Below are 57671 nucleotides of genomic sequence, written 5' to 3' on the forward strand. Positions count from 1 at the left end.
TATTTGGTTAATATTAAAAGTCAGGTTAGTTGACACCTAAAAGCCCCGATGGATATCCGGAGCTTTTAATGCTAAATACCTTTCATTTCTTAGGATTAATAAGTAAGATAGCTTTCCTCAAAGCTTCCATCCGAATATAAATCAACAATACCATATCCGGGAGGTGTCTCTCGCCTCTGCCCTTTCCACCAGGCGCCAGAAACTGCGCCATTGCAGAGATAAGTAACTTTATTGTAAATCACCTTGTCTCTCATATGTAAATGACCGCTTAAACAGAGTTTTACATTAGGATATCTGTAAAAAAGATTTATAATTCTAGCCGTATCAGTATGCATATCACCGCCAAGCATTGTCCATTTGTTTACAATATTATCTTCAATCATTAATAAAGCGGTAAGAATCGGAATATGCGATAAAACTAATATAGGCATATCTTTAGGCGTAGCTTTTAGTTCCTGCTCCAACCACTCAAACTGTGCATCCCCGAGCTTTCCGATATACCAACTCTTATCGATATCCAGATGAACACTATCCAGAATTAAAAACTTCCATCCTTTTTGCACAAAGCTATAATATGGTTTGGCCAGGCCCAACTGATCCATTGAATACTTCTTTCCATAAAAAACGTCATTTTGACTATCCTCACCCCACCAAACATCGTGGTTTCCTAGGCAATAATGAATTGGAATATTGGACTCATTCTTCATGATATCCTTAACCAAACTCCATTGATCGTTGATGGTGTGGATATTTTCTTTATTCATATCAAATACCACGTCTCCCCCATTAAGAATGAGATCTACCTTTGGCAACTGCGCTTGGAGATGGTGCAGGCATTTAATAAATTTATCGGGTGCTCCAAAATCATTTTTAAGGTGTACATCTGTAATGTGTGCAATCCTGAGCACGGGCTTTTTTGGGGGTTCGGTAGCATCTATACCCAGTGATGGGAGGAGTAAAAGTCCGCCTAAATTTTTTAAAGCTAATCGTCTTTCCATGCTGTTTTATTATGTTGCAAAGCTAAGCCAAAAATATTTTCTTAATATTAAATCTTCCTTACAGAAAGCGCACAACATGTACCACATTGGTATAGAAAGTGCAATTGGGGAAGCCTCTACATTTGGTTCACTTTACCTGAAATATCCTAAAGAATTTCATTTGCGGCAGTGGATAAGATTAATAGTTTAGGAATCTATTCATTGGTGCGTTTAGACTAGTGTTGTGGAGTATCGTTACGACATGATTTATCATTCGCATGTGCTAATTATTCAATAGAAAAATCAATTTCAACAATTGCATTTTCGTTTTCTATTCTTTCCGCTCATATACTCCAGAAATCTCCATATATTTTCTAAGATTCATATTTTTTCCAATTCATATACTTACCCCTTCCAAAGTGACAAAGCCAACTCTTGTGTTCGGAGAAGATCTATGTTCACTTCCTTTTTAAGAAGACAGCTTTTGGTTACCTAAGAAAACACTGCTATTGTTGACAAAAGCAGTATATCTTTACAGATAAATAAATGTTCATAGTCATGAAATCAAATAGCATCGTATCTCATGATTTGATTTATCTTTGAAGCTTAGATATCCGTAAATGACAGCAGAAGAAGTGAATAAATTAGAAGATTAATTCAGCAATGCCCCGCGGACAAATGCCTGTATATTTAAACGCTGCTGTAATCGTTACCGATTATGACCTATTCCTGGAATCCCATTTTCTTCCTTTAAGCACCTATCCGGACACTAAAATCAATAAGCCAATCATTTACCGATTAGCGCAGATGATGCTCATCATTGATGAGCAACGTTTAGTGTTTCTAAATTTAACCCTTAAAAAATCCAACATTCCAATACCAGGATAGTCAAGCGAAAAATGCGCTTTATTCATGTATCCTTCGGATTTAACAAGTTTTATCTCCATCCACTAGTCCAGGTAAAGTAACATTTCTCGTCTTATTTGCAATAGTAAGCCTCAAAGTGCCCTTTAAAATCAATATTCTGTTCCGGCCATTTCACATTAACTTGGCCGCTCACCTTATCCCCTGTGATGGAACTGATGGTGATAATGGTTTGTTCTGAAGAGAATAATGAACCATCCTGACCGCTGGGGTCTCCTGGATCATTAACCAGGATATAGGTATCATTGCCCGAAAAAGTGCCTGTCTTTTTGGGCACCGTCAAGCGTATCGAAAAATCACTCAATGGCGAGCTACAGGTTTTAGATCCATCTCCTGCCAGGTATATATTGAACAGGTCTTCGGGGCGATAGTTGTTCATACCAAATTTTGTATAACGCTCCAGTGTCACTTTCGCCGTAAAAGGCGATCCGTATAGCTTTCCTGTAACTACCGTCGGCACATCTACCTCGGGTTGTGGTTGATCTTCCTTTTTCTTACAGCAGGTTAATATACTGATTAGTAAGATTAGACAAAAGAATCGTCTTAGGAGCTGATAAAAAGTCATTGTTATTAGTGTTAGGTAAAAAGTATAGGGAATTGATAGGATTGATTAATGCATCATTAAAAGACCAGAATGTGCTACGATTTCATCTTGACCGAGCCCAAGCAAACTTCACCTTCTTCGATTCCCGTAACCCATAAATTTAAAAATTTAATCCGGTCCCTGGTCAGCGTTTCCAGGTATATCGATTCGCACATGGGTGCCACCGAACCATAGGTTCCGCTGTTGGGGTATTTAGCGGCCAGTTCTGCATCACGAAGCTGGATCCAGAGCCGTTGTGCATTCCTGAATTTTTTAATGAAAGTAGTTTCCCTGAAATAGCTTTTCAGGATCTTTTGGTACACGCCATTTAGTTCAGCATCTGCCTTTTTATAGTCCGAATAGGCCTTCATATTCATGGCGGTTTGTGACTGTGCAAAAGTTGGAGCGATAAAGAGCATCGTCATGACGACAAAAGCCAACAGGAAAATCAGGGATTGGTACAGGTTTTTCATGGATTTAATTTTGGACATTCCCAATCTAAACCATAGAAAGATCCTTTTGTTTGAGCAATTTGTTTACCATGCTTAGCCATATCGATACATTTGACCCCTTCTCGCCAATTTACAAATACGCAGCCAATCAAAAACTTACAAAAAATCTATTGCTGGTGAGACGGGGTAAATTTATCCCGGTTTATCCAGCTACTTCATTGACTGATAGCAATTGAACAATTTCTTCGGCATCTGTTTTATGCATCACATTTGTTTTAAAAACATCAACTTCTTTAGTTTGAGGAATTTCGAATTTAGTAGTCATGATGATATGTGTTTAAGTTTAATGAGCTAAGCTGAGGGTTTAATCTCTTTTTTTCTGGTTTTCCTGCTGATCATATTCTCTATGATCAAGTACATTGCAGGAACAACAAACAGCGTCAGTACCATTGAACTGGTCAGTCGCGACAGACCCAACCTCGGCCTACGTCCACTAATAAAAAAAGGAGAGGAAGCTGTGTGTGCTCCTCCCCCTTTTTCTTCGATTGGACTTAATATTAATTGTACAATCTTTACACCATATGCCCAGCTCCTATATGACTGACTGGAGCTTATTTCTATCATACCATCATTTTTTAGCAAGCCCAGTTCCTTCAATCAATTCTCATACCTGCTTAAGTCTCTTGTGTTGTTGCCGCTACATTCCACTTTGTAAAACCACGGATATTAGTAACCAGAAATATGGCGTTGCCCACCACAAGTGCGATGCTTCCTATCATCATATAGCTTACAACTATCATGGTGATGTTGGCCAATATAAAAAAGACAAATCCCCATTTAACCTTGTTGCCCAAAAGCAACATTGCTCCAAAACTTAAGAGCATAGAAAGCCAATCAAGGCCATAGTATTTTAATAAAATTTCCATGTTAATAGATCAAAAAGTAAATAGGATAAGGATATTTGATGTTAGGGATTTGTTGCCCAAACATTGGCTTCAGGAATAAAAGCGATGTTATTTAAAGCTAACATAGCAACAATAACTTGCGCAATCTCCAGTCCTTTCAGCTTTTTCTCCGTATCCACAGATTGATGCCCAATTTTTTCTGCGAACGGCGTAATTACTTCGCTCGGATTAACCTGCATTACACGGATATTATGCTTTCTGAGTTCTGCCTGCCAACACAGGGTAAGGCCAGACATTGCGGCTTTACTAGACACATAAGCCGAGCCGTTGGCAAATCCTCTTACTGCACCCATAGATGAAATGTTAACGATATTACCAGACTGCTGTTCGATAAAATGCTTTGCAGCCAGTTTTCCGCAGAGAAAGGCACTTTTGGTATTCGTTTCCCAAATTTTTATAAAATCTTCGCTACTAGTTTCGAGCAATGACCCCATAAAACCCAGTCCTGCATTATTGATCAGCACATCAAGACCACCCAAATTTTCAAGGGCATACGCAAACATGCGCTCTACATCTGCTTCCTGACTTACATCGGCTTTAATCCCAAATATCCCAAGCTCCTTCGCTACCGAATTTACGCTTTCCTCACTACGTCCGCAAATAACTACTTTTGCTCCCTGAGTGCTAAGTAGCTTCGCGGTTTCATAACCTATACCGGTTGTTCCCCCAGTTAATAATATTCGTGCATTTTTAATTTCCATATCAATTCGGATTAAAGGAGTTTCTATAATTTGTAGGCGAAACCGATGTTTTCTTTTTAAATAGCTTATTGAGCGATTGCGGATATTCGAACCCTAACTGGTATGCGATTTCGCTGATGCTCGAGCTAGTGCTTGTTAATAAAATTTTTATCCGTTCTATCAATGCGCCATGGATGTGTTGCTGCGCACTTTGCCCGGTCAGTTCGCGAAGCATATCGCTTAAATAATGGGGCGATACGTGCAGTTCATCAGCAAGGTGTTTAACCGTGGGTTGCCCCAGTAACTGAAGTTTGTCGCTTTCCCAATATCCAGCCAAAACCGTATCCATCTTGCTCAGCAAATCGCTGTTCAGGTTTTTACGGGTAATGAACTGTCTGTTATAAAACCTGTTGCAATATTGTAGAAGTAGGTCAATCTGCGAAACCATTACATCTTGGCTAAATCGGTCTATTCTTGTGCTATACTCCTTTTTAAGGCTGTCCATCAAACTATTTACCATTGTCTCTTCTTCGTCAGATAGGTGCAATGCCTCACTTGCAGCATAGGAGAAAAAACCATATTTTCCTATCGTTTGCGATAATGTATATCCTTTTAAAAAATCAGGATGAACCACCAGCCACCAGCCAGACAATTTAAGGTCGGCAATAATCTCGGTGGAAATTACTTGATTTGGTGAGAAAAATGTCATTACCCCTTCATCAAAATCGTATGCATTCTGACCGTATTTCATTTTGCCCACAAAACCTTTTTTTAGGGCGATACAATAAAAATTGTAGGCCACGCTTTCCAGGGTGTCATCATCATAACACTTGATCTTGCTAAAATCGATAACGCTGATTAGTGGATGTAAGGGCTTGGGAAGCTCCAAAATACGGTGCAGTTCGGAAATGGTTTCCATCCGGTAAGGCGTTTTTCTTTCTTGCTTCATGATGTTAAATTAAGCAATTCTTTTAATTTTTTATGGTTGCCATGTCAATTACAAAACGGTAACGCACATCTCCTTTTTCCATACGCTCAAATGCATGGTGAATGTCTTTGATGTCGATCACCTCCACATCCGATACGATATTATGCTCGGCACAATAGTCTAGCATTTCCTGGGTTTGTGCCAGTCCGCCTGCACCAGATCCGGCCAATGCCTTATTACCTGCAACAAGAGAAAAAGGCGAAACTTCGAAAGATTCCAGCGGAATACCCACGCAGATATGTACGCCGTTGGTGTTGAGCAAAGATAAATATTGATTGATATCATGCTTAGCAGACACCGTATCGAGTATAAAATCAAAAGAAGATTTCACTTTTTCAATTTGTTCTTCATCTTTTGTAACTACAAAATGGTGTGCGCCCAATAACTTTGCGTCTTCCCGTTTGGATTCTGATGTGCTCAATACCGTTACTTCAGCACCAAAAGCGATACCAAATTTAACGGCCATGTGTCCAAGTCCGCCGAGGCCCACAACGGCAAGCTTGTGCCCTTTTCCAACTTTCCAGTTTTTTAGTGGCGAGTAAGTGGTAATACCTGCACAGAGCAATGGAGCAACTGCTTCTGGGGCTAATTTTTCAGATACAGACAATACAAATTCTTCCCTCACCACAATATTATCTGCATATCCACCATAAACCGGCTGTCCGTCATGCCCTTTGGCATTATAGGTTTGTACGCCGGTGGCACAGAACTGTTCTTGATAATTTTTGCAATTTTCACACTCCAGGCAGGAATCTACCATCACACCTACACCCACCAAATCTCCAATAGCAAATTTAGCGACACTGTTCCCGATTTTAGCTACCCTTCCTACAATTTCATGACCGGGTACCATAGGAAACATTCCAGGAAACCAATCATCTCTGATGGAGTGGAGGTCTGAATGGCAAACGCCACAGTAAAGGATATCGATTAAAATATCATTATCGGCAAGGTCCCTTCTTTTAAAAGCCCATGGGGCCAAATTGCTCGTAGGGCTTTGAGCTGCATATCCATATGATTGAATCATTTTTTTTTAATTTTTATTTTAAACAAAGATCTATAATAACCCAATTTTTGACTTATCCAAATTGGGTTATTATTTATCCATATTGAAGGTTAGTTTGGTTATAATTTAAAATCTGACTACAACTGATTTTATCTGCGTATAAGCGTCGATTGATTCTGCGCCCAATTCTCGGCCAAGTCCAGATTGTTTATAGCCTCCAAATGGGGTGATAGGATCAAGTTCGAAGAGTGTATTGATCCAGACTGTACCTGCTTTCATCGCTTTTGCTACCTGATGGGCACGATTGATGTCCTTAGTCCACACCATTGCAGCCAGGCCGAACTCGGTATCATTGGCTTGGAATACCACATCATTTTCATCCTTAAAAGGGATCAAGGCTACTACCGGGCCAAAAATTTCTTCCTGTGCCAGTCTCATTCCATTTTTTACATTGGTAAAAACGGTAGGCCTTAGGAAGTAGCCTTTAGTTGAGGATCTTTCTCCGCCGGCGGCAAGCGTGGCGCCATCTTTAATACCAATTTCAAAGTAGGTCTGAATTTTTTCAAACTGGCCCTTGGTAGTAATTGGTCCCATTCCATTTGCGGGGTCGGTACCAGGGCCAACAACCACCTTGTTTGCCAGTTCGATAATCTTAGCCGATACTTCTTCGTAGATTTTTTCGTGGATAAAAACCCTCGATCCTGCCACGCATCCCTGTCCGGCTCCAGCAGTAAAACCTGTTAGTGCACCAGCAATTGCTTTGTCCATATCGGCATCGGGGAAAATAATATTTGCACTTTTACCACCCAGTTCTAGGGTTACTTTTTTCATGGTATCGGCGGTCGATTTAAGTATGCCTTTGCCCACAGGGGTAGACCCTGTGAAGGCAATCTTTGCCACATTGGAATGTTCTACCAAGGCCGAGCCAACTACTGAGCCCTGCCCGGTAACGATGTTGACCACGCCTGCTGGCAAACCAGACTCTACGATAAGCTCACCCAGCCTGATACAGGTTAATGAGGTGAACGAAGAAGGCTTAACTACAATGGTGTTTCCAAAGGCAATTGCAGGAGCGATTTTCCAAGCTACAGATTGAATTGGTCCATTCCAGGGTACAATGGCACCGCATACACCCAAAGGCTCCCTCAGTGTATAATTAAAAGAACCGCCATCAGTTGGATTGGTTTTTCCATATATCTTGGTTGGCCATCCGGCGTAATATCTAAAGGTATCTATTGCGCCTTGAACGAGCCATGCACTGGTAGAAAGGGACATTCCGTTATCCAACGTTTCGAGTAGGGCAAGCTCCTGCGCATTTTGTGCGATAAGATCGGCAATTTTGTGCAGGTATACCTCTCGCTGGTGCGCCGTAATATTTGCCCAATCTGCTCTTTCAAAAGCACGTTGGGCAGCTTCTACTGCAAGGTCGATATCTGCTTTTCCGCCTTCAAAGATAGTGGCAATAACTTCCTCGGTAGCCGGATTAATGCTTTCGAAGGTATTGCCAGAAATTGATGGAACCCATTTGCCATTTATTAATAATTTTTTAGTGTCCCTGTTTAGATAATCAAGTACGAGTTGATCTACATTTTTTGTTTGCTGAAGATTTTCCATGATTTGTTGTAATTACTTTAGATCACAAAAATCCACTTTCAAATACCGTAAAACTTATCCAAACTACCGAAATGCCAATCCAGAACGTGGCTACCAATCCTTAAGACCTGGCAGCCACGTGCAGAAATTCAGTCCTTTACTAATTTAGCAAAGCTGTTCACCGCTCGTATATCATCAACTCGGATCAATTAGACGAAGTGGAGGGGACACACTATACCTGAAAGGTTATCAGGTGATTATGTCCCCCACCTATAATGCTACTTTCATGGACTGGTGTAAACATATTAATCTGAAAACCCGCCGAAAATAGCTTTCACTTTTTTGCCTAAATCACCGTCGTGCGTGGTGGTGATGATGGTCAATGTTGTGGTGGTGGGATCAGTTGTTTGACGATCCCTTTTTGCTGCTGAGCGGAAAACAAACACGGTTTTCTTGCTCAATTTTAGAGTATTGATTGCTTTCATTCCGGAAAACTAGCCGTACTGATCGCCTTAAAAGATTGCCCGTGGTCAAGTCTGCAGTTCCCATGGTGAAAGACCTAAAACGAAGGAAAATATGAAAACGTTATTTAGAAAATACCGCTGGCATCCCCTGCTATGGGCACTGTTTGCTGCCTACGAAATTATTTCCATCTATACGGTATATGATAAACTGGCTAATTTCGAAAATTATTAAGTACACTATGCCATCAACATTGCACTGGCCTACACCCTTTCCGGCTGGATTCTTCCGTTTACTTTGGGAGGAGACAAACGAAGATTACTGACATTGACCATATCCATACCCTTCGCACTGATGCTATATCTAATGGCAAGTAACTTTGCCGACAGGCTCCTGGGCTACATCAGCGAGGCTGAATTTTTTGCAAGCGCAGGTCTTGATGAAATTTTCATTGCGGCAACAATATGGCGAGGGATCTATTTCATGGGAATAGGCAGTACTATTTTTCTTTTTCAAAACCGGGTCACTATACTCCAGCAAGCAGCGGAAATGCAGCAAGCGGCGTCAAATGCAGAAGTGCAAAAGTCAAAGTTAGCGCTGGAACTGGCCAATGCCAGAAATGCCTACCTGCAGGCGCAGATCAACCCACACTTTATGTTAAGCAGCCTGAGCTATATTTATGACCACACCAGAAAGTCAGCACCGACAGTTGCGCAGACTGTGCATTATCTTTCCAAACTTTTGAGATATGCCCTATCGAGTGAACGTGGGCCTGAAAAAATAAATATCAGTGAGGAAATCGAACAGGTGGAAAACCTGCTTAAGATTACCCGGATCAAAAAGCATAACTCCTATGTGCAGTTTAACTGCGAACCAGGTTGCAATAAGGTACAGATCATACCTTTTGTTTTATTATCTCTGGTTGAAAATATGCTCAAGCACGGTGATCTGAGTAATCCCGCGATCCCTGGAAGTATTTCAGTTTTCAGACAGGAAGAAAACCTCATCATTGAAACCAAAAACCTGAAAAGTGATGGCATTAATGATACCGGACTTCATACCGGATTATTAAATATTCAGCAGCGTTTAGCACATGTCTATGGGAATCTTGCCTCTATCAGTTACTTTTCGGAGGGTCAATTTTTCCGAACAACAGTGCGCATTCCCTTTGAAAGTTATTTACCACTTCAAATACCATCTTCCATCTAAGAGATAGGCAATTGAATTTGATCTGTTTAGTCCAGGTCGCTACAAAATGCATAATCAAGGCTGTTTGAACGGAACTTTGATTTACCGGAAGGGGGAACATGCACTTGATACAATATCTCAAACTGCAGAAAAACCATCGTATTTTATTTGTCTTATATCCATCGATACCAAAGAAAGTTTAATCGGCCGCGGTGAATCAGTTGCTGAAGCTGTTAATGCCTGGGATGTTCATTTGAAGGGGCATTTAAGAAACGCAGCTAATGATGATCGTGTTGTAGTTCATGCACGGGCATTAATAAACAGAACAACCCAGTCAAATGAAGTACCATCAATTGTAAAGGGAAAAGTTAAAGAAGATATTTGTGAGTGAGGTGCTGGGCTTTAATTTTTTTAGTCATTACGAAAAGGGCAAACTGTTCTCCAAGCTGAACAAAAAGGAAACACAGGCATCAGCAGAAGAAATTAAAAGACTAAAAAGCCCGCTAAGTGAAAAAAACAAAACGATCGAACTGAAAGATAAAATGATCCAAAATCTCTCACATACCGTTTCTTTGCTCGAAAAAGTTCAATACCGTTAATTTGGACGGTGGAGCGAGTGATCGTTTTGGAAAGTCATTCAAATGAATGATGAAAATACCAATCATTCATTTTCACTAAAATCGAAGTTTACATTTTACAAGATAAAACCTTCCACCAATTTAAGCTTTTACTCATTCCCAAATCTACCTAACATAAAATTCCATAAATTTGATGAGTCTGAAAACGGACTTTGACAATGAAGATTTATTTCAACAGAAAGCACTTATTTAAAGAAATTAATTATCCGGATCGTTACCTCAATAAAAATCTTCTTAAAACAGTTTTAATCATTTTTGGCGCCATTCTCGGATTTTTAATCCTCTTGAAGCCTTTTGAAGTTAATACATCGCAGCAGAAAGTTTATTATATTATCATATGTTGCCTCCATGCCTTATTACCGGCAGTAATCCTATATTTTTACTTTACTGCACTTAATTATTTACGGGCGAAGCATTCTGAAAACAAAAGCTGGTCTTTGACATCGGAATACGCACATATCAGCATTTCACTTCTTTTCACAGGGATAGTTAGCTTCCTGATCCGCGATCTGATTTACTTCAATCCAAATAACTGGTCATGGCACTATTTATGGGAAGAGGTGAGAAACTGTTTTGTAGCTGGTATACTTTTGTATTTTTTCATGAGGATGGCGATATTCTATTTGGAATCCAAAAAAGATACTTCCTTAATTTTCCAGTTTACTCCGCTTGATCTAAAATCAGAAAACAATTCGGGAAACACCTTGATTTATATTAAAACCCAAGTCAAGCAAGATAATTTCACTTTAGATCCAAACGATTTACTTTTTGCCAAAGCAGACGGGAATTACATCCAGATAGCAACCTGCAATAATAATCAGCTAAATACAGAGTTAAAAAGAATTTCCCTAACACAATTTGAATCACAGCTGCTTTCCAATCGTAATTTCTTCCGTTGTCACAGGGCCTTCCTTGTCAACATGCGATATATAACAAACGTAACTGGAAACTCGCAGGGATATACGCTTTCCTTTGATCATACGGTTGATAAGGTACCCGTTTCACGGGCACAGCTTGTTGCATTTAATGCGCTTTATCAAGAACTACGTCTTACCCAAAATTCATAGCCTAGTTGTTGATCACAAAGATTTGTTGCCGGCAACATTAGCAATAAATAACATGATATCCATTGTATGTTTGCGTTAGTAGCGGCTTAACCGAGCCTGATAATTAAAGCAACGCATTCCCTTATGGCATCCAAAATATTACTTCAGCAAACTGTTCCAAACAAAGTCAACAAAGTGTTTTATATCAATAATCTTAAAATACTTTTAACAACATTGGTTGTATTACACCATACTATTATTGTGTATTGTGCTCCAGGTGGATGGTATTATACCGAAAAAACAACCCAAATGGCCGCTATTGTACCCTCAACAATTTTTGTAAGCTTAAACCAATCATTTTTTATGGGCTTTTTTTTCCTCCTTGCCGGATACTTTACGGCACCATCCTACGATAGAAAAGGCAGTTGGCAGTTTTTAGGAGATCGCTTTATCAGGCTCGGGATACCCTTGTTATTTTATTCATTTGTGCTTTCACCATTACTAAGTTACCTCGTTTATTATTTTGCTGAAGGCAATCACATTGGCTATCTCCAATATCTTTCAGATTACCATTTGTGGATAGATTTTGGCGTACTGTGGTTTGTCGCAGCCTTATTGCTATTTACACTGATCTATGTTGGCGCGAAGCACTTCATGACCATTAAATTTAAAAATCCTATCCCAACGCCTGGTACGGGCATCATTTTGCTTTTTGCTGTTTTACTGGGGGTGCTCACCTTTTTCGTTAGGATTGTATTTCCTGTTGGTTGGGTTCTTAAACCGTTTGGATTTCAGCTAGGTCACTTTCCACAATATATCGTTATGTTTATTATAGGTTTATTGGCCTATAAGAATCAATGGTTTGATAACTTGTCTTTAAAAGTTGGTAAAAGCCTCAGGCGAGTTGCCTGGTTAAGTCTAATATTCTTTCCTTTGTTCTTTTTGATCAAGGCTAAGCTTAATATGCCCATTGCCTGGTATTCGGGTGGCTTTCACTGGCAATCTCTACTTTATGCCGTTTGGGAACAGTGTATAGGACTTTCGATTCTTACTGCCTTGTTGAGCCTGGGCAAAAATTCCTTGAACAAATCATCGCCCTTGCTGAATAAACTTTCCAGATGTGCTTTTGCCACTTACATTTTTCATCCATTGGTCATTACAGGCATTTCGCTTATTTTTAAATACTGGCTGGCAGATCCGGCAATCAAATTTTTAGTACTGGCTCCATTTGTGGTAATGGGAAGCTTTTTATTAGGCTCAATTATGCTGATGATTCCTGGTGTAAAAAGAATTATCTGATAATAGATTGAAAATGGAGGGCTGAGATTACCTAAAAACACTGATCTTTATTCTGCCTGCAATTCCTGGAGGCAATAAAAATTTGTTGTTAATGACCGAACTTTGGATACGGTAAAAAGGAGTTTTCGCATTCCGGATCCCTGTTGATCTAAAAATCCAACTCGTTTTGTATTTGCGCAAGCTGAGTTAATTTGCTTTTAAATTCCTGCCATATTTCTTTCAGGATAGTGCTCGCGGGTTTGATTTCTTTCAGCATGGCCGATACCTGACCGATTTCGAGTTCACCATTTTCTATATCGCCTTCAAACATTCCCAGTTGCGCCTTGGCATGGCCCAAAAGTTCTGCCAGCTGCATCCGGCTTGCGCCCTCAGCCTCAGCACTGGCAACAGCTTCGGCAAATTCATTCTTCAATAGCCTAACCGGAATCAGTTTTTTCATCGCCAGTTTAGTGTCTCCTTCAGTAGCAGCAATAATTTTATGTTTAGATGCTTGGTGAGCAGATGATTCCTCGGCTAACGCAAAAGCCGAACCGATTTGTACCGCATCTGCACCTTTATCTCTCCTTAAGTATAACTTTAGCGTGGTATCATCAGGACATTAAAAAACCACCTGTCATGGTTGTCTAAAAAGAATAAGAAACTTATCTTAATCCTCGACGTATCGGGATAGTTCGCAAAACTCATTTAGTAAGTCTAATTGTAGTCGGCCATATTGTGTAGATGAATAATAGCCCTGTCTTTCAAATCCTTTTTTCCAGCTTTCAAAATATTCATCAGCTTCTTGACGTGTTCCGAAGTCCTCCATTGCAATTGCAAATCCATCTGGGGAAACGTAGTTGTAAAGGACATTTGCGGTTTTGATCACTTCATTAGCTTGAGCGTTCCTGTTGATTTCGCTCTTTATAACATTAATGTTGTAAAGAAAAATATCATTCTCAAAAACCTTGCAAATAAGCTGATCTGCTTCCGGCAAGTTGGTTTCTACTATCCACGACAGCACTGTCTTTTTTTCTTCGGTCTGGGCGGTTATTAGGTTATCTGTCTGCATATTTTTTGTTTTTGATTAGAACATTTGCAGTAACATTCCCATGCTGTCAAGGGCGGTCCTTCACCGTTTATATACCCTTGATGGCATAAAAGGGAATTGTTACTATGTTCGTTTTTGTCAAAAGAAAAATGCAGATTGATCCGATCATTACACGCAGTAACTAGGACATAGGTAAGTTAAAAGTTACCTTATAGGTGTACTATAAAACGGCGGTATTGTGACATTTTTAAATCAATCTCGGACTGAATCATATTTTACAGCCTTACTTTTCTGAAAATTTGTGTTACAAAACAAATATTATTAAATTTACAGATAAACATTTTAATTATACAATAATGAAGATCGGATACGCTAGGGTTTTTACCAAAGAACGAAATTTGAATTGCAGATTGAAGCGCTCGAAAAGGCGGATTGTGAAATCATTTTTAGAGAAACAATTTCCGGAGCAACGAAGGTTCGTCCGGAACTCGATAAGATGATTGCTCAACTTGTAAAGGTGATGAATTAGTTGCCTGGCAATTAAACGTATTTATGGAAATGTTTGTAAATTAATCGATTCAGCAGTTACAGGAGCGAGATCTTGCATTTCACCTATGCGGCAAAGTGTAAGAAAAGCAATGGTCTTAATTTGGCAAATAATCTCCGCGCATAAGGGATGTGCCCATTGTTTGAAACACTGTTTCATTCTCATTGATTATTTTCTGGATACCTTTCGCACCCTATTAAAAGGAATTAATAATTATTACCATATGAAAACGACAAGACGCGTCCTTAACACCTTTATTTTATTAGTTTCCACGTTTGTTTCCTTACATGCGCAAAAACTGGAAATTCACCAACTCAATGTAGATCAGGCAGATGCGGCTGTTGTTCTTACACGAAAAAACGATACTATCAGCAAGATCATGATTATCGACTTCGGCGAAGATCATACTAGTGAGCTTGTTGGCTCGTATATCCAACATGTACTCAAATATACCGGAGATATAGACTATGCAATAGTGTCACACTATGACAGCGATCACTACGGCGGCTTTAATAGCTTTACAAAGAAATATTTGTTGGCTTTAGGGAAAAAAGTAAAGTGTTTAATTGTTCCTGGTGGTTTTGGTCCAAGTATACAGTATCCGGATGCAGGGCTAACAGCCGGGGCATCTGACTGGAATCCAAACTTAAAACCCGAACATACCGCCACCGCAACGCTTAAGGATTTCGTCACTTTGATTAGTAATCCGACATACGTACAAACGGTTTTTCAGATAAGCGAAATAAAAAGTATAAGCAAGTCTATCGATTTCGATACGATCGATAATATACCCGTTACTCTTGATCTCGTTGCCGGATTGCAATATGTCAGGGGTAATACAAGGCGGATAATATCTCCCAAGCATAGTACAAATAACGATGATGGTCTGGCGTGGGTCTTGCACTTTGGCCAGTTCAGGTTTTATACAGGCGGTGATTTAGGCGGCGGCACAGGGAATTATACAGATCACGAGACACCGCTTGCAACTTATTTTAGCTCAAATCCTTCCTACAATGCCATAAGCCTTGCAACCAAAGATAGTTTGTATAAGGGCCATATATGCGTGGCTAAGCTCAATCATCACGGGAGTAAGGAAAGCTCAAATGATACCTTTCTTAGCGTAACAAACCCATCCCTATGGCTAATTTCATGCGGCCAGCAAAGAGGTTTCAATCACCCTAATGTTGAGACATTAGAACGAATGGCTAAGGCGCCAAAACCAATAAACGAGGCTAAGCTCAGAGGCATTTGCATTACAACGATCCCCTACAATGAGGATACCATTAAAGTGACGAAGCGATTTGCTGATACAAACCTCTACTGGCTGGCATTTAGTCAAGCGCAAATGCATAAGCAAAGTACACCTTTTCCTATCGGGACGTATGTCGTTACAGTTGACCTGAAAAATGAGATACAGCTCACAGATGTTGCCTTTAAGGAAACGCCGATAACCGAACAGAGTGTGTTTTCTGTTGAGTTTCACGACCCTAAAAAACCTGAGGAGAAAATTTACCAGGTATTCAATTGTCATCACATAAAATAGCCATTTGCGTCTATGTCACCACAACCTGAAACTATCACTTCGTTAGATAATACCACCTATAATTTTCAATCATGGAAGCAATTATTCGATTTGCTATCCTTGACGCACATACCGGTTCAAAACGCTGTCGTTGAAAGAGACGAAAGCAACATGATTATTTCTGTCCATGCTGATGGCACAGTGTATGACCAGGTGGCAACGGTCGATTTAACTCGTAAGGGTGCCGGAATTAAAAGCGATTTTAAACTTAGAGTAGAAATTCAACAATTGCCCTTACGAAGCTTGCTGATCCAACCCGGGCTCGCTTCGATATATGACCAATTGACATCGGCTGGTTTACTGCCCAGCATTGCATTTCAGCAGATAATTATTGAAGGCGATACAGCAAAGAATAATATTCGTTTTACATCCATTGCCGGGACGAGCGAATGGGCATTGCCTGGCTTTAATCAGTTAAAGCTAAAGCAGCTATCATTTATATACTATAGGACGTATTCCCGTATCACTAAAGGGGGATCCGCAATTGTCACATTTGGTGGCCGTCTCAATATTGGGCAAACTGGTTTGGAGGCGTCCGTACAGACCGGAACTGACAGGCCCGGCCAATTGATTATACGCACGAAACAGGAAGTACCTCTTCAAAAAAGCTTGGACGAAATAAGTGCTTTTCTCTTAGGTCAGTCAATCTCCGCCATTTTACCCGAATCCTTTAGCAACGTTCCTGGTGTCTATTTATGTGACTTATATACACTAGTAAACCTGCGAGAATTAACAATTATCTCTACAGGAATTACCCTTGAAGTCAGGGAGGCATGGACATTAATGGAAGGTATTTGCCGAACAGGCAAATCAAGCCTATCACTGCGATTGGATAAAACCGCTAGCGGTGTTAGCTCGGTTCTTACAGTAATTTCAGAAATTACGCTTGTCGAAAATCTTACCACAACGTTGCTGATTGAGGTAGATAACCTGACGGCTAATTGGCTTGTTAGCCTGAATGCAGCATTGAGACTTCCTCGATTGAAAGACATTGATGTGCTGTTAGGCCTTTCAACACTATCCAATTCAGGATTGCCAGCTTCCCTCCTTGAACAGCAGTTACAGATTGATATACGAGATTTAAAAATGCAGTTCAGCCCTGCTGAAAAAACATTCAATGAATTCTCCCTAACCATTGCTTCCGAACAGCTTTGGGAGGTTATGTCAGGAATAAAAATTGGCAACACGTTATTTGAATTGAGTTGGACAAAGCAAGAGGGCATTCTCACAGGTAGTGTTTCCGGAGAGTTGTTACTCGGCAATAATCTAAAAGTTGCCTTATCGGGGGAAAAGCTTCCCGGAGGTATTATGATGGCAGGCAACTTTACCGCAAATTCACCACTTAAGCTTACCGAAGTGTTGTCCTATCTCTTCCCTGGCTTTCAGATGCCTGATGATTTATTTGAAGTGAAAATTATCAGTGGTTCTGTCAAAATTGATACATCTAACGGCGCGTTTGATCTGGATATTGATAATGACAGTTATCTGAACCTGGCGCCTCTTGCTAGGCTGGAATCGAAAAAGCTGACCGTTAGCTATAAAAAAGGCGATAACAGATGTACAATTAGCACAAAAGGTGCTTTTCGACTGATTAATCTTTCTGAAGGCGTAGCTGAGGCCAGTTACTTACTAAACCTCGAAGGAACGCTTAAAGCCAATATCGAAAAGGATCAGAATAGTGTTGGGTTTGTCAGCGATGAAGGCAAATCATCAATAGAATTGCCTACGCTTATTCCAGGCATAGACGGGAAGAATGTTTTGCTGCGCTTTGGACTACAGCGCATCGAGTTAAAGCAGGAAGCAGACAAAGGCTGGAAATTTAGTGCGACAACTGAGACGCAGTTGAGGAACCTAAATAAGAATATTGCCTCCATATTTCCCGACAAGATGACCGCATCGCTTACAATTAGTAAGACAGAACAGGTGATTACCTTAGACCATATAGTTCGGCCGCTCACCTTCGTGTTGCCAGAAGTTGAGTTTCCAACTGGCAAGGTACAGCTTGGCACCCTGGCCATCGGCTTGAGTAATTTTACTTTTGCACTGCGCAAGGAGGCTGAGGCATCTGTTGATATAGCCCTTGGATTGCCATCGAACCTGAATAAAATGTTTGGTGCAATGCCGGACCCGGCGGACACAAGCAAAACCAAGCCAGCCTTTGAACTATTCCGCACCTATGTTGAAGGAGACGCCGACAGTTATTTTAAATTAACCTTTGCTGCTACCGCCTCCGGAGGGGTAAAGCTGAGGTTAGGCAATTCGCCATTTAAGGTCAAAGCTTTTGAAATTAAGGACGGCTACTGGTACTGTGATCTCGGTTACTACGGCAAGCTGAAAATTATGTTACCTGTTTTGACTTATAAAAACGGTGCATTCAGCGGTAGAATCAGTTTCGAGCGGGAAGGAGAATTACGCTTCCCAATGTACCTGTTCAAGCAGATCATCAAAGACCAATTTAAGCTTGCCAAGGCAGCTGAATTCATCCCGGATGCCATTCCTATTACTAATATTGCCATACTGAACGATAGCGGGCATCTGAACGTAGCTACTATCCTGCAAGCCTTAAATCTCACCGGGGACGACCCAACCAGTAAAATAGTTCGAAGTATTATATCAGCCGTCGATGGAGTATTGGACGAACTTCCCGAGCGACTGCGTGATGTGTATATGAAACACCTGACCATTCCTGAGAAATTCTATGCAGAAGTTGCAGTCGGAGCCGATGGTGGTATCAATATAGATATGGGCGTCGAAGGCAATAAACAGCAAGGGACGGATGTGCTCCGTCTGTTATTCCCTGCAGCTATTGGCCCATTACCGGTGCTCAATGGTATTGAGTTACGCGGGTTCTCAGTAGGCACGACAATGGGCGGCAGCTTACTAACCTGTTCGATGGATATGGTTGTGGACCAGTTTGATCTTTTGACTTTAGGGTCTGCATTGCTTCGAGCGACAACTCCCTGGAAGGAAAGCTTGCCCGATGCCCGACAGGTACAGCGCACCTATACGGTTTCCAAGCTGTCGATGATTATTATTTATCAAACTTATGTACCCATTCCTATTCCAGTCTTTTATGACGAGCTTGGTTATGACTATTGTGGTATAGAGGGGATTCGGATGGCCGGGCATATAAAGTTCCCGCAGCCGAGGTTAAACATTGTCGCGTTACTAAAGCGTATAGGTGAATTAGTACGGTTCTTTAAAGAACCAGGCTTTGCACTTCCGGAAACATTACCGGAGGCTGAAAAGGATCTGGATTTTCGTTTTACGGTCAGTAAGACCTTTTTACAGATGCCAGAATATTTAGGGGGCGCGGTTATCGGACGAAATCAAACAGACTTCTTTAGCATTAGCGGCTATGAGATCGTCACCCAAATCCTGAATGACATAAAATTCTTCAAGGTCAACAAACTGATCCAAAGTATGCCGATTGACTGGCGCATCAACAGCGCCAAAACACCGGCCAACAGCTTTGGTATTAATGCTACACTTGCCTATGCGATAACAACACCCGAGGAATTCCTGCTGAATAAAACGGCCATAGCGCGCCTCCTGAGTTCGCTGAATATGCCGGGGGCAGATGACAACATGGCGGCTGTCTTGCATAGCTTTGTACCGTCGACCGTCACAAAAGACACGCAAGGCATGATTGCGCTCATTAACGGTCAGCTCAACATTGCCTCTGTATTGCAATTTAAGTCTCGTTTTGGCTTAGCGATTATTCAAAACCAAGGTTTTGCTACTTATATTCACATGCAAACCGGTCTGCTCAACTTGCTCGAAACAAAATTAGAAGGCTTGGTATCCATTGACACTTATAACAAGGCAAACCCCGTGATGGTGAAAGGAACGGCACTGTTGCGTTTTCCGGCATTTAACCATACCATGCTGGAGGGGGAATTACAGTATCCTGCATCTGAGAAGCCACACACTTTTTATTTCTCAGGTAAGTTTAGCCTGCTCCCATCTGCGGCAGAAGTAGGGTTGAATTCGCCAGCTGGAATATCGAGCCATTCCAAGGTTTTTATATCTAAGGATGAATTTTTGCTCGACCAGGCCACTATGCGTTTAACGCTGCCGGGCTTAGGCGAACTTTATTCATCAACGACCATTAAGATTAGTGCAACAGAGCAATTATTCTATACACGGACTATCATCTGGGGAAAGAATATAGCACTATCTATCAGTAATACAGCGGCAAATGGCTTCACCATGAAGGGTGACATGGATAGGATAGAATGGCTTGGAGGATGGCTTGTGCTGGAGGCTGCCGAAGAAAGCGGCAGAGGCCCGGCAATGTTGGTTGCCGTCAATAACGACATGCAGCTCACCGATCTTTATGTGTCGGCTCGCATATCGCTTTTCAAACTTACAAGTAGTCAAGTCAAGCTTGAACTAAAAAGAGATACCTGGACGTTCGCCCTCAAATCGACGACAGCCATCTTTGGAATCAAATCCGAGTTCAATTTAGCCTGCCTATTAAAATCAGACTATAGCAGGCTCACTGCACAGAGTAGCTTTACCGTTGGTTTTAAACACATTTTCGGCCGTAAAAGCTTCTGGCTGTTTTCTATTTTCACCTGGCAGTGGTATGAAGTAGTGGTATTTGACGGCTTCACCATTTCTGGGGATTTTATAGTACGTATGGATATGGACATGTACAATCCGGCTGCGGCTACGGATACCATTCGGCAGGAACTGGAAGCGGTACGAATAGAAATGGCCGGAATGGAAGAAGCTATTGAACACAAAAAGGCCGAGCTCGCGCCAAAGGTCAACGGCTATAAGCGTATCACAGATGATGTAAAAAAATACCGCTGGTTGCTGGAATTGCAGCAAAGCATGACTGATGCTGAGAAGGTAAAAAGTTTATATGAGGCCAAGCACAGAAGCGGCGGTGATCCCGAGGCAAAGAAGCAGTTTTTGCAGATGAAAGAAGACATGCTGCGGGAGGTAAATAACTATCTTTTGGTATTGTCCACTTCATTACTTGAGAACGACGCTGAAAAGCGGTTGTTCCTATACCGGCTCAATTACATTGACACCATACTGTGGAATGCTTCAGACGAAATTGGCTCTTATCAGGTCAAAAATCTGATTGATGGTGGGGCGGCTCCTGATTACGATTTTGTGCAGCAATTCTTTACCGAACTGGTTCAGTTGAAGAACAAATACGCCGCGCGCTATATACCGGTTGTTACATATACCAATCAGGAAAAAGCGTTGCAGGATATTGCCGAACAGCTTACTGATATATACCGCACCAGGCAGTTATTTGAGGCCTACATTAACCGTTCGTCAGACCGCAACAAAGAGGAACAGTTCAACACTGCGAAGGCAGAGCTTTTAAGTCTGTTAAATCAGTATGTCGATCAACTCAATGCAATAGGATTCACTGATGAAGATGAAAAGCGCATCTATATCAGCCGCCTCTACGTGCTCGACCGTGTGGTTGCCAATTTCAATGCTTATGGATCGCACGCTGGAACCATGCAGGACATTGCGAGGGCAATGCGATATATTAAAGGTCGTGAGTCAGGTGAGATCAAGGAAAAGGACATGGACCTTGAAAATCAGTGGCTCTTACTGTTAGCGGCCAAGATTTATAAAAAAAAGGTTGACCTCATCAATGATCAAATTCGCAACCATTTTATGCTTGATGCGGATGAAAACCTTACGCAAATGATGACTTTGGAAAAGCAAATGGAATGGCTTAATCAACAGGTAATCCCTGATATGGTCGAAATGAAAGCATTAGAAGAAAAGCAACAGGCTTTACAACATAAGTTATCTGAGTTCGAAAGTAGCCAGCAGACAACGCGAATCAGTATCAAATTTAATTCTGCGCTGGAAGCGTCTATCAACGATACCCGGTTTAGGTTAGCATTGCCGGAAATTGCCCTTTATGTAACGCCGACCGGCAATAGTATTCCAGACCTGATCTCCAGCTTACAAACACATATGGTTAACAGCATCACAAGCAATCTTTGGGAAGTCGGTACGTCAATTATCTCCGGGAAACCGATGGGTCGAGCAGAATTGGTACCTACAGCAGCACCATTAACATACAGACGAAGAAGCACTGGCACATCACAAGCCCCGCCTGTACCAGAGGGTTATGACGCATCTTTGGATATCAGCGAGTTTATTAAAAGGAAATAAACAAACTTATGTACATTGGATTCAACGAATTGAGAAACTTAAAAGATACTACGTAAAATTCAACATCACTTACCTGTTTCTTTATCTGCTTTCCTCCTGTCAAATGTAGCAACTTACCTTTGGAAATGGACAGGAGGCATTGGCTTTATATGACAAGGCTGACCTTATTTTAATGGATATCCAAATGCCTGAAATGAATGGTTACGAAGCAAAAAGAATTATCCGGCAATTGGAGACTGACCGCCGTGTACCAATAATTGCATTAACTGCAGGCAATGTAAAGGGCGAAAAAGAAAAGTTCCTGGAAGCGGGAATGGACGGTTTCGTGGCAAAGCCGTTTGTAGAGGATATGATCATCAGGTTATTTAAGGACTGGCTGGATCCGGCTTTATAGAACAGGGATTCCATGGCACAAGAGAATGGACAACTTAAGCAGAATCACTTTGATCTGTCGGTACTCCAAAGCCACATAGGTACCGACTTATAATGAGCGGCGCATGACCATCCACCAAATCCAGCACATGCAAAATCACCGGAAGCTGGCTGCTGCTCAGTTCATGCCGTATCTGCACATTAAAGAGACTCCTTTGCCTCCCCGCCCCGATAGAAACCAATGCATCAACCATACGTTCTTCTATAAGCACTTCAGTTTTAAGCACCTCATAATCGAGCCCAGTCAATTCGCTTAGCCTTTTAAGTCCTGCATATAGTATTCATTGTTCACTCATATCAACATGTTCATGATTCATGAACAATCAACAATAATGAACAATTTCATCATTTCAAAGCGAAAAATGAACTTTTTCATAAAAGTAAAATATTCATTAAACCTGAACAAAATGGACGGCTGAATTTTCAAGGGACTGCGTGCATAGTGTTGGCAGGTCAATCGTTGATTTTCCCTTAGAGACGGTTTTGCAAAAAAATGCCTTCCAGAATATGATTTACAGCTAATAACCCCCTTTTTATATGGTTAAGCGATATTTTCCAGATACCGTAAAACCTCTTCTTTCTTCCTGCTTGAAACCAGGATGTTTTCCTTGTTTTCCATTTGCAAATAACCTTCCCGATAGTATTTCTTAACGTATTTAAAATTCACCAAATAGGATTGATGACACCTTAAGAAGCCAAAAGGCGTAAGTAAACTTTCGTATTCCTTCAGGCCTTTTGATACCACAATTTCACGGCCGTCATTCAAAAAGAAGCTGGTATAACCCTTATCGCTTTTGCAAAACATGATGTCCTCGATCGCTACCACTTCGATATATTCTACACTTTTTAAGGCAATGCGCTTGCTTGCCCCTACTCCTTGCGTCAAATAATGGTCTTTCGCAATGGCCAGTTGTTGTTGCCCGAAACTTTCATGCTCCCGGTGGTGGTAACATTTATTTAAAGTGGTGGTTAGTAATACTTCATCAATCGGTTTGAGCAGATAACCAAAAGCGCCCAAATTTAGGGCTTGAATAGCATATTGATCGTAAGCGGTGAGAAAAACTACCTGAAAATCGGTCATTCCAATAGTATGAAAAAGATTAAAACTGTCGCCATCTTTTAAGCGGATATCAGCCAAAATAATATCTGGCTTCAATGCAGGAATTTCCTTTTCGCCCACTGCTATTTCAGCAGCAAAGCCAACAACTTCCAAGTAATCTATTCTTTTAACAATTTGCAAAATATGTTGCAAAATGCGGATTTCATCTTCCAAAATATAAAGTTTCATATTAATTTTTCTTAATCTTTAATAACTGGTATGGTGATTTCCACGCTAACCCCTCTGCAGCCCAGTGCTTTTTTGTCTTTTACCTCAAATGCTGCATGTTGATTATTTGATTTAAACAGTAATTCAAACCGCTCTTTTATAATAATTTGGGCCAAAGATTGTTTTTTGGGCTTATCTGCCGGATTTTGTACCAGCCCACTACCGTTATCATCTACCTCAATCCACAACAAATCATCCTTTAATTTGAAAGAAATCAGGAGCAAACCTTTATAGGCAATATTTCGGAAACCATGCTCAATTGCATTCTCAACGAAGGGCTGGATCAGCATGGGCGGAATAAGTATTTCATTTACATCGAGTTGCTGATCTACATCAATTTGATAATCGAAAACCCCTGCATAGCGCATTTGCTGTAGTTGAATGTAATTATTCAACGAAGTTACCTCTTCGGCTATTTCAATAAAATCTTTCCTGTTTTGTTCTAAAATACCACGTAGCAAACCAGAGAACGATTTAAGATAGCGTGTAGATTCATTAATATGCCCTGAAGCTACAATACTTTGCAAATTAGCAATAGCATTAAAAATAAAGTGCGGGTTTAACTGGGCTTGAAGCATTTTTTGCTCCATGTTAAGGCGTTGATTTTCTGACTTCAATAAATTGTTTTTCGATTTCAATCGCTGCTGGCGGTACATGATGAAAAAGAAAGAAATTAAACCTAAAAAAATAAGTAAAAGTAAAAACATCGATGAACGTTGCTGCTTAATAATCGTTTCATTCAGTTTATTCCTACCTTTTAATTCCGCAATATTCCGATCTTTTTTTTCTGTTTCGTACTGCTCATGCATTTCTGCAACCTTAACCGATTCGATTGCTTCATTATTTTTAAGTTCAATTCTGTGCGAAGCCTCTGCAGCTTCCAACGCCTTGGCATATTCACCCTTTAGTTTATACGCATCAATTAGCCCGTTGTAATAAACGTTTTTTTGCTTTCCAGATAAATCATTTTTTTCGAATGCAATGCCTTCTTTGTAATATTTAATGGCAGAATCGGGTTGACTATTCCTGATAAAACTAGTGGCCAAATTGTTAAAAGCAATATCGTTGAGGTTATCAGTTCTCTTCAGATAGTTGAAATATCGTTTGCTGGAAACCACAGCTTTTGCAGACAGGCCTTGCTGACTATAAATCTGCGCCTGGTTATCGTAAGTGCGGGCCAATGCTAAGCTATCGCCAATTTGCTTCGCCAATATTCGAGCCTGGTTGTTGTAAAACTCCATTTTTTTGAGGTTTTTCAATCCAGAAGCCAACAGAAAAGAGATGTCAAAATAGCGCTGCTTCACTGCTGGATGAGATTTGAATGGATGGTGATTAAAGTAAATGGATGCATATTCCAATGATTTTTTCTCGTTCTGATTTTGGAAATAAGCTTGTGCCAGCAAATCGTAAAAACGATAAGTTAATCGGCTATTCGCACCCTCTGCCAATTTGATAGCAGTAAATATTTTGCCCGTTAATGCCGATTCAACCGTGGAGCCATTACCCATGTTTAGTGCCAGAATTCCATAGGTTTTCAAAAGCGCTATTTCATCATTTGGTTTGGTAGATTTTATTTTTTGATATTCACTTAATGCACTATCACGTTTTTTCTCAAAACCATATTTTCGAGCTTTAAAAAAATGGTAGTATGGATTACCGTCTTTATCTATGGCAACACTGAGCAGACTATCTTCCTTTAAAATCATTTTTTTGACCCTAAAAGCCGGAAGGGTGTCAAGAGCAATGATGAACGATAAATAATTTTTTTCACCAATAACAATTTGATTGGCCTTTTGCTGGCCGTTGCTTTTACCTTCCTTATTTCTGCAAGAGGAAATAGACAGGAAGCTCAAGATAGCGCAAAGGGCTAATGCAGTTCTTGCAGTGATATTCATTAATGCGGAGATTGACTTCTTAAAATCTGTAAATATGCTCTAAATATATCAATACAAATTTCCCTAAAAGAATCAGTTGAACATTCGCAGTTTTTCATTCCATATCCGTATTACTTCAATACTTATTTGATTTTTCGGAAACCTTATTCAAATCGATCAGCAAAAATACGGAGAAACCAAACGAATATCAGTTGGGCATCGGCAGATGTAGGTTAGCCTTTTTTTTGAAACTCATTTCTCTACATATTTAAATCGGAAATAAGAAACCATCCTCTGATTTCTAATCACTATTAACCATTTATTTAAACAAAAAAGATTATGAAAAAATTATTCTTTGCATTGATTTGCACCGCGATTTGCTTTAGCGCATCAGCTAACGATTTAACTCCAAAAAGGGAATCACCAACGGAGGCAAAAGTAGAAACATTGAAAAAATCGGGTGAGGTAAAAACGATTATTGTGGAACAGGCTGGTAAGGAGGTCTCAAATTTATTTCGTAGGCAAATGAATTTTACATTTACCGATGCCTGTGGAACACAAACTACAATATATGTTTCAGGTGCAAGTAGTGCATCTAATCATTCACTGTGGCAGTTCGCATGGGATCACTTTAAAGACAATCTTATAACTGGTTGTTTCTGGGTAGGATAATAATAGAAATATAAAGAAAAAGTTATGAGAAAAATATTTTTCGCAGTTATATGCGCACTAATAGGATTTAGTGCATCTGCTAACGATTTAAAATTGAAGGTTTCTCCAGTAGCCAAGTTATTTAAAAATGTTGCAATTGAAAAAAACGTCTATTTAGATGTGAGCAACAAACAAAGTAGCTTGTTACGCAGGGCAAAAACCTTTCAGTTTACCGATGCATGTGGCACGAAATGGAATATACATGTATCTGGCGCTAACCATGTTGATGATATGACGTTAATGCAATCTGCTGTAAATTATTTTGACAACGGTATTGCTGATGGTTGGTTTGGTGACGGTTGTTTTCACCCCTATTAATATAACATAATTAAACAAGAGGATGGTTTCTTTTAACTCCAATATGATGAACAGCTATTTAAAATTTATAATACCCACAATCTTTTTAGGCGCTTTATTTTCGTTCAAATACAAAGACACCAGGCAAAAAGATTTACCTACTGCAATTGCTTACTATCATTTTTACCACATTAAAGACAGTACCCAAACGGGTAGATTATATAGTGAAGATTTTATCCTTGCTTTTAATACCAAAAAAAGTGTTTACAGTAGTCAAACCCGGGTAAAGCAAGATTCTACCGTTCAGGCTATTTTAGCTGCAGCAGAAGCCAAAAATAGCGATGTAGTTGATATGGGAACCTATTTACCGGTTACCGAAGATGATATTTACATCGACAATGGCAAGATTTCAATTGTAAAAAATACCCCCCAACAACGTTATTTAATTACCGAAGTTTCTGGTAAAATCGATTGGAAGATTGATAAGGAAACCAAAGATCTGTTGGGTTATACTTGCCAAAAGGCCACTGGTATTTGCAAAGGCAGAAAATATACAGCCTGGTTTACAACAGATATCCCGGCAAGCTTTGGCCCATGGAAACTACAGGGTTTACCTGGTTTAATATTGGAAGCCTATGATGACCGTCATTTCATAAAATTTACCTGTACAAAGTTGGTCACTCAAGGCAATCTGCAAACTGTTAAGTCAATTAATATTCCATCCGATGCAATTTCAACAACCAACAAAGAGTATGAGCAAATGAAGAAAGCACAAGCTGATGGCTTCAACATGTTCGGCAACGATAGCGGAATTACCGTTGATAAGATCACCTCAAACGGCGGAAATACTAACGCTGGCCCAAAGAAAAAATTCACCATTAACTATCCCTTGGAATTAACCGATTAAGCGCAAAAATTTGTTAAAGAAAGGCTTCCTTTTATGTTTAACACTATTATTTTGTGCGACGTTTTTATCCGCACAAAATACCGTATCTATAAGTGGTTCGGTAAAAGATAGTATCGGCAATCCGGTTGCTTCGGCATCAATAGCTATCGTAAACCAAGCTGGGGCAGGCGTTACCTTTGGTACAACAAATGATAAGGGTTTGTTTAAATGTGATTTCCAAATCGGTTATGAAAGCTACTCTATAAAAGTAACTGCAATGGGTTTCCAGCAGTTTTACCAGGCCATTGAACAAAAAAACAACGAGCTGTTAAACGTAGTGCTTAAGCAAAAAAGTTATAAGCTTACGGAGGTTACCATCAAATCAAACACTAAAATCAGCTTATCAAGCGATACCTTGAAATACAGCGTTAAAGGTTTTCAGGAATCAAACGATCGGGTGATTGGTGATGTGATCAACCGCTTACCAGGCATTAAAATCGATGAAAATGGGGCTATAAGTTATAACGGTAAGCGCATTACCAATGTTTATATTGATGGTGATAATTTATTAGATGGCCGCTACAAGATGGCTACCAACAATGTTCCTGTGGGTGCTGTAGAGCAGGTGCAGGTGATAGAATGCGATCAACCCGTAAAAGCGCTGAATGGTTTTGTAAGCAGCAATAATGTTTCGCTCAACATCAAACTTACCGATAGTGCCAGAACGATGATGGTGAATTCGGCTTATCTGGGTGCAGGAAATAAGGCCCATGTGGCCGAGCTTAATAACCTAATCTTCAATAAAAAGATCAAAGCCATCAACACCTTTAAAACCAACAACATTGGCGAAAATCTCGAAGCCGAACAGGCGGTTTTAGGACAGTCTTTTAACAATGAAGTGGCATTAAAACTACCTAAAACCTTCCTATCAATGGAAAGTGAAACCTTGCCAAACATGAAAGAAAAGTATTATTTATTAAATAATGACTATGCTGGCAGCCTAAATGCTTTGATAAAAATGAAAGCCGATTGGGGCTTGCGCCTAAATTTATCTACCCTTCAGTTGAAACGAAAATTTCAATATAATAACACCATAAATTATTTTTTAGGCACTACCGATACCATCCGGTTTAATGCAGATCAAGACAACGTTTATAAATTAAATCAATGGCACGCCGAAGCGCAATTTGAAAAAAACAGCAAATCCATTTATTTAAAATCAATCACTAAATTGGAAATTCCAAAATGGAAAAGGAATGGCAGTACATTACAAAATGAACAAGGTTTCGGGCAGAGCCAACCTACAAAACAGTTATCCATTAGTAATGAAACCAATTTGGTAAAGGCTTTAGGCGTGAATAACATTTTGCAATACAATGGTTTGGTACAATATTATAGAGTAGATGAAAACCTGGAAATTGCGCCAGGCATTCAGCAAAATATTGTCAATGGTGGCGCCGGCTACTTAGCGTTAAACCAGCGAGCCAGTACTAAAAACATATTCATCAATCAATCTGCCACTTTTAAAACCAAGTTTAATTGCTTTGTTTTATCCGCAGCCGCCGGCGCTTCCTTCGAACACAATCAATTAAACAGCCATCTATATAAAACCGATAGCACTAATAATACCTCATCAGTTGGGAACCAATTTAAAAACGATATCGGGTTTAGTAATTTAGGCTTATACGGAAGAATTTCGGCACTTTATCTTTTGAAAAAGAGTTCGATTAATTTGGAGGCAAGTCCAACGCTCAATAACATCAGTTATTCCGATTCGGAGAGAAGCACTGCTAAAAAGAACACGTATTTTGTGTTCAATCCGATGATAGAATTTAGAAAAACCCTGGGAAAGTACAGTGAACTGAATACAAGATTTGCCCAACAAACGCAATTTGGACAAGTTAACGATATTTACGGTGGCACTATCTTAGTTAACTACCGGCAATTTAATTTTAACGACACACCTTTGCCGAAAACAGATCTGACTAACATTAATTTAAGGTATTCTTACCGAAAACCACTAAAAATGCTTTTTTACAACCTAATGCTTGGCTTCGACAGAACTAATCAAAACTTTATCAATTCTTATACTTTGGATAGCGGACTGACAAAATCAGTGGCTATCGATTTCAGGAACACTATAGATCAATATTCATTAAATGGCAACATATCTAAATACATTTTTTCACTCGAAATAAATATTGCTGCGCATGGAAGCTTAGGCATGCAAAAAGGAAACAATTTTTATAACGGTGAGATTACGCCCTTTAAAACCTACCAGCTGAACACTGGATTAAGCTTAAGAAAAAAGCTATTTGCGAAAGTTACACTATCGGTAGCCGGAGACTTAAGCAGATCATTAAATAAACAAGAAAGTTTAGGTGGACCGATTGAAAATGAATCGGCAAACGAAAGAATAAAGGGCGAATGGTTACACAACTTGAGTTCAGGGTTTTCTTATGTCCTAACCTATAATTTCGTTTCTTACCGTCAGTTTTCGCATGAACCTATCCGTAATCAGTTTTTAGATTTCAACTTAAAATATGCACCCACCAACTGGAAAAGCTTCTTCGAATTTCAATGCGTCAATTTGATTAATCAGCGAGCCTACCAGCAAATTAGTTCGTCTGCGAACCAATTATCAACTTACCAAATGCCATTGCGATCAAGAACCTTTCTAATCAAGTATTCATTTACTTTTTAAGCAAAAATTTTCAAATAATCGTACAGAACGTGTAAATAATAATGTAGGGCTATCAAATAGCTGCTAGATAACAACTATTCGTATTTTAGAGCGCAATTAAGAAGAACTCTTACTTCCATTCCTATACAATTAAAGTCTCCTCATTCAATCAAAGGATGCATCATACAAATTAGGGTTCAAATACCCTCAGTCTTTCAGTAGGCTTTTTAAAACCAAAACTAAAGTATCTCCTGCACATTTTAGAACAACATTCAATTGACTTTCGAAAACACTAGGTACCAGTATTGAGAAGCGGCAAATAACTTAGTAACTCCACATAAATCTATCCTAAAAACAATCCATTAATACTCTTCTTATTTTGATCAAAAAACGAAGGTATCCACCCCCTACTGTATATCTTTCTTTCAGCTGTAAGTTTATATGCACCAATTACGGCAAAGAGAAAAAATGTCCCACAAAGCGATTATTTGCTGGTTCAGACCTTAATAGTATTTTAAGGGGCCTTATCCAAAAGATTGGAAAAAGCTGGAACTGACATATTCAGAACAAGTGAAAACACAAAACCAGGAAAACCAACACCAATGCCAAACCAGAACAATATTTAAAGAACTTTAAATGTTGGAATAGAAGCAACAGAAAATGACAGAAAAACAAAAGAAACTTTATAAAGCAATTGACGAAATTCTTTGGAAAGACTGGGACCCAATTGGTGTAAATGACATTGAAGATATTAGAGACGAATATCAAGACTATACACGTCATATATTCAGACTAACAATTGACGGAGCGGACAAAGTCAAAATTGCTGAACATCTTTTTAAAATTGAAACTGTAAATATGGGAATGGATGGAAATAAAATTCATTGCGAAAAAATTGCTGAAAAAATATTAAGCCAAATCGATTAAAAAAAAGGAACGGCTATGAAGGGTTTCGTGATATTGGGACTAAACTACGAAATTCGATGGCAATTCTTCGATTGAGCTTTTATATAAAATAAAGATTTGTGCTTCGATTTTGCAAGCCGTTTCGGAGTCTGGATGTTATTTCTTTACCGGCTCTGACGAAACAACAAAGGCTGAGTTCAATGTAGCGTTTTCAACAATTTAATCGTATAAATAGCGGCCGGGAGGATGTTCTCAAGGATACTTTCTTCATGTGCGACAAATAAGTTTTAAAAAAATTAATTATTTCATAGTAGTGACAGACACCAAATGCCTGATTAGCGGAAGTTAACTTAAAATGTTAAATACTATTATCTAAGCTCAATATAATATGCAAGCAAAAACAATATTGACAGTTTTATTAATAAGTGTTGGAATAGCCGTCCAATCATGTAAACGAAATAACCCAGTTGTTCCAAAAAGCGAGCAAACCGTTCCGAAAATTGAAGATATTTTGAACGGAAATGATCAAAATCTGATCAGCCTACTAAATAAGGTACGGGGAAGCGTTGGAAGACGTGGCCCCGGATCAAAAACAATTTGGAGTAGAAAAAACGATTATGGTTTGGGACTTTATATAAGCGCCAACCATGTTTATAACATATCCGGATGGAATTCCCGAAACGCCCAATTCTTTGACTTATCGTCCGAAAACACGGGCATTTTTGAAACATCGCAAATTCCTCCGACTAATGGAGGTATCGATTTAGGAAATACATTGGTGGCAGATTTCCCTCTCATTCATTTTGATATTTCTTCCGGTGCCACTAATACGACCCTACTGCCGGGAGAAGATTTTTATCTAGGAATAATTGATAATCAACGAACTCCGCAAGGCCCTTTTCCCAAATACCCTGAACTTGTTAAAACGTCTGAACCATTGCAGCTATACGATCCCGAGCATAGGACAAAAGCAACACAAACATGGAATACCGCTGTAGCAGGCGAAAAAGTCATTGCGGTTGGTTATCCTCAGGATAATATCAACTACCCGAACGGAGCAGTAGCTTATGGAAAGGTATTATCCAATAAAGAAGCAGCGGAAGCAATCCAAAAATTGAAGATTGCAGGCGATGCCGAAGGAGATATCCCGTATAATGCGAGTGCCGAATTCTTTACAGAAGCGCAAGCGATCGCTGGAATGAGCGGCGGGGGCATATTTAATTCCTCGGGACAATTATTGGGAATTATGGTGAGAGCAAGCGATAAGGAAGGTGCTCCTAAAATCATAAGATCAGTAAAAATATCCTATATTAAACCTGTCTTAACAGAATTTTATAATGGTTTATCCGAAGTAGACAAGATCAAAGTAAGCCCATTTATAAGGGGCGAATTATGATAAATCGGCAGATTTAAGCAAGGTTGCTGCAACCTCCTAAATACAGGGTATTTCAGATGTCTGCCAAAATTGACATCTTTGAATACAAAGGAAAAACCTATACTAATGAGATTACCACTTTTTATCCTATTTCTTTTAGGCTATAGTTTAACAGCAACAGCCCAGCTTACAGTTAAGCTATATGAGGATAAATCGTATATCAACAAGTTAGAACAACAATATGCTAAATCCGGATATGATAGTATAAAAGCATCTAGCCTTTGTAGTATACAAAAGCACCTTTCTAATGTTGAAAGCCATAGGTAAATTCGATAGGTTTTGTAGTACCAAATGTATACTCTGTGAACAAGTTAACAACGGCAGTAAAAATGCGATACTGGCAAATATTTTAAACTTCATCCTATTTAGCAGGATAATTCCAAAATTATAATTTCTGTTGTTCTGAATCAATTAAGTTGCGTATCTTCTCGTCTTTGAAGTTCTTTAAAAATATCTTAATCAGTCTATTGGTCGGGCTCGATGGATATTTTGCCATAAATCTGTTGAACTCGTCTATATTTTCGGTGTTTATAAATGCTTTTTCAGAACCTTGAAATTCTATTGTTGACGTATTATCTAAGCCGAATAGATAGTCACTCTGATAAGATTGGTATTGGTCCCGTATTTTATTCCTGAGTTTAGATCTCGGATATTTTGATAATAATTTCTCCCAGACAATTATTCTTTCCCCAATCCTTTCAAAGGATATGAGTAAGGCCGCGTCGGCAACATAGGAAACTTTATTTTCCTCACTTCTGACTGCTATATATTCTTTATAATCATCAGAAACATAGTTTCTGAAAATGTTATTATAAAAATCATTTTTAGTCTTTATTTCAACTATGCCTTCGCCAATTTCGTCGTAGTCCAGATCATATTTTTTTAAAAGCGCTCCTAGTTTTTTCACCCTGAGTTGGATTTGGTCATCCTCCTCATAAAATTTGTCTAGTAATCGGATTTCAGAGACTATAATTTTTCCAACGAGGATCTTGTTTGCTTTTAGATAAGCATCATAAATTTCATCAGCTTCGGTTTTTGAGGCGGTTGAAAGCTTTTCCTCGACTTCCTTCTTCAGGCCACCGACCATAGACAGAAGCTGCTCAGTTGTCATTTTACGATTTAATGAAGTAATCGTTGTATCACCGACTGATTTGCTCGTGTCAGGATTTGCAAAGGCATTTTTTATACTGTCTGTTTTCAATTTGGTATTATTCGCTCTCCTTGTATTATCCCGGCAAGAGACGGTGATAAGGGCAACTAATAGACAACAATAAAATACAGGTTTCATTGGAAATATTTTAATATTTAGATCTTAGGATTTAGCTAAAATACAGAACTTAGTGGTAAACTATGCTATTAGAATTGAATTATAGCCTCACTATACAGCGAAGCCTGATGTTCACCGAAACTTGCATTTGTTAAAGTCTGGTGTAGAGCTGTTATTCAATATTTAGCTATTTTTTTTTGGAATGTTTTGCTATTTACATTTTTGTAAAAAGTTAGACTATGATTCTTATTGGAAAAATTTTAAGTTACTCTACCCAAACTTATCAAATTATAAGGAAAAAGTTCTTGAGTTTAATTTCTCTGTCTTTCTTTTCTTAAGGACAACTTACCATTTCAATAATAAAGTTCGGTTCCTCTTTTAAAATATCTTCGACATCCTGGCCTTAGATAATAAACAGTCAATGAGCGAATAGTCACTTAAAACATTATTCTTTGCTAGTAGATATCATATATTGACGAGAGTAATTGACTATGAATATTATAACATTACCTTTACAAAAAACTTAAGAAATACTTAAGAACGTGGTTTAACTAAAATATAAAATATTGATAACCAGTTATTTAAATTCATAAACAAGAAGACTCATAATCTTTTGGTCCCTGGTTCGAGCCCAAGTGGGCCAACAAACCCTTCAGTAATACTGAAGGGTTTGTTGGTGTGCGAAAAGTTTCTCTGTAAATAATTTTTAGGCTAATGCTAACCTACTGGTTGGTGTCTCACCAACCAACCTAAGTTTAGTCTCTTCAATCTGTTGATATCAATTGAAATTATTGGCATGAGTTTTTCAGTTGGTGAGACACCAACCGATAGATGGGTTTTTCACATGCGGCACGTGTGCGCTAGCGATGGGTAATGCCGATTTTGGTAGGCCTCAAATAAAGATTATCACTATGCTTTTTTTGGCGGAAACTCAATTCCTGCATCTTGAATTAGATCATAACCGTATTTCATAATTGTTTCAATGATAGGGATAGCCTTCATTCCTTTTTTTGTTAGGCTATATTCAACTTTCGGCGGTATTACCGGGAATATTTCCCTATTAATTAATCCTTTGCTTTCTAACTCCCTTAGTTGGCTTGTCAGCATTTTGTCGGTTATGTGAGGTATATCCTTTTTAAGTTCATTAAAGCGCTGCGCTTTTTCTTGTAAACGCCATAGAATGGGCATCTTCCAAGTTCCACCGAGATGACTAAGAGCAAATTCTATTGGTGTATAATATAGTCGTTTGTCGTGAAAAAATTCAGGCATCGTTAGGGTTTTTGATTTAGACTATCCAAAAGGTAAGTATAGAACATAATGGTAAGTATATGACTGGATAATAGTTCGTTTTGCAAATTTGCAAAAAAAACAACAAATGAATTCTAAAAAAAATCTTTATGTACTTGCTTTGGGTGTGTTCGGTATTACTACAACTGAATTTGGGGTTATCGGGGTATTGCCAGATCTAGCAAAAGCTTTTCATGTATCAATTGAAAAGGCAGGTTGGCTACTAAGTGCATTTGCACTTATAGTTGCAGTTTTTGGGCCGTTGATGGTATCCATTTCATCATCCATTAACAGGAAAAAGCTATTGTTATTTTCATTGTTACTTTTTTTTATATGCAATGTTCTTTCTGGTTTGGCCAACAATTTTTATCAATTATTGGTTGTAAGAATGCTTCCTGCATTTTTCCATCCTGTATACTGGTCTATTGCATTATCAATTGCGGAAAAGAATTCAGATTCGGAAGACAAATCAAAGGCTGTTGGTATAATATTCTCAGGACTTACTATAGCAACAGTTTTAGGCGTGCCTATAGCCACATTTATATCCGGCCTAATTAATTGGCAATGGTCGTTTTTTATTACTGGCTTCATTAATGTGATCGCTCTTATTGGTTTGCAAATATTTCTTCCCACTACAGACGATAAAATCCCATCAGTACGCTATTTAAAAAAGAAAGTCTTAAACAATAGACTTTTGTGGGTGAACATTCTTTTGGCTTTTTTTATCATAACGGCAATGTATTCAACCTATGGATATATGGCTGACTTTTTAAAATCAGTAGCCTTGATGGATAATGATAAAACAAGTTTAATGTTTTTTCTTTTTGGACTTGTTGGCGTTATTGGTAATAATTTAGCAAGTAACCTGATGGGCAAATATCCATACGGAACAACACTGTCGTTTATCATTCTGTTAGGAAGTATTCATGTATTACTAAATATTTTTGGCGGTGCGTTTATTCCAGTAATATTACTTATTTCCTTTTGGGGATTGGTTCACTCTGGAGGATTCCTGATCAGCAATATAAACATCACTTCTTCGACATCAGATTCTCCCGAATTTATAAATAGCATCTTCACTTCCTGTGGAAATTTTGCCGTTACAGCGGGAACTCTTCTAGGCGGACAAGTTATTGCATCCTACGGTATCCAAAATGTAGTGTGGGCAAGCGTGGGGTGCCTGATAATTTCTTTTGTCATTCTAATAATAAAAAAGATACTATTTAAGTAGCACACCAACCTTATCAAATCATACTGATAGTATTTTGAAACAACACAGCCAATCATTAAGCATAAATAGAGCAAGCAATAAGTGTTGAATGCTATGCTATATTTTTTGCCAAATCCTCAATTAAATGCAAATCAGATAGGAAATGGTTCGAGAAATACGCAGTTGGGTCCACAAACCCTTCAGTAATGCTAATCTGTTCATACCAATTGAATTATACCACACTACTGTTAATTTCAAGCTTATACCCTTTCCCCCGTATTACAACAATTTTGATATTTTGATCAACTTCCAGTTTTTTTCTAAGTTTTGATATGAACATATCCAAGCTACGGCCTACAATCACACCTTCATCTTCCCAGATCTCTTTTTGCAGTCGGCTTCTTTCTATGGTCTCATTTGGAGACAATGCGAAAATGAGCAGTACACGAGCTTCCGTTCCGGTCAAATCTATTATTTTTTCATTTATGATGAGCTTCCGATTCTTCGCATCAAATAACACTTGGCCTAAAGTGAACATATTAGAATATTGCACATCAGGTAAAACCCTTCGCGGCTTAACAGATCTCATAAAAATAAAACCAACAAGCGCCAGGAATGGCAGACTGCCGAGAAGATATTCATTCTTTGCCATATTGATTCCAGTCGGTTTGAATTTAATGTTAATCATGTAACAACCTCTGGGTTGCACTCTTCCTGCACAAGCTATAATATCATCTTTTTTATTTTTAGATATGGCGTATCCATAGGCTACACTTGAGTTGCCGCAGTTCAGCACGTTAACTACATAGTCGCTTGCGAGCGGGTCTCTGGCCAACAAACGCCTGGTAGTATTCACCAAAGAGTCCGATCGAAAAGTAAGTTCATGCTCAAAACTGATTTGGTATTCATTTTCTGCAAGCTTTTTTACCGGGAGCACTCTCGATATACTGTCTCCCGATTGAAGAAGTAATTCATGTCCGATTCTACGAATCAAAATTTCCCTTCTCTCAAAGTCGAAGTTATCGCTGCCAGTCATACTGAAAGCCGCACAGATTACAGAGATCAAAGAGATTAATACCAATCCGAACAAGTATTTGCGCTTCCTGGAGAGAGAGTTAAGGCTAAGATGCATATGGTCAAGTTTTTATTTACAAAGTTTACATTTTTATTTACAATCCTGATTCTTCTGACGGAAATATATCAAAGTAATTTCGGTGAATCAATTAAATAGATAAGAAACCATCAGGAGCATACAATAATAAATATTGCTCTCGATCGCTTCATCACCATTAAAAAAAATTATATACAGATGAAAAACAAAAGAAACATTTTTTACAGCCTGCTGATCATAATGGCAAGTTTAATTTATTATCCTGTAGAAGCTCAGCAAAAAGATGCTAGGCAAAATGTGGTTAAAACCAAGGACATAACCACTGCTCACGGACCTAACAGCATTGTTCGTACCATTAAGCAAGACAGGCATGGAAATATTTGGCTTGCTTCTGGTGAAGGTATTATTCGATACGATGGAAAGTCTTTCACCAATATTACCATTAAAGTGAATTCGGCCCGGTTTTTTTCCATTTTAGAAGATAGAAAAGGAAATTTTTGGTTTGCTTCTATTGGTTCAGGAGTTTACTACTACAATGGGAAATCGTTTCGGAATTTCACAACCAAAGATGGCCTTGCAAATGATCGGGTGACTAATATTTATGAAGATAAGTCTGGTCATATTTGGTTTGGCACTGAAGGTGGAGCAAGCCGTTATGATGGGAAATCCTTTCAAAATTTTAAAATGAACGAAGCCCGTCCCGTTACTGAGACTGATTCTGTCTATACAGGACCTGAACCTGTTCATACTGAAGCTGACTCTGTCCATATTTCATTTTATCAACATCCGCTTCCAAAAAATCATTGGATGCATAATGATGTTAATGCGATCATTGAAGACAAAACTGGAAAACTTTGGTTTGGAACAAGGGGTTATGCCACCGTTTATGATGGAAAAACATTTACCACAATCACCAATAATAACTGCAAACCTTTTACAAATGTTCGGTCGATTATTAAAGATAAAAAAGGCAATATCTGGCTTGGTGGCGCTGATGGACTTTGGCGCTATGACGGCAAAATATTTACCAATTTTACTCAAAAGTTTGTGGATTACATCTACGAAGACAAAAATGGCAATATCTGGACGAGTTCAGAAAGTGCTAAAGGTCAAAATTGGGTACTTTCACGTTATGATGAAAAGTCCTTATTAGATAATAAGCCCATTGTAACTGAAATAAAGGTAAATGATAATATGCTCTGTGGGATTTTAGAAGCTAACGACGGAAGTATTTGGTTTGGTGGTTTGAAAGGAGTATATCGTTATGATACCCACCTGCAGAATGGAGAGGAAAAAACCATCACAGATTTTAAAAAGTAATGAAGGGCAATCTTAAAGCGATTGCTACTCTACTCTTTTTTAGGAGAGATTCTAGCTGGGCGGGGAAACCCCTATCCGCCTATCGGCACCTTTCCACTGGAAGGGAAAGGGCAATGAAAAAATATTTTTCGAAGCGATCGCAATTCCCATCTTTCAGAGGGGGCGCCAGCTTTGCAGGATAGGTCACTTTTCTGACCAAAACGATTTATTGGGCATTAATTCAATAATCTTTACTTAATTACTATTTCACGTATCAAATTAATTGCTCTACCCCACTTTTTGTAAATTTCTATAGGTTTGGAGTATGCTGGAATATCATATTCCCAAGGAATTAACGTCTCAATATCATTCCTTTTCGAAAGCTCTGGAATCCATTTTCTGATAAAATCTTGCGCCTTATATTTATTAGATTGATGAACAGGGTTTGTATACCAAATCTCAAATGCCTGCATATGCCAGTTCATCCAATTTGAGCTGACATCGTAATCAATTAATTTAGCTTCAAAATAAGACGCACCCCATGTCCAATCTACTTTTAAATCATGTACCAGATAACTTGCACAGTTTACCCGGCCACGATTACTCATGTATCCTGTTTGGTTCAATTGCCGCATGTGCGCATCGATTAAAGGAATACCTGTAGTCCCCAGACACCATTTCTCAAACTTCACCGGATCATTGTCCCAATCTACTTTCTTATTTTTATAGCCATTTGTTTTAAAGATCGCATCTCCAAAACGCATACCCTTAAATGTAAAGTAATCCCTCCATACCAGTTCAAAAATCAACCACCATGTACTTTGATTTTTTTTAATTTTTGCTTCATAACTTTTTACTTTTTCATAGATCTCCCTTGCCGAAATACAGCCCAACGCCAGATATGGCGAGAATTTTGAACTATAGTCTAACCCGTCTGATTTATTTCTGCTCCATCTATAACCCGTTAAAAGCTCAGATTTGAAGGTATAATATTCCAATCTTTCCAAGGCCGCGGTTTCTCCCCCTTCAATAAATGGTTTCGCTTTCTCATATTCATTTTTCGCAAACCCATAAACACTGTAAGACGGAAATTTTTTAGTTTTAATGTTTTTAATGGCATTTAGTTTAGCTGGCCGGCTAAAAGTTTTTCGAGGCTCGGCATGAGTTGCAACAGGAATTCTATAGGCTTTGCTCGTTAGCGGGATCTTTGCAATCTTAAAAGGAATATCATCTTCATGATAAAGTGTTTTGCCCCAGAAAAAATGAAACTTCGTATCTGAAAGTGTATTAATAACCTGATCAACTAAATTAATTTCATAATTGGCATATTCTTTTTCCGCATAAATATCGGTTATACCATATTTCTCAACCAGTGCAGGCAAGGTTTCTAGTGCCGAAACTTCGCCGATAATTAAATGCCCACCAATCATTTCCAGGTTAGTTCTCAAATCAAGAACAGACTGCTGCATAAACCTGAATCTGATCACATCTGCTCTTCGAAATCCAAGCTCCAGTTTCTCAAAATCTTTCTTGTTAATACAATAGCAAAAAATTAGCTCACTACACTCTTCTTGCGCCCTGTATAATGCCTCATTATCATGCAGTCTCAAATCATTCTTAAACCAAACTAAACCACGTTTCGCCATTTATCAAAATTCTTAAAGCCATTTATAATGGTAAAATTGTCTCAGTATAAATAGTAACCATCGCAGCAAATAGTAATCTATTATGGTCTGTCGCAAGAATACCAAGTGTTTCAAAGTAACACCACTTATGCAAAAAGGTTCGCTGCAATTGAGTTGAATATATTTCAGATCATCAATTGATAACCCATGCTAGTGCACGCATGTAACGTGTGCAGTTTTATATCAATAAGTATGTTTTCTGCTATGGCTTGATATGAGAAATATGCGCACTAATAAAGGAATTTCTTTTTTGCTTCGTCACTTACAGGAGTAAAAAGTTAATCAAATTCCCGTCCGGATCACGAAATAATAATGAACGATTACCCCAAGGCATGGTTGTAGGCTTTTGAACAATTTCGCTTGTTAAATCTTTAATTCGCTCATAATCATCATCCACATTTTTAACAATAAACTCTATGATAATACTTTTGTTAGTTGCAGGTTCGGCAACCCCTACCCGCCTAGCGGCACCTTTCCTTTAGAAGATAAATGCCTTATTTGTTAATTTTCAGCTCTTAGCAGGATAGATCAGGATGGGTTAACAAAATAAAAGTCATAACCTCGTAATTACAATTAACCAGATATATTCAAAAAGCTTAAAAAACCAATTATGAGTGGTCAGTGGTATGATTTTGCATTGAAATTCAATTCAAAATAGCTTGCCAGATCTAAAAAAACAAAACAACCAAGCCAAAACTATTTTCTGCTTTAAAAATTAGCACCGGAAACCTTTTATCACAAGTAATTTACAAAGCCAATTGATCAGGGATAGCCATGATTTTTTATTGACTCATGCTTAAAATCCTTTTTTATTAAAGGGTAATACGGCACATTTAATTAACAAACTAACCAGGCTCAAAATCTTAACCTTGCCGAGCAAGAATACAATACCAACTAACTAAATATATCAAATCAATAATCAAAAACTATGTATTTCACTTTACATTCAAAGCCACATCACCGGCAAAATGCATCCGGAGGTAAAAAATTCCTGATTATGGGAATTTCTGCACTTTCATTGCTGATGGCAGGCACTTCGGCTCAGGCAGCCTTCACTTTTAAAAATGAACCGCTCATCATTAAAAAAGGAATCAGGAATTTTGATGAGACAGTAAAAGGAAAAATTACAGACGACAAAGGCGAAACACTCGTAGGTGTAATTGTTAAGGTTAAGAATACAACTTTAGTAACTACAACTGATGCAAACGGTGCATTCTCCATTACCATTCCTTCGGGCACCACCAACCCTGTTCTGGTGATTTCATATGTGGGGTATACCACTCAGGAAGTTCCTGTAAATGGCAGGGCAAATATTACGATCCAGATCAAAAGTGCCATTAACGACTTAGAAGAAATTGTGGTGGTAGGCTACAACACGGTGAAGAAAAGTGATTTAACAGGTGCAGTAGTAAGTGTTGGTGCAGAAGAAATTAGATCAAGACCAGTTACCAATGCTTTGCAAGCCATTCAAGGTAAAGCTGCCGGTGTGGATATCACTTCAAATGAGCGCCCGGGACAATTGGGAAGCATCCTGATTCGTGGGGTAAGATCGCTTACGGCCAGTAATTCACCATTATATGTGGTTGATGGAATTCCCTTGCAGGCAGGCGGTATCGAGGCGATTAACCCTAATGACATTGAATCCATTGATATTTTAAAGGATGCTTCAGCTACTGCAATTTATGGATCTCGTGGCGCCAATGGTGTGGTTTTAGTCACCACCAAAAAAGGTAAAGCCGGAAGGTTAACCTTGGATTATGTGGGTACTGCAACCATCGAAACCTTGAATGACCGAATGGATATGATGAATTCTGGCGAGTACATTGAATTTCGCCGTGATGCTTATCGCCGTACGGCATATTTAAACTCTGTAAACGGAACAAATACACAGCCTATTTATGATTATCCTGTTATCGCGACACAAGCTGCCGATAGAGAAATTTTTAAACAAGACCCTAATATGCTGACCAATCTGGATAAAGGATGGGTAAATGGCGTATTTGATGGCAGTTTAGTACCCACAACAGATTGGGGTGATCTGGTAACCAGAACGGGAGTTACACAAGATCATGTTTTAAGTGTAAGCGGTGGTACAGATAAAATTAAAGCTTATGGATCTTTTGGCTACTTAAATCAAACAGGCACACAACTCGGTCAGGATTTTGAAAGATACAGTGGCAAATTAAGTGTGGAGATAAATCCGGTAAAATGGTTTAAAATGGGTGCAAACCTTACGGCAACTTATGGTCTACAAAACTATGGTTTTCAGGCAGCCAGTGCATCCGGTGCAGGAAACATTTATGCAGCCGCACGAGGCATGCTTCCTTTAGCCATTCCATATGATGCAAATGGCAACAGAATTAATTTACCAGGTGGAGACATCAACATCCAGAATCCGGTTTTAGAAGCAGATTACAACATCAATCTTCGTAAAACTTTAAGAACCCTGGGTTCGGTTTTTGCTGAAGTAAACTTACTGAAAGGCTTAAAATACCGCATAAACTTTGGTCCGGATTTCTCGAATTTTTACAATGGCCGATATCAGGATGCTAAATCTGTTAATCGTGATGCTGGTGTACCGGGGTCAATTAACAACTATGCACAGTTGAATCAGAGCAACAGATTTGCTTACACTTTGGATCATTTATTATATTATGATAAAACCATTAACAAGCATAATTTTGGGGTAACCTTGTTGCAAAGTTCATCCTCCTTCCGTGAAGAATCTTCCTCATTAACCGGAAGCAAAATCTCCTTACCCAATTCACTTTGGTATGGTTTAAACACCGGAAATATTACTGGCTTAGATGCCTTTGATACCAACTTAAGGAAATCAACCTTGGTTTCTTACATGGCCAGGGCCAACTACAGTTTTAATAGTAAATACCTATTAACGGCATCAGCACGCTGGGATGGTGCGTCGCAGCTTGCAGCAGGAAACAAATGGGACTTCTTCCCTTCTGCAGCATTGGCCTGGAGACTAGAGCAGGAAGATTTCATGAAAAACATTAAATGGGTAGATCAGTTAAAATTGAGATTAGGCGTTGGTAGCACAGGTAACTCATCAGTAGATATTGGTAGCACACTTGGCCTTTTGCAACCCTTAACTTACACTTATGGCAGTTCCGCCCAAACCGGCTATGTTTCTTCAGATGCTTCATTAGCCAACCCCATTCCATTACCAAATAAATTATTAAGCTGGGAAAAAACCTTACAATATAATTTAGGTTTAGATTTCGATATTTTAAAAGGAAGAATAAGCGGATCACTGGATGTTTATAAATCAAAAACAACAGATTTAATTTTGCTTAAAAAAATCGCTTCAGTTAATGGTTATACTACTTCTTACGATAATATTGGCTCAACCAAAAACAAAGGTCTTGATTTGACCTTAAATACCGTCAATATTAAAACCAAAGATTTTACCTGGGAATCTACTTTGAATTTCTCAACCAGCAAAGATGAAATTGTTAAATTAGACAATGGCGACATGGTTATCGATCGTTTCTTCATTGGACAAAGGAATGGCGTGGCCTATGATTTTGTGAAAGAAGGCATCTGGCAAAATACGCCTGAAGATCTGGCTGAAATTGCAAAATATAAACTAAATGGCGTAACGTTTAGTCCAGGTAGCATTAAGGTTAAAGATTTAAATGGCGATTATAAAATAGATGCCAACAATGACCGCCAGATTTTGGGCCATTATAATCCAAGCTGGACAGGTGGTTTAACCAATACATTTGGCTATAAGCAATTTGATTTATCAATTTTTATTATTGCCCGTTACAATTTTCTTATTCAAACCGGAGCAGAGGCACTTCAGGGTCGTTTTGCCCAACGTGTGGTAGATTATTGGACGCCAACTAACCCAACGAATGATTATCCAGCACCAAATTATGCCAGTGCCAGCGGAGATCAATATGTGAGCGCTTTAAACTATCAGGATGCTTCCTTTATTAAAATCAGAAATATTTCTTTGGGCTATAATTTTACATCAGAGCTCGCTAAGAAATTAACCTTATCTCGATTAAGAATTTATGCACAGGCCATTAACCCGGGTTTAATTTATTCAAAAGTGAAGTGGATTGATCCTGATTTAGGTGGTTCTACTTTTAACAGAGGATTTGTTTTCGGCATTAACGCTAGCTTCTAACCAAAATAACATGAAAAAGATTATAAATATACTATCAGGGATGGTCCTGTTAAGTGGGTTGATGATTCTACCAACATCCTGCAAAAAAAGCTTTTTAGATGAAGAGGTCATTAACTCACACAATACCTCAGACTTTCAAACTTCATTGGGTCTTGATGGCTTAGTGATTGGAATGTACCAGAGTTTAAAGTTTCATTTCAACTATACCTGGGCTTATACCACGACCAATTATGGCGTAGATGAATTTACGGTTGGCGGAGACCGGACAGAGCAAATGTTTAACTCTTACGATGGAAACTTCAATTCACTTTCAGGTGATGTTGCTTCCGTTTGGGATAATATGTATGGCAGCATCAACTCTGCAAACATCGTCATTAAAAACGTGCCCGTTTACTATGAAGGTGCAAACAAAAATACCCGCTTGGGCGAAGGCTATTTCATGCGGGCTTTTGATTATTTTAAACTGGTTAAGCAATTTGGAGCAGTTCCTCTAAAATTAGAACCTTCTGAAACCATTCAGGAGGAATTTACCAGAAGTCCTGCGAAAGATATTTATGCACAAATTATTCAGGATTTTACACAAGCTTATGAATTATTGCCGACCACAGTTACAGAAACCGGTAGAATTTCTAAAGGTGCGGCTGCACACTTTTTAGCAAAAGCATACCTTTTCCGTGCGAGTGAAATTAACAATGACTGGAACAGTGATACCAAAACGGTTGACTTACAAAATGCCATCAAATATGCTGACCTGGTGATTAACAGTGGCAGTTATACACTTGCTACTAATTACAGTGATTTATGGAATTTTACCACGGTTGATGGTCCAAATGAAACCAATAAGGAAGTGATACTTGCAGCTCAATTTTCAAATAACATCACTACTCAAGGCCGTTATGGGAATCAAATTCACCTATATTATCCATCCGTTTATCAAACACTTCCGGGCATGGTACGCGATCTTGCAGGAGGTCGTGAGTTTCAGCGTTTAAGATCTACTGATTATGCAGTTGATGTTTTTGACCGGGTAAATGATTCCAGGTTCTGGAAAAGTTTTAAAACGAGATATGTTTCCAATAACCCGGCAAGTGCACCAAAATGGACTGCTGCAACAGCACCAACACCAGCTCAGGTGGGTCAGGCTAAATTTGTTGGTGGCGAGGAAGCTGTTTTATATATTGTGAATAATGCCGGCGATACCAGATATACCCCTTTGATTGCTAATGCCACTAATCCACTGGCTACTGATCTTGGCCGCCGTAAACCAACCATGTTTGTCAGGTATTTTGCAGGCCAGCCACAGAGCTATCTAAATGCACATGGTAACTACGGGGTTAGCCAGTTTGTGGCACTATCTAAATTTATGGATGGATCAAGAAATTTAGTAGCTTCTCAATTTGGACAGCGAGATGGCATTATGGCTCGTTTAGCCGAAACCTATCTTATAGCTGCTGAAGCCTATGGAAGATTAGGCCAATATGCACAAGCCATTCCATACTTAAATAAAGTAAGAGATCGGGCTGCTTATAAAGATGGTGAAAACAGGGAAAGTTATCTTGATGGAGGTATCTCATACAAAACAAATCCGGCAACCAATGCCACAGCGCTTTCATCCTATTCTGATAAAAATACCTATTTCGAATCCAATAATATTCCGGTTACTACAGCTAATACACTAACCGCTATGCACTTAAACAGTGATGGAGATATCTTTAATTCCAACAGAGAATTTTTTGATAAAATCGGGGCAACCGCTCAAAGCGATAAATTTATTGCCTTTGTATTGAATGAAAGATCGAGAGAATTAATGGGTGAGCTACAGCGATGGGAAGATCTTGCCCGCACCAAAACTTTGGTGGCGCGTACGGCAGCATTTAACAGTGAAGCTAAACCTATTGAAGGCAAGCATTATTTACGCCCAATTCCTCAGTCATTTTTAGATGTGATTAAAAACAACGGAAATGCTTTAAGCCCTGCTCAAAAACAGGCGATGCAAAATCCAGGTTGGTAATCCAATACATTTTATATTGACTTAAGCGCAATCGGCAATCTGCTGATTGCGCTTTTTATTTAAAAATTTATCCATTTGTAACAGATCAATGGCACGTCTTACAGGATGGAACAGGACAGTACAGCCATTAAAAAATGGTAAAATCGTATTCGTTTTTAACCAAATATTATTGATTACAATCAGATTTTGCATGTTAGTCAGCATAGATTGATTACTTATCTGACCATTACATTAACGCAAATCCTTTCACTTATCCCATGATGAAAAATCAGCTCGTATTCTTTCTTTTAATTTTAGGATTCTTTGAATCGGTAAATGTTAGCCAGGCCCAAACCCGTGCTGACATCAAAATTAACTTCGATAAAAATGTTGCAGAAATGAAACCTGTATGGGCTTGGTTTGGATACGATGAGCCTAACTTCACGTATATGAAGGATGGCCAGAAACTGCTGACGGATATTTCAAAGTTAAGTCCTGTTCCTGTTTACGTTCGTGCCCATAATTTATTAACTTCTGGTGATGGCACACCCGCTTTGAAATGGGGTTCTTCAAATGCATATACGGAAGATAAAAATGGGAATCCGGTTTACAACTGGACGATTACAGACCGCATTTTTGATACCTATGTTAAACGAGGCATGAAACCGCTGGCTCAAATTGGCTTTATGCCTGAAGCTTTATCTACAAAACCTATCCCCTACCAGCATCAATGGAAACCTGGAATGCGTTATGAGGAAATCATGACCGGATGGTCTTATCCACCTAAAGATTACCAGAAATGGGGCAACCTGGTGTATGAATGGGTGAAGCATTGTGTACAAAGATATGGACAAAAAGAAGTAGAAAGCTGGTATTGGGAAGTTTGGAATGAACCTGATGGTGTTTACTGGAAAAGTACCCAGGACGATTTTTTTAAATTATATGATTATGCTGCTGATGGTTTAAAAAGGGCATTACCAACCGCAAAAATTGGTGGCGCGAATGTTACGGGTGGCGGTAGTAAATATCTTGATGCTTTTATCAGCCATTGCCTAACCGGAACCAATTATGTAACAGGCAAAACAGGTTCACCACTAGATGCGGTTTTGTTCCATGCCAAAGGCTCACCTAAATTCGTGGATGGTACTGTGGTGATGAATATTCGTGCCGAACTTCAAAATGTAGCAGCCAACTATAAAGTAATTAGCAAATACCCACAGTTAAAAAATATTCCGGTCATTATTGGGGAATTTGATCCAGAAGGTTGTGCAGCCTGTGGCATGTCTACGAACCCGGAAAATGCATACCGAAATGGCACCATGTACTCCAGTTATACCGCAGCATCATTTGCCAGATTGTATGAATTAACTGATCAGTATAAGATTAACCTTTTGGGTGCCGTTAGCTGGTCTTTTGAGTTTGAGAACCAACCTTGGTTTGCCGGCTTTAGAGATCTCGCTACGAATGGCATCAACAAACCTGTTTTAAATGTATTCAAAATGTTCGGCATGATGAAAGGAAACCGTGTTGAGGTGCAAAGCAATCAGATGTATCCCCTTAAAACTGTACTGGATTCGAGTATTAGAAAATCTGCTCCTGATGTTGGTGTGCTAGCTTCAAGAGATCAGAAATCAGCTACTGTTTTAATCTGGAATTATCACGATGTGGATAAAAAGGGAGTCAAAGATACCGTATCCATCTCTTTAAACGGCCTTGGCAAAAAGACTGTAGAAATTACGCATTACCGCATTGATGATGAACATAGTAATGCGTATGAAACATGGAAAAATATGGGCTCACCGCAACAACCAACAGCAGCACAAATTGCTATGCTAGAAAAATCCAGCCAGTTAAAAACCATTGGAAAAGCTATAAAATATGATACCAGCGCTGGTCCGTTTGTTTTTGAATTACCCAGACAAGGTGTTTCCTTGTTGAGTGTAAGATAATTTGACTTACGAAGTTTCGGTGGGATTTGCGATGGGGAACTTCGTAAGTCTTATTATGTATCAATCACATTTAATCTAATGGTTGGTGTCTCACCAACCAGTTTAAGCTTTATCAGGTTAATGTGTTAATCCTATTGAATTTGTATGCATGATTTTTTCGGTCGGTGAGACACCAACCGATAGATGAGTCTTATATGTTTTATAAATTGCCTTTAAACTGGCGAAGTCTTGCTCCGCTCTGCCCTTTGAGACTTCGCAAGTTAACTATTCGACTTACGAAGTTTCGGTGGGATTTGCATTAGGAAACTTCGTAAGTCTTAAGTTGAATCTTAATCTAATGCTTGGTGTATCACCTCAGTTGTTAGGAAGATTATATAGTAGTTTAAATTATACAGCTATGAGGTAAACTCCACTCCTAATTTAGGAGGGGCAGGGGGTGGTTAACCATTCAATAGCAGTTTTCAATTGACAAATCATAATATTCCGAACACTTATGGTACCTCACCAACCTGTTTAAGTTTTAATTTTTTCGGTCGGTGAGACACCAACCGATAGATGAAAACCATTGGAAAAGCTGTAAAATATGATACCAGCGCTGGCCCATTCGTTTTTGAATTACCCAGACAAGGCGTTTCCTTGTTGAGTGTAAGATAATTCGACTTACGAAGTTTTGGTGGGATTTGCGATGGGGAACTTCGTAAGTCTTATTATGTATCAATCATTTAATCTAATGGTTGGTGTCTCACCAACCAGTTTAAGCTTTATCAGGTTAATGTGTTAATCCTATTGAATTTGTATGCATGATTTTTTCGGTCGGTGAGACACCAACCGATAGATGAGTCTTATCATGTGTTATAAATTGCATTTAAGCTGGCGAAGTCTTGCTGCGCTCCTGGCCTTTGAGACTTCGTAAGTTAATGAACTATCGGCTTTCCATTCACCACCACATTTTCAAATTTTACATCCTCATACTTATTCTTAAGCACCGGATTTGGAGTCGTGACTTCTACATTTTTGAAACTAAAATCAGCTACCTGATCCAGCGGATTTCCCTGCATTTCTCCAAATTTTGAACTTTTAACTTTGATATTGGAGAGCTTAATATTTTTAATGATGCCGAACGGTTTTGCCTCACTTCCACCTAAATCAAAAAACTGACTCCAGGGGTTTAAATCAATCACTGCCCCACAAGTTCCTGAGATGTTATCGATGGTGATATTTTCAAATAACTGGAAAGTATCTCCACGCATTTTAAATTTTAAAATCGGGCAATTATTTTCTACGACGCAATTTTTCATCGTAATATTTTTTGCATGTATACATTCGCTTCCAATGGTCAGCGTAGCATGTGATGGGCCAAAAGTACAGTTCTCAATCAAAACATCTTCGACAATTCCGTTTTCAGGTAATTGATGTGCGGTAGTTCCTTTTCCACCCTTAATTACAATGGCATCATCATTAACTGAAATGTAGCAATTTCTAATCCTGACATCCTTGCAAACATCAAGATCTATTCCATCAGAACTGGGTGCAGGAACAGGCTTAAAAGGCGATTGAATATTGGTGTCTTCCACCAACACATCATTACATTGATACAAGTGGGTTGTCCAGAAACCAGAATTACGCAGTTTTACCTGCTGGATTTTAACATGATCACTCTTCCAGATAAAAATTAAACGTGGGCGACTGACTTCAAGATTGGTTGACTTTTTACCCATTTTCTTCATTTCCTCTCGATGAGCCCAGAAAGTTTTCCAAAACCTCAAACCATTTCCATTGATGGTACCCGGTCCTTTAATGCTGAATCCATCTACACCATAAGCATTGATTAAAGCCGCAAAATAACGGAGACTTTGCCCTTCCATTCGGGAAGGAATAAATGGATAATCCTTAATCTCATCCGAACCTTTCAATACCGCCCCTTCTTGCAATACCAAGCTGGTTTTTTTCTTAAAAAACAATGCTCCTGTTAAATAAGTTCCTTTTGGAATGACAATTACACCACCGCCTTTAGCAAAAGCCTTATCAATCACTTTTTGAATTGCTTTCGTCTGAATGATCGTGCTATCTGTCCTCGCGCCATATCGAATAATATCATATTCCTGTGCCTTTACGGGATGTAAAAACGCTATAAGTAAGGTAAAAATGTACAATGATTTCATCATATTTTTAAAGGATAATCTGCTCAATTTTAATTATACGGCGTAATCAACACCGGACCGATCAAACCTGAAGGCATTACTGACCAGTTTGAAGCATCGAAAGGTTTATAATCAATGTTTACAAAATTAATTTCATGATAATTTCTCCATGGAATTTTCCTGATATCCATATCCCGGATGCGGTTGGCCATGAGGTTAACCACCTCTATTTTGATGGTATTATCGCCTGGTTTTAAATACTGACCAATACGGGCCTCAAACGGGATGCTCCATAAAATCCCAACCTCTTTTCCATTCACCCATACTTTAGCACTTTCATCTACCTGCCCAAGGCTCAGTACATATTCTTTTGCGGTTTTTGCCGACAACACAAAATGACTGTTGTACACCCCTGTTCCAGAGAATGCTGTTAGTTTTGGATCTTTTAAATCTGTCCAGGAAACTAATTTATTTAATTTCTGATCGGCTGGAAGCACTGGTCCACCCGCTGTAAAGTGAAGTGTCCATGGATGGGTTAGTGCAATAGGTTTTGCCGCTTGGTTAAGATACTTCCATGCTACATTTTGGGTTTTATTAGAAACATTCAGAAAAAGTGATTGCCCCGATTTAATCTGCACCCGAACCTGATTGCCTTTCATGGCCCCCGAACCAATTGATCCATTTTGCGGATCCATAATCACCACTTTTCCCTTGACATTGACGGTTAAATAAGTATCCACATCTTTCGCCGTATGGTTCACCAGATAATAATAAGTATCGCTGTTGTTTTTTCGCCTGATAAATTTCAGGCCTATATCTGTAAGTGTTTCTCGATTAATATGACGCAAACTAAGTGCCTCTTGCACATTATTAGCTAAAATAATTTCTCCATTTCCGGTTTTAAAACTCGAAATGCCATTTCCATCTGGTTGAAAGCCCAAACTCGCCAATGTCGATTTCAGCTTCGTTCTCCTGTTCTCTAAATCATTTAAACCAGGTACATCCTTTGGCAATTGCTGAAAAATAACCGTTGCGCCTTTATTTGCCAATTGTATAATATGATCCAACGTTTCCAGGTTCATCATTTTACTTTCCGGAATAATCAAGACTTTGTAAGGTGATGCATTTTCTGAAGTCTGTAGTAAGTGATCAACAGTTGTAGCTCGATTTAATACCCGGTCAGAAGCAAAATCGTATGCATAACCTACCTTTGATAAGTCTTTAGCCAGTTTATAAAACGCCGTTGGATGTAACCACTCATCTACATCATGTACTTTCAGCGGCATATCTAAACCTTTTGCTTTGTTCCATACATCATAAATTGGCCAATAAATCAGCAGTTCGTTATCGGGTTTTCCTGATTGTAAAATGGATTGACACCTGGCAATGTATTGATTAAGTCCATTGACATGTGGCCATAAGCTGTTATTGGGATTCATTTCTACGGAAGCATAAAATAACCATCCCGGCCAGGCTATATCTTTTGGAGAATTGGTGGTACCATGGTAGAAAACATGATTAATGCCTGATAGAAACAGCTGCTCGGCCTCTGGTTTGCACTGTGAATAAGACGTTTTAAAATGCTCAGTTAGCCAGGTAAACGTTTCCGAAGAAACCAGTGTTTTGCCATTGGTATGCGCTGCAGATGAAGCAAACTTACTCATAATCGGGTCTGGATCTACATTTCTGATATCTGCAGTGTCCCGGCGCAAACCGGGAATATCAAACGCACTAGAACCAAAGGTTTCTGTTTCCGGGATATCTACTGCACCGTAGAGATCGAGCAGATTACCCGGTGAGCCATGCGATTGATTTCTAGTGAGTGACTTTAAACCATGCGCCCAATTGGTCCAGTTTTTAGTAAAATTATTGAGCAACAGTTCATCCATCGTTTCCCGGTAGTCGGATTTTAAACGGGCAATATTTTCATCCGTACTGTCATTACTTGCAAGCTCTTTGAGGTGCTTTTCCAATTCATAGCCCCTGTTTTTTTTAAATTCACTGAAAAATGTTGGTGTCCAGGTTGCACCATAAACTTCATAGCTATCATTAAAAAACGATCTGATGCCTTGTGGTTTATGAGCAAAAGAATCTGTAAACCGTTTCAAATACACATCAACAGATTTTTGATCCAGGTGATCAAGTGTAAAACCCGCTCCACCCGGTGCAGCCCTTTTCACCATCTGCCTGGTTTTGCCCGCAAAAGCGGCATAAATATTCCAAACATCAGATTTTGGCGACCAGGATAAAGTACCATCTTTTTGAAGTAAAGGGAGCAGGTTTTCTGCTTGCTCATTCGGACCATAAGCTGTTACAGCCTGTAAGATGGCAAAATCCTGCTTTGCTTCTTTTACCTTTACGGGTTCACGCAGTTGTTCACCAGCATTCAATTTATAATCCTGAATGATCAGTTTGGTTGCTGCATATTCCGGTTTAATTTGCGGACCACCAAATGGCCAGCCTGTTCCTGTATTCATATCCACTCCCATTCCTAAAGCATTTGCTTTTTTCACAGTGTGGTGAAGTGCATTCAACCAGGCGGGTGAAAGGAATTGCAGATATTGTTTCTCGAAACCAACAGCACCATAAATGGGCGTTACTTCTACCCCACCTAAACCAGCAGCGGCATATTTTTGTAAAACATAATCAAGATTCTGGTCGTCAACAGCATTTCCCATCCACCACCACCTTGTCCATGGTTTCATTTGATTTTCAATCTTTGGCCAAGACACCATTTTTTTTGCTGGCACTTGTGCTTTTGCCATGTTAAAGACAGCAATACCAACTAAAAGACAAACAATAAATCTTTTCATTTTATCAGACTTAGTCAAGATGAAATACCAGTGTTAAAGGCTGGGATACGGGAGAATGATCTGGGTTTGTTTCCATAATATCTGCCATGTAAGTCCACCATTTTTGAACAATTTCGGTGCTTCCGAGGTCTTGTGATGAATTTCCATTTTGTTGCTGAACCGAGAACAAGGTGTTTGTTTCTTCATCTAAAAAGATAGAATAATCGCTTACGCCATTTTCTTTTAATAACGCTGAGAGTTCAGGCCAGATTTCATCGTGGCGCTTTTTATATTCTTCTTCGAAACCTGGCTTGAGTTTCATTTTAAAGGCGATTTTCATTTGTTTTTCTTTTAAATTTTTAACTGAGCATACTGTTTACTGTCATGCTGAGGAACGATGCATTCCTAATCCATACACACCATAACCTCAAACTTCCCACCAACTACTTTCTACAAACTCAACAGCCTATTTTCCATCGCTTGCAGATTCTTCGCTGCGTTCTGAATGACATCTGAACTCATGTCATGCTGAGGCACGAAGCATCCCTAACCCATAAGCACTGCATTTCAAACTCACCACCAACTACTTCCCACAAATTCAACGGTCTGTTTTCCATTGCTTGCAGATTCTTCACTGCGTTCTGAATGACACCCGAGGTCTGTCATGCTAAGGCACGAAGCATCCCTAACCCATAAACACTGCACTTCAAACTCCACACCAACTACTTTCTACAAACTCAACGGCCTGTTTTCCATCGCTTGCAGATTCTTCACTTCATTCTGAATAACATCAAAGGCCTGTCATGCTGAGGCACGAAGCATCCCTAACCCATAAACACTGCACTTCAAACTCCACACCAACTAATTCTACAAACTCAACGGCCTGTTTTCCATCGCTTGCAGATTCTTCACTCCGTTCTGAATGACACCCGAGGTCTGTCATGCTGAGGAACGAAGCATCCCTAACCCATAAACACTGCATTTCAAACTCCACACCAACTGCTTTCTACAAACTCAACGGCCTGTTTTCCATCGCTTGCAGATTCTTCACTGCGTTCTGAATGACATTAGAGGTCATGTCATGCTGAGGAACGAAGCATCCCTAACTCATAAACACTGCACTTCAAACTCCACACCAACTAATTCTGCAAACTTAACGGCCTGTTTTCCATCGCTTGCAGATTCTTCAATGCGTTCTGAATGACACATCAAAGGTCATGTCATGCTGAGGCACGAAGCATCCCTAACCTATAAGCACTTCATTTTAACCACCCCAACCCCTCCTAAATTAGGAGGGGAGTTTCCCTCATAGCTGCATAATGTAAACTACTCATCAATCTTCCGAGTAACTAAGGTGTTATCACAAACCAATTAGATAGATAAATCTAATTTATAGTTAAAATGATCTCTTCCTCGTTATTCCCTTCAGTCTTTATCCAAAGCACTTTATCTTTTCCATCATAATACCAACCTGTATTTATATCCAGCCGAGTAACATTTTTCACCAAAGTTACTTTCTTATTATTTTCAAAAACCTCCTTTGGCGTGATTGCTTTATTCCAATGAATTTTTGCCATATACTGATGCGTTGTCGGTTTAAATGCTCCTACTGGTTTCGCTATTTTTAAAACTAAACCACTCCTGTTTAATGATGAATTGATTTTTGTTATGGCAAAATTTCCAGCCTTATAGTTTGCACTTAGGTTATCATCCTCGTAAATTTCACAGTTCGATTCGCCATAAGGAAAAACATCCAACGTAATTACATCTACAGGTTTTTCACCTGCATAAGTCATTTTCGGCTGCATGGGAATAATACCACCCGCCTTCACAAAAAGCGGAATGGTATCTAATGGTGCCACCACATGGTGGTAACTTTTGCCTTCATACTTTTCGCTGGTCCAATAATTAAACCAGGTTCCTTCAGGTAAATAAACTGATCGGGTGATGGCACCTTTTGTAGTTACAGGTGCCACCATTAGGTTATCGCCAAACATATACTGATCGCCAATTTCATACACATTTTCATCATCCTGATGATTTATTACCAAAGCCCGCATCATGGGTAAACCCGTTTCGTATTGCTGGTGCATGCTGGTGTATAAATAAGGAAATAAACGGTAACGCAAAAGATCATACTTTTTAAAATTCCTCAGGGCATCTTCACCATAATTCCAGGGCTCTTTATAACCCGGATGATCCATCCCGAAAACCAAGGCAATGGGACTAAACATGCCAAACTGAACCCAACGAATGTACAATTCCGGATCGGCCTGATGCTCAAAACCACCCATACAATGTGCCCATGAACCTACACCAGATAGACCAACATTTAAACCTGCTTTAATTACAGGCGCAAAATACTGCCATTCACTCGGCCAGTCGCCAGCAAAAATATAAGGGTAACGCTGAATACCGGAATAACCTTCGCGGGTTTGGTTCAGCCCCCGGAAACCATTGAATTTTTCAAATGCTAAAAAAGGTGCTTTTGCATAAGCTATTGGAAAAACATTGTGTAATCGCTCAGCATCCTTTCCGGTAGGCCCAACTTTTTCGCTTTCATTGGCTAAAGCACCGAAAGCACTCCCTTCATCTGTTTTAAGAAATTTTGCCCCTAGTTTTGCTACACGCATTACGCCATTTTCCCACCACCATTGCGTGGCCTTTTCATCAAAGAAGTTCACAAACTCCCCGGGCTTTCCATTCTCTGGATAGGTGTATCCTTTCGCCTGCGCCTGATCCAGGAGGTTGAGTTTTTTTGCATTATCAAACCGTGGACGAAGGTGCAAACCTACCATTTTATAATTCATGGCATAAATGCTATCAAACATTCCTTTAGGATCTTTAAAAGTCTCTCTCCATTCGAAAGAAGTGGCTCCTTTTCCGCCAATTTCTCCAAACAATCTCCAGGTGGAATCCAACCACAGTAAATCGACAGGAATGCCTAAGGCTCTATATTTTTTTGCCAGTTCAATCACATAACGATCGGATGTTTTTTCTTCATGCCCCCAGGTCCCACCGCTATAAGTGCCTGCATGCAAACCCAAAGCAAATTGTGGCAACATTGGCGACTTACCTGTTATCGAGGTATAAGCATTTAAAATGGATGGAAAGGTAGGGCCATATATAAAGTAATAATCCAATTCGCCATCTGCTGCGTTAAAACTGTACAGATTTTTATTCGTTGAGCCCATATCCCAGGTAGTGGAAAAAGAATTATGCAGAAAAATGCCATAACCTTTGGTACTCATAAAAAACGGAACCGGACAATAATTGGCTTCCAGAATATTGTAGGCACCGATTGCATGCGGCAAACCTTTTCCCCTACCAACATTTAAGGTGAGTTTTTTTAAGCGACGATCCATAAAATCCATGCGTTCGCCAAAACCGAAGAAATGCTCATCAGCCTGAAGGTTCTTGGTTACACCAACACTGGTATTATTTTTAAGCATTGAACCGCCCCGTTCAGATGTGAGAATTTTTCCGTTTAAATCGAAAACATCTATCTTAAAAGGAGCTTTATTAATCCTGATCTTCAACTTAGCTGTAGTCAATAAGAGTTGATCTTTCTGCTCTTCTACTTTTGCAATCACCTTTTCCCAATCGTATTTAATTACCATCAAGTTTTCATTGGGCTCAAACTGCCTATTCCAGCTGGTTCTGATCCTGAACATTTCAGGCGTACATAAATCAAGTTTAACCATGCCATTAGTGGTCGTTAATGAAATGGTATTACCCTGCCTTTTAAAGCCATTTTTGTAATCACCAATGGTTTGTCCAAAAGTGGCTGATGACAAAAGCACCAATAAAAAGGCTAAAAATTTATTCAACATGATGATTCTTTTGCAAATGAATATGCTGGAATTATTTTTTTAATTTGTAAACTTCGGTTCCGGCCAACAGGAAGCAGCCTAAACCATAGTCCTCAAAATCAGGTGTTTTGGTAAAGCTCACTGGTTGCCCATCTTTTGGCTCTTTTCCTGTTCCCTGCACATAGCCTAAAGCTCCGTTTTGATGAACGGCATCTTTAGCCATTGCATTCCATGCCTTCGTAATTATAGGCAAATAAGTTTCCTTATCTAAAATACCTTGGTTTACACCCCAGGCCATACCATAA

At 39.2% G+C, this 57671-nt stretch carries 44 protein-coding genes and 2 pseudogenes (1 of these 46 only partly in view); 21 read left to right on the forward strand and 25 right to left on the reverse strand.

Going from position 1 to position 57671, the window contains the following annotated elements:
- Positions 1-95: 95 nt before the first annotated feature.
- Positions 96-998, reverse strand: coding sequence for a metallophosphoesterase family protein (locus EV200_RS11825; protein ID WP_132532828.1), 903 nt, complete (start codon positions 996-998; stop codon positions 96-98).
- A 642-nt stretch (positions 999-1640) separates the two neighbouring features.
- On the opposite strand from EV200_RS11825, the gene EV200_RS11830 reads away from it, so the two are divergent.
- Positions 1641-1865, forward strand: coding sequence for a DUF6965 family protein (locus EV200_RS11830; protein WP_188754097.1), 225 nt, complete (start codon positions 1641-1643; stop codon positions 1863-1865).
- Positions 1866-1956: 91 nt separating this feature from the next.
- On the opposite strand, the gene EV200_RS11835 is transcribed toward EV200_RS11830, so the two are convergent.
- The 9 genes from EV200_RS11835 to EV200_RS11870 form a co-directional block, all read right to left on the reverse strand.
- Complete coding sequence (locus EV200_RS11835) at positions 1957-2466, reverse strand: hypothetical protein (RefSeq protein WP_132532830.1); 510 nt, start codon at positions 2464-2466, stop codon at positions 1957-1959.
- 74 nt (positions 2467-2540) lie between these two features.
- Positions 2541-2957, reverse strand: coding sequence for a lysozyme inhibitor LprI family protein (locus tag EV200_RS11840; protein WP_208864537.1), 417 nt, complete (start codon positions 2955-2957; stop codon positions 2541-2543).
- Positions 2958-3138: 181 nt separating this feature from the next.
- Positions 3139-3261, reverse strand: a complete 123-nt coding sequence (locus tag EV200_RS22100) for a hypothetical protein (RefSeq protein WP_262707936.1) — start codon at positions 3259-3261, stop codon at positions 3139-3141.
- 349 nt (positions 3262-3610) lie between these two features.
- Positions 3611-3862, reverse strand: a complete 252-nt coding sequence (locus tag EV200_RS11845) for a PnuC protein (RefSeq protein ID WP_132532832.1) — start codon at positions 3860-3862, stop codon at positions 3611-3613.
- A gap of 41 nt (positions 3863-3903) precedes the next feature.
- Positions 3904-4602 carry an SDR family oxidoreductase gene (locus tag EV200_RS11850; RefSeq protein WP_132532834.1) on the reverse strand — a complete coding sequence of 233 codons (699 nt, stop codon included), beginning with the start codon at positions 4600-4602 and terminating at the stop codon, positions 3904-3906.
- Position 4603: 1 nt separating this feature from the next.
- Positions 4604-5530 (reverse strand): helix-turn-helix domain-containing protein, encoded by a 927-nt coding sequence (locus tag EV200_RS11855; RefSeq protein WP_132532836.1) that lies wholly within the window; start codon positions 5528-5530, stop codon positions 4604-4606.
- A gap of 22 nt (positions 5531-5552) precedes the next feature.
- Positions 5553-6596 (reverse strand): NAD(P)-dependent alcohol dehydrogenase, encoded by a 1044-nt coding sequence (locus tag EV200_RS11860; RefSeq protein WP_132532838.1) that lies wholly within the window; start codon positions 6594-6596, stop codon positions 5553-5555.
- A 105-nt stretch (positions 6597-6701) separates the two neighbouring features.
- Positions 6702-8189 (reverse strand): aldehyde dehydrogenase family protein, encoded by a 1488-nt coding sequence (locus tag EV200_RS11865; protein WP_132532840.1) that lies wholly within the window; start codon positions 8187-8189, stop codon positions 6702-6704.
- A 284-nt stretch (positions 8190-8473) separates the two neighbouring features.
- Positions 8474-8653, reverse strand: coding sequence for a hypothetical protein (locus EV200_RS11870; protein WP_132532842.1), 180 nt, complete (start codon positions 8651-8653; stop codon positions 8474-8476).
- 343 nt (positions 8654-8996) lie between these two features.
- Between EV200_RS11870 and EV200_RS11875 the strand changes: the two genes are divergently transcribed.
- The 5 genes from EV200_RS11875 (at position 8997) to EV200_RS11895 (ending at position 12801) form a co-directional block, all read left to right on the forward strand.
- Positions 8997-9839, forward strand: coding sequence for a sensor histidine kinase (locus tag EV200_RS11875; protein WP_165877919.1), 843 nt, complete (start codon positions 8997-8999; stop codon positions 9837-9839).
- 64 nt (positions 9840-9903) lie between these two features.
- Entirely contained in the window at positions 9904-10209 is a 306-nt protein-coding gene (locus EV200_RS11880; RefSeq protein WP_132532846.1) for a hypothetical protein, read from the forward strand.
- Complete coding sequence (locus EV200_RS11885; protein WP_132532848.1) at positions 10202-10417, forward strand: hypothetical protein; 216 nt, start codon at positions 10202-10204, stop codon at positions 10415-10417. Before EV200_RS11880 ends, EV200_RS11885 begins: the two co-directional genes overlap by 8 nt.
- A gap of 197 nt (positions 10418-10614) precedes the next feature.
- Positions 10615-11523, forward strand: a complete 909-nt coding sequence (locus EV200_RS11890; protein ID WP_132532850.1) for a LytTR family DNA-binding domain-containing protein — start codon at positions 10615-10617, stop codon at positions 11521-11523.
- Between the two features lie 123 nt (positions 11524-11646).
- A complete protein-coding gene (locus EV200_RS11895; RefSeq protein ID WP_132532852.1) occupies positions 11647-12801 on the forward strand; it encodes an acyltransferase family protein in 1155 nt (384 codons plus the stop codon).
- 148 nt (positions 12802-12949) lie between these two features.
- On the opposite strand, the pseudogene EV200_RS11900 reads toward EV200_RS11895, so the two are convergent.
- Together EV200_RS11900 and EV200_RS11905 are read right to left on the reverse strand one after the other, a co-directional pair.
- Positions 12950-13345: pseudogene (locus EV200_RS11900) on the reverse strand (nitronate monooxygenase); the annotation flags it as partial.
- A gap of 102 nt (positions 13346-13447) precedes the next feature.
- Positions 13448-13849 (reverse strand): hypothetical protein, encoded by a 402-nt coding sequence (locus tag EV200_RS11905; RefSeq protein ID WP_132532856.1) that lies wholly within the window; start codon positions 13847-13849, stop codon positions 13448-13450.
- Positions 13850-14231: 382 nt separating this feature from the next.
- Between EV200_RS11905 and EV200_RS22205 the strand changes: the two genes are divergently transcribed.
- The 4 genes and pseudogenes from EV200_RS22205 to EV200_RS11925 all read left to right on the forward strand — a co-directional run.
- Positions 14232-14357, forward strand: coding sequence for a recombinase family protein (locus EV200_RS22205; protein ID WP_208864538.1), 126 nt, complete (start codon positions 14232-14234; stop codon positions 14355-14357).
- A gap of 241 nt (positions 14358-14598) precedes the next feature.
- A complete protein-coding gene (locus tag EV200_RS11915) occupies positions 14599-15918 on the forward strand; it encodes a ComEC/Rec2 family competence protein (RefSeq protein WP_132532858.1) in 1320 nt (439 codons plus the stop codon).
- Positions 15919-15930: 12 nt separating this feature from the next.
- Positions 15931-22119 carry a hypothetical protein gene (locus EV200_RS11920; protein WP_132532860.1) on the forward strand — a complete coding sequence of 2063 codons (6189 nt, stop codon included), beginning with the start codon at positions 15931-15933 and terminating at the stop codon, positions 22117-22119.
- Positions 22120-22249: 130 nt separating this feature from the next.
- Positions 22250-22513: pseudogene (locus EV200_RS11925) on the forward strand (response regulator); the annotation flags it as partial.
- A gap of 579 nt (positions 22514-23092) precedes the next feature.
- On the opposite strand, the gene EV200_RS11930 reads toward EV200_RS11925, so the two are convergent.
- The gene (locus EV200_RS11930; RefSeq protein ID WP_132532864.1) at positions 23093-23839 is read right to left on the reverse strand and encodes a LytR/AlgR family response regulator transcription factor; all 747 of its coding nucleotides are present in this window, start codon (positions 23837-23839) and stop codon (positions 23093-23095) included.
- A gap of 11 nt (positions 23840-23850) precedes the next feature.
- A complete protein-coding gene (locus EV200_RS11935) occupies positions 23851-25773 on the reverse strand; it encodes a tetratricopeptide repeat-containing sensor histidine kinase (protein ID WP_132532865.1) in 1923 nt (640 codons plus the stop codon).
- A 318-nt stretch (positions 25774-26091) separates the two neighbouring features.
- On the opposite strand from EV200_RS11935, the gene EV200_RS11940 reads away from it, so the two are divergent.
- The 6 genes from EV200_RS11940 (at position 26092) to EV200_RS11965 (ending at position 32631) form a co-directional block, all read left to right on the forward strand.
- A complete protein-coding gene (locus EV200_RS11940; RefSeq protein WP_132532867.1) occupies positions 26092-26424 on the forward strand; it encodes a hypothetical protein in 333 nt (110 codons plus the stop codon).
- A 24-nt stretch (positions 26425-26448) separates the two neighbouring features.
- Positions 26449-26781, forward strand: coding sequence for a hypothetical protein (locus EV200_RS11945; RefSeq protein ID WP_132532869.1), 333 nt, complete (start codon positions 26449-26451; stop codon positions 26779-26781).
- A gap of 43 nt (positions 26782-26824) precedes the next feature.
- Positions 26825-27667, forward strand: a complete 843-nt coding sequence (locus EV200_RS11950) for a GLPGLI family protein (RefSeq protein ID WP_165877920.1) — start codon at positions 26825-26827, stop codon at positions 27665-27667.
- Between the two features lie 10 nt (positions 27668-27677).
- Positions 27678-30350, forward strand: coding sequence for a carboxypeptidase-like regulatory domain-containing protein (locus EV200_RS11955; protein WP_165877921.1), 2673 nt, complete (start codon positions 27678-27680; stop codon positions 30348-30350).
- 639 nt (positions 30351-30989) lie between these two features.
- Positions 30990-31256: a hypothetical protein gene (locus EV200_RS11960; protein ID WP_132532875.1), complete on the forward strand. Its 267-nt coding sequence runs from the start codon at positions 30990-30992 to the stop codon at positions 31254-31256.
- Between the two features lie 367 nt (positions 31257-31623).
- Positions 31624-32631: a S1 family peptidase gene (locus tag EV200_RS11965; protein WP_132532877.1), complete on the forward strand. Its 1008-nt coding sequence runs from the start codon at positions 31624-31626 to the stop codon at positions 32629-32631.
- 424 nt (positions 32632-33055) lie between these two features.
- Here the strand turns inward: EV200_RS11965 and EV200_RS11970 are convergent, their stop codons facing one another.
- Positions 33056-33958: a hypothetical protein gene (locus EV200_RS11970; protein ID WP_132532879.1), complete on the reverse strand. Its 903-nt coding sequence runs from the start codon at positions 33956-33958 to the stop codon at positions 33056-33058.
- An 888-nt stretch (positions 33959-34846) separates the two neighbouring features.
- Positions 34847-35206: a winged helix-turn-helix transcriptional regulator gene (locus EV200_RS11975; protein WP_132532881.1), complete on the reverse strand. Its 360-nt coding sequence runs from the start codon at positions 35204-35206 to the stop codon at positions 34847-34849.
- A 106-nt stretch (positions 35207-35312) separates the two neighbouring features.
- Between EV200_RS11975 and EV200_RS11980 the strand changes: the two genes are divergently transcribed.
- A complete protein-coding gene (locus EV200_RS11980; protein ID WP_132532883.1) occupies positions 35313-36455 on the forward strand; it encodes an MFS transporter in 1143 nt (380 codons plus the stop codon).
- A gap of 211 nt (positions 36456-36666) precedes the next feature.
- On the opposite strand, the gene EV200_RS11985 is transcribed toward EV200_RS11980, so the two are convergent.
- Positions 36667-37566, reverse strand: coding sequence for a winged helix-turn-helix domain-containing protein (locus tag EV200_RS11985; protein ID WP_132532885.1), 900 nt, complete (start codon positions 37564-37566; stop codon positions 36667-36669).
- A gap of 177 nt (positions 37567-37743) precedes the next feature.
- On the opposite strand from EV200_RS11985, the gene EV200_RS11990 reads away from it, so the two are divergent.
- Positions 37744-38865: a ligand-binding sensor domain-containing protein gene (locus EV200_RS11990; protein ID WP_132532887.1), complete on the forward strand. Its 1122-nt coding sequence runs from the start codon at positions 37744-37746 to the stop codon at positions 38863-38865.
- 230 nt (positions 38866-39095) lie between these two features.
- Here EV200_RS11990 and EV200_RS11995 read toward each other — a convergent pair whose 3' ends face one another.
- The gene (locus tag EV200_RS11995; RefSeq protein ID WP_132532889.1) at positions 39096-40490 is read right to left on the reverse strand and encodes a DASH family cryptochrome; all 1395 of its coding nucleotides are present in this window, start codon (positions 40488-40490) and stop codon (positions 39096-39098) included.
- Positions 40491-40791: 301 nt separating this feature from the next.
- Positions 40792-40926, reverse strand: a complete 135-nt coding sequence (locus tag EV200_RS12000; RefSeq protein ID WP_229676730.1) for a VOC family protein — start codon at positions 40924-40926, stop codon at positions 40792-40794.
- Positions 40927-41457: 531 nt separating this feature from the next.
- Here EV200_RS12000 and EV200_RS12005 point away from each other — a divergent pair.
- A complete protein-coding gene (locus EV200_RS12005) occupies positions 41458-44682 on the forward strand; it encodes a SusC/RagA family TonB-linked outer membrane protein (protein ID WP_208864539.1) in 3225 nt (1074 codons plus the stop codon).
- 10 nt (positions 44683-44692) lie between these two features.
- The gene (locus EV200_RS12010; RefSeq protein WP_132532891.1) at positions 44693-46693 is read left to right on the forward strand and encodes a RagB/SusD family nutrient uptake outer membrane protein; all 2001 of its coding nucleotides are present in this window, start codon (positions 44693-44695) and stop codon (positions 46691-46693) included.
- A gap of 21 nt (positions 46694-46714) precedes the next feature.
- On the opposite strand, the gene EV200_RS21890 is transcribed toward EV200_RS12010, so the two are convergent.
- Positions 46715-46885: a hypothetical protein gene (locus EV200_RS21890; RefSeq protein WP_208864540.1), complete on the reverse strand. Its 171-nt coding sequence runs from the start codon at positions 46883-46885 to the stop codon at positions 46715-46717.
- 65 nt (positions 46886-46950) lie between these two features.
- Here EV200_RS21890 and EV200_RS12015 point away from each other — a divergent pair, with 65 nt between their 5' ends.
- A complete protein-coding gene (locus tag EV200_RS12015; protein WP_208864541.1) occupies positions 46951-48621 on the forward strand; it encodes a GH39 family glycosyl hydrolase in 1671 nt (556 codons plus the stop codon).
- A 914-nt stretch (positions 48622-49535) separates the two neighbouring features.
- Here the strand turns inward: EV200_RS12015 and EV200_RS12020 are convergent.
- From EV200_RS12020 to EV200_RS12040, 5 genes are all read right to left on the reverse strand, one after another.
- Positions 49536-50786: a glycoside hydrolase family 28 protein gene (locus tag EV200_RS12020; RefSeq protein WP_229676729.1), complete on the reverse strand. Its 1251-nt coding sequence runs from the start codon at positions 50784-50786 to the stop codon at positions 49536-49538.
- Positions 50787-50812: 26 nt separating this feature from the next.
- Complete coding sequence (locus EV200_RS12025; protein ID WP_229676728.1) at positions 50813-53575, reverse strand: glycosyl hydrolase; 2763 nt, start codon at positions 53573-53575, stop codon at positions 50813-50815.
- A 10-nt stretch (positions 53576-53585) separates the two neighbouring features.
- A complete protein-coding gene (gene rhaM, locus EV200_RS12030) occupies positions 53586-53894 on the reverse strand; it encodes an L-rhamnose mutarotase (protein ID WP_132532893.1) in 309 nt (102 codons plus the stop codon).
- Between the two features lie 1045 nt (positions 53895-54939).
- Positions 54940-57387, reverse strand: coding sequence for a glycoside hydrolase family 31 protein (locus tag EV200_RS12035; RefSeq protein ID WP_132532895.1), 2448 nt, complete (start codon positions 57385-57387; stop codon positions 54940-54942).
- 31 nt (positions 57388-57418) lie between these two features.
- A protein-coding gene (locus tag EV200_RS12040) for a glycoside hydrolase family 88/105 protein (RefSeq protein ID WP_132532897.1) crosses the window boundary here: on the reverse strand, positions 57419-57671 show its final stretch. Its footprint extends 875 nt past the window's final position; only the last 253 of its 1128 coding nucleotides appear in the window; its start codon lies beyond the right edge, outside the window — the gene reads right to left on this strand; the stop codon is at positions 57419-57421.

This window comes from Pedobacter psychrotolerans, assembly GCF_004340665.1.
Classification (GTDB): Bacteria; Bacteroidota; Bacteroidia; order Sphingobacteriales; family Sphingobacteriaceae; genus Pedobacter; species Pedobacter psychrotolerans.

What these genes read in the sequence shown, in the direction of transcription:
- EV200_RS11825 (WP_132532828.1), bottom strand. Translation starts at nt 998, where the DNA reads ATGGAAAGACGATTAGCTTTAAAAAATTTAGGCGGACTTTTACTCCTC.
- EV200_RS11830 (WP_188754097.1), top strand. Translation starts at nt 1,641, where the DNA reads ATGCCCCGCGGACAAATGCCTGTATATTTAAACGCTGCTGTAATCGTT.
- EV200_RS11835 (WP_132532830.1), bottom strand. Translation starts at nt 2,466, where the DNA reads ATGACTTTTTATCAGCTCCTAAGACGATTCTTTTGTCTAATCTTACTA.
- EV200_RS11840 (WP_208864537.1), bottom strand. Translation starts at nt 2,957, where the DNA reads ATGAAAAACCTGTACCAATCCCTGATTTTCCTGTTGGCTTTTGTCGTC.
- EV200_RS22100 (WP_262707936.1), bottom strand. Translation starts at nt 3,261, where the DNA reads ATGACTACTAAATTCGAAATTCCTCAAACTAAAGAAGTTGATGTTTTT.
- EV200_RS11845 (WP_132532832.1), bottom strand. Translation starts at nt 3,862, where the DNA reads ATGGAAATTTTATTAAAATACTATGGCCTTGATTGGCTTTCTATGCTC.
- EV200_RS11850 (WP_132532834.1), bottom strand. Translation starts at nt 4,602, where the DNA reads ATGGAAATTAAAAATGCACGAATATTATTAACTGGGGGAACAACCGGT.
- EV200_RS11855 (WP_132532836.1), bottom strand. Translation starts at nt 5,530, where the DNA reads ATGAAGCAAGAAAGAAAAACGCCTTACCGGATGGAAACCATTTCCGAA.
- EV200_RS11860 (WP_132532838.1), bottom strand. Translation starts at nt 6,596, where the DNA reads ATGATTCAATCATATGGATATGCAGCTCAAAGCCCTACGAGCAATTTG.
- EV200_RS11865 (WP_132532840.1), bottom strand. Translation starts at nt 8,189, where the DNA reads ATGGAAAATCTTCAGCAAACAAAAAATGTAGATCAACTCGTACTTGAT.
- EV200_RS11870 (WP_132532842.1), bottom strand. Translation starts at nt 8,653, where the DNA reads ATGAAAGCAATCAATACTCTAAAATTGAGCAAGAAAACCGTGTTTGTT.
- EV200_RS11875 (WP_165877919.1), top strand. Translation starts at nt 8,997, where the DNA reads ATGGCAAGTAACTTTGCCGACAGGCTCCTGGGCTACATCAGCGAGGCT.
- EV200_RS11890 (WP_132532850.1), top strand. Translation starts at nt 10,615, where the DNA reads ATGAAGATTTATTTCAACAGAAAGCACTTATTTAAAGAAATTAATTAT.
- EV200_RS11895 (WP_132532852.1), top strand. Translation starts at nt 11,647, where the DNA reads ATGGCATCCAAAATATTACTTCAGCAAACTGTTCCAAACAAAGTCAAC.
- EV200_RS11905 (WP_132532856.1), bottom strand. Translation starts at nt 13,849, where the DNA reads ATGCAGACAGATAACCTAATAACCGCCCAGACCGAAGAAAAAAAGACA.
- EV200_RS11915 (WP_132532858.1), top strand. Translation starts at nt 14,599, where the DNA reads ATGAAAACGACAAGACGCGTCCTTAACACCTTTATTTTATTAGTTTCC.
- EV200_RS11920 (WP_132532860.1), top strand. Translation starts at nt 15,931, where the DNA reads ATGTCACCACAACCTGAAACTATCACTTCGTTAGATAATACCACCTAT.
- EV200_RS11930 (WP_132532864.1), bottom strand. Translation starts at nt 23,839, where the DNA reads ATGAAACTTTATATTTTGGAAGATGAAATCCGCATTTTGCAACATATT.
- EV200_RS11935 (WP_132532865.1), bottom strand. Translation starts at nt 25,773, where the DNA reads ATGAATATCACTGCAAGAACTGCATTAGCCCTTTGCGCTATCTTGAGC.
- EV200_RS11940 (WP_132532867.1), top strand. Translation starts at nt 26,092, where the DNA reads ATGAAAAAATTATTCTTTGCATTGATTTGCACCGCGATTTGCTTTAGC.
- EV200_RS11945 (WP_132532869.1), top strand. Translation starts at nt 26,449, where the DNA reads ATGAGAAAAATATTTTTCGCAGTTATATGCGCACTAATAGGATTTAGT.
- EV200_RS11950 (WP_165877920.1), top strand. Translation starts at nt 26,825, where the DNA reads ATGATGAACAGCTATTTAAAATTTATAATACCCACAATCTTTTTAGGC.
- EV200_RS11960 (WP_132532875.1), top strand. Translation starts at nt 30,990, where the DNA reads ATGACAGAAAAACAAAAGAAACTTTATAAAGCAATTGACGAAATTCTT.
- EV200_RS11965 (WP_132532877.1), top strand. Translation starts at nt 31,624, where the DNA reads ATGCAAGCAAAAACAATATTGACAGTTTTATTAATAAGTGTTGGAATA.
- EV200_RS11970 (WP_132532879.1), bottom strand. Translation starts at nt 33,958, where the DNA reads ATGAAACCTGTATTTTATTGTTGTCTATTAGTTGCCCTTATCACCGTC.
- EV200_RS11975 (WP_132532881.1), bottom strand. Translation starts at nt 35,206, where the DNA reads ATGCCTGAATTTTTTCACGACAAACGACTATATTATACACCAATAGAA.
- EV200_RS11980 (WP_132532883.1), top strand. Translation starts at nt 35,313, where the DNA reads ATGAATTCTAAAAAAAATCTTTATGTACTTGCTTTGGGTGTGTTCGGT.
- EV200_RS11985 (WP_132532885.1), bottom strand. Translation starts at nt 37,566, where the DNA reads ATGCATCTTAGCCTTAACTCTCTCTCCAGGAAGCGCAAATACTTGTTC.
- EV200_RS11990 (WP_132532887.1), top strand. Translation starts at nt 37,744, where the DNA reads ATGAAAAACAAAAGAAACATTTTTTACAGCCTGCTGATCATAATGGCA.
- EV200_RS11995 (WP_132532889.1), bottom strand. Translation starts at nt 40,490, where the DNA reads ATGGCGAAACGTGGTTTAGTTTGGTTTAAGAATGATTTGAGACTGCAT.
- EV200_RS12005 (WP_208864539.1), top strand. Translation starts at nt 41,458, where the DNA reads ATGTATTTCACTTTACATTCAAAGCCACATCACCGGCAAAATGCATCC.
- EV200_RS12010 (WP_132532891.1), top strand. Translation starts at nt 44,693, where the DNA reads ATGAAAAAGATTATAAATATACTATCAGGGATGGTCCTGTTAAGTGGG.
- EV200_RS21890 (WP_208864540.1), bottom strand. Translation starts at nt 46,885, where the DNA reads ATGCAAAATCTGATTGTAATCAATAATATTTGGTTAAAAACGAATACG.
- EV200_RS12015 (WP_208864541.1), top strand. Translation starts at nt 46,951, where the DNA reads ATGATGAAAAATCAGCTCGTATTCTTTCTTTTAATTTTAGGATTCTTT.
- EV200_RS12020 (WP_229676729.1), bottom strand. Translation starts at nt 50,786, where the DNA reads ATGATGAAATCATTGTACATTTTTACCTTACTTATAGCGTTTTTACAT.
- EV200_RS12025 (WP_229676728.1), bottom strand. Translation starts at nt 53,575, where the DNA reads ATGAAAAGATTTATTGTTTGTCTTTTAGTTGGTATTGCTGTCTTTAAC.
- rhaM (WP_132532893.1), bottom strand. Translation starts at nt 53,894, where the DNA reads ATGAAAATCGCCTTTAAAATGAAACTCAAGCCAGGTTTCGAAGAAGAA.
- EV200_RS12035 (WP_132532895.1), bottom strand. Translation starts at nt 57,387, where the DNA reads ATGTTGAATAAATTTTTAGCCTTTTTATTGGTGCTTTTGTCATCAGCC.